The sequence below is a fragment of the Streptomyces eurocidicus genome (assembly GCF_002891295.1).
In the GTDB taxonomy this organism is placed as follows: Bacteria; Actinomycetota; Actinomycetes; order Streptomycetales; family Streptomycetaceae; genus Streptomyces; species Streptomyces eurocidicus.
Genome location: NZ_LGUI01000004.1, coordinates 230,687 through 288,357 on the forward strand (window position 1 = coordinate 230,687; position 57,671 = coordinate 288,357).

At 72.7% G+C, this 57,671-nt stretch carries 50 protein-coding genes and 1 pseudogene (2 of these 51 running past the window's edge); 35 read left to right on the plus strand and 16 right to left on the minus strand.

Features of this window, described 5'->3' with window-relative positions; translation table 11 throughout:
* Positions 1-196, plus strand: partial view of a hypothetical protein gene (locus AF335_RS15115; protein WP_146045530.1) — the 3' portion only. Its footprint begins 167 nt before the window's first position; the window shows 196 of its 363 coding nt (coding positions 168-363); its start codon lies beyond the left edge, outside the window; its stop codon occupies positions 194-196.
* Positions 197-201: 5 nt separating this feature from the next.
* On the opposite strand, the gene AF335_RS15120 is transcribed toward AF335_RS15115, so the two are convergent.
* Entirely contained in the window at positions 202-801 is a 600-nt protein-coding gene (locus AF335_RS15120) for a TetR/AcrR family transcriptional regulator (protein ID WP_102918908.1), read from the minus strand.
* 128 nt (positions 802-929) lie between these two features.
* On the opposite strand from AF335_RS15120, the gene AF335_RS15125 reads away from it, so the two are divergent.
* From AF335_RS15125 to AF335_RS15135, 3 genes are all read left to right on the plus strand, one after another.
* On the plus strand, positions 930-2,432 hold the full coding sequence (locus tag AF335_RS15125; RefSeq protein ID WP_102918909.1) for a carboxylesterase/lipase family protein: 1,503 nt from the start codon (positions 930-932) through the stop codon (positions 2,430-2,432).
* A gap of 211 nt (positions 2,433-2,643) precedes the next feature.
* Positions 2,644-3,336, plus strand: a complete 693-nt coding sequence (locus tag AF335_RS15130; RefSeq protein WP_102918910.1) for an alpha/beta hydrolase — start codon at positions 2,644-2,646, stop codon at positions 3,334-3,336.
* A 280-nt stretch (positions 3,337-3,616) separates the two neighbouring features.
* The gene (locus AF335_RS15135; protein WP_102918911.1) at positions 3,617-4,174 is read left to right on the plus strand and encodes a GNAT family N-acetyltransferase; all 558 of its coding nucleotides are present in this window, start codon (positions 3,617-3,619) and stop codon (positions 4,172-4,174) included.
* A 219-nt stretch (positions 4,175-4,393) separates the two neighbouring features.
* On the opposite strand, the gene AF335_RS35095 is transcribed toward AF335_RS15135, so the two are convergent.
* Positions 4,394-5,134: a GTP-binding protein gene (locus tag AF335_RS35095; protein ID WP_102918912.1), complete on the minus strand. Its 741-nt coding sequence runs from the start codon at positions 5,132-5,134 to the stop codon at positions 4,394-4,396.
* A gap of 129 nt (positions 5,135-5,263) precedes the next feature.
* Positions 5,264-5,611 (minus strand): darcynin family protein, encoded by a 348-nt coding sequence (locus tag AF335_RS15145; RefSeq protein WP_102918913.1) that lies wholly within the window; start codon positions 5,609-5,611, stop codon positions 5,264-5,266.
* Positions 5,612-5,709: 98 nt separating this feature from the next.
* Between AF335_RS15145 and AF335_RS15150 the strand changes: the two genes are divergently transcribed.
* The 6 genes and pseudogenes from AF335_RS15150 to AF335_RS15175 all read left to right on the plus strand — a co-directional run.
* Positions 5,710-6,426: a TetR/AcrR family transcriptional regulator gene (locus AF335_RS15150; protein ID WP_102918914.1), complete on the plus strand. Its 717-nt coding sequence runs from the start codon at positions 5,710-5,712 to the stop codon at positions 6,424-6,426.
* A gap of 202 nt (positions 6,427-6,628) precedes the next feature.
* Positions 6,629-7,186 carry a PadR family transcriptional regulator gene (locus tag AF335_RS15155; protein ID WP_102918915.1) on the plus strand — a complete coding sequence of 186 codons (558 nt, stop codon included), beginning with the start codon at positions 6,629-6,631 and terminating at the stop codon, positions 7,184-7,186.
* 103 nt (positions 7,187-7,289) lie between these two features.
* Complete coding sequence (locus AF335_RS15160; RefSeq protein ID WP_102918916.1) at positions 7,290-9,011, plus strand: acyl-CoA dehydrogenase family protein; 1,722 nt, start codon at positions 7,290-7,292, stop codon at positions 9,009-9,011.
* A 205-nt stretch (positions 9,012-9,216) separates the two neighbouring features.
* A complete protein-coding gene (locus AF335_RS15165; protein ID WP_102918917.1) occupies positions 9,217-10,818 on the plus strand; it encodes a M48 family metalloprotease in 1,602 nt (533 codons plus the stop codon).
* A 118-nt stretch (positions 10,819-10,936) separates the two neighbouring features.
* Positions 10,937-12,001 carry a hypothetical protein gene (locus AF335_RS15170; RefSeq protein ID WP_221505743.1) on the plus strand — a complete coding sequence of 355 codons (1,065 nt, stop codon included), beginning with the start codon at positions 10,937-10,939 and terminating at the stop codon, positions 11,999-12,001.
* A 66-nt stretch (positions 12,002-12,067) separates the two neighbouring features.
* A pseudogene (locus tag AF335_RS15175) lies at positions 12,068-12,262 on the plus strand (phosphotransferase-like protein); the annotation flags it as partial.
* Between the two features lie 157 nt (positions 12,263-12,419).
* Here the strand turns inward: AF335_RS15175 and AF335_RS15180 are convergent.
* Positions 12,420-12,989, minus strand: coding sequence for a GNAT family N-acetyltransferase (locus AF335_RS15180; protein ID WP_102918918.1), 570 nt, complete (start codon positions 12,987-12,989; stop codon positions 12,420-12,422).
* Positions 12,990-13,037: 48 nt separating this feature from the next.
* On the opposite strand from AF335_RS15180, the gene AF335_RS15185 reads away from it, so the two are divergent.
* Complete coding sequence (locus AF335_RS15185) at positions 13,038-13,658, plus strand: TetR/AcrR family transcriptional regulator (RefSeq protein WP_102918919.1); 621 nt, start codon at positions 13,038-13,040, stop codon at positions 13,656-13,658.
* Between the two features lie 70 nt (positions 13,659-13,728).
* Here the strand turns inward: AF335_RS15185 and AF335_RS15190 are convergent, their stop codons facing one another.
* From AF335_RS15190 to AF335_RS15200, 3 genes are all read right to left on the minus strand, one after another.
* A complete protein-coding gene (locus AF335_RS15190) occupies positions 13,729-15,144 on the minus strand; it encodes an NAD-dependent malic enzyme (RefSeq protein ID WP_102918920.1) in 1,416 nt (471 codons plus the stop codon).
* 39 nt (positions 15,145-15,183) lie between these two features.
* Positions 15,184-16,620 carry an aspartate ammonia-lyase gene (gene aspA / locus AF335_RS15195; RefSeq protein WP_102918921.1) on the minus strand — a complete coding sequence of 479 codons (1,437 nt, stop codon included), beginning with the start codon at positions 16,618-16,620 and terminating at the stop codon, positions 15,184-15,186.
* Between the two features lie 68 nt (positions 16,621-16,688).
* A complete protein-coding gene (locus AF335_RS15200) occupies positions 16,689-17,690 on the minus strand; it encodes an asparaginase (RefSeq protein ID WP_102918922.1) in 1,002 nt (333 codons plus the stop codon).
* 139 nt (positions 17,691-17,829) lie between these two features.
* On the opposite strand from AF335_RS15200, the gene AF335_RS15205 reads away from it, so the two are divergent.
* The 4 genes from AF335_RS15205 (at position 17,830) to AF335_RS15220 (ending at position 22,016) form a co-directional block, all read left to right on the plus strand.
* Complete coding sequence (locus AF335_RS15205) at positions 17,830-18,285, plus strand: Lrp/AsnC family transcriptional regulator (RefSeq protein ID WP_102918923.1); 456 nt, start codon at positions 17,830-17,832, stop codon at positions 18,283-18,285.
* Between the two features lie 307 nt (positions 18,286-18,592).
* Complete coding sequence (tdh, locus tag AF335_RS15210) at positions 18,593-19,621, plus strand: L-threonine 3-dehydrogenase (RefSeq protein ID WP_102918924.1); 1,029 nt, start codon at positions 18,593-18,595, stop codon at positions 19,619-19,621.
* Positions 19,622-19,767: 146 nt separating this feature from the next.
* Positions 19,768-20,961 carry a glycine C-acetyltransferase gene (locus AF335_RS15215; protein WP_102918925.1) on the plus strand — a complete coding sequence of 398 codons (1,194 nt, stop codon included), beginning with the start codon at positions 19,768-19,770 and terminating at the stop codon, positions 20,959-20,961.
* A 140-nt stretch (positions 20,962-21,101) separates the two neighbouring features.
* Positions 21,102-22,016, plus strand: coding sequence for a LysR family transcriptional regulator (locus tag AF335_RS15220; RefSeq protein ID WP_102918926.1), 915 nt, complete (start codon positions 21,102-21,104; stop codon positions 22,014-22,016).
* Positions 22,017-22,028: 12 nt separating this feature from the next.
* Here AF335_RS15220 and AF335_RS15225 read toward each other — a convergent pair whose 3' ends face one another.
* Together AF335_RS15225 and AF335_RS15230 are read right to left on the minus strand one after the other, a co-directional pair.
* Positions 22,029-22,889: a maleylpyruvate isomerase N-terminal domain-containing protein gene (locus AF335_RS15225; protein WP_102918927.1), complete on the minus strand. Its 861-nt coding sequence runs from the start codon at positions 22,887-22,889 to the stop codon at positions 22,029-22,031.
* 159 nt (positions 22,890-23,048) lie between these two features.
* Positions 23,049-24,281, minus strand: a complete 1,233-nt coding sequence (locus AF335_RS15230; RefSeq protein ID WP_102918928.1) for a helix-turn-helix domain-containing protein — start codon at positions 24,279-24,281, stop codon at positions 23,049-23,051.
* Positions 24,282-24,638: 357 nt separating this feature from the next.
* Here AF335_RS15230 and AF335_RS15235 point away from each other — a divergent pair, with 357 nt between their 5' ends.
* From AF335_RS15235 to AF335_RS15320, 17 genes are all read left to right on the plus strand, one after another.
* A complete protein-coding gene (locus AF335_RS15235) occupies positions 24,639-24,842 on the plus strand; it encodes a hypothetical protein (RefSeq protein WP_102918929.1) in 204 nt (67 codons plus the stop codon).
* A 456-nt stretch (positions 24,843-25,298) separates the two neighbouring features.
* A complete protein-coding gene (locus AF335_RS15240) occupies positions 25,299-25,970 on the plus strand; it encodes a LuxR C-terminal-related transcriptional regulator (RefSeq protein WP_102918930.1) in 672 nt (223 codons plus the stop codon).
* 33 nt (positions 25,971-26,003) lie between these two features.
* Complete coding sequence (locus AF335_RS15245; RefSeq protein WP_102918931.1) at positions 26,004-26,771, plus strand: hypothetical protein; 768 nt, start codon at positions 26,004-26,006, stop codon at positions 26,769-26,771.
* 110 nt (positions 26,772-26,881) lie between these two features.
* Positions 26,882-27,097: an MbtH family protein gene (locus AF335_RS15250; RefSeq protein ID WP_102918932.1), complete on the plus strand. Its 216-nt coding sequence runs from the start codon at positions 26,882-26,884 to the stop codon at positions 27,095-27,097.
* A gap of 50 nt (positions 27,098-27,147) precedes the next feature.
* Positions 27,148-28,935 (plus strand): non-ribosomal peptide synthetase, encoded by a 1,788-nt coding sequence (locus AF335_RS15255; RefSeq protein WP_102918933.1) that lies wholly within the window; start codon positions 27,148-27,150, stop codon positions 28,933-28,935.
* On the plus strand, positions 28,932-30,221 hold the full coding sequence (locus AF335_RS15260) for a cytochrome P450 (protein WP_102918934.1): 1,290 nt from the start codon (positions 28,932-28,934) through the stop codon (positions 30,219-30,221). Before AF335_RS15255 ends, AF335_RS15260 begins: the two co-directional genes overlap by 4 nt.
* Positions 30,218-31,564 (plus strand): M20/M25/M40 family metallo-hydrolase, encoded by a 1,347-nt coding sequence (locus AF335_RS15265; RefSeq protein ID WP_102918935.1) that lies wholly within the window; start codon positions 30,218-30,220, stop codon positions 31,562-31,564. The genes AF335_RS15260 and AF335_RS15265 overlap by 4 nt, the downstream gene beginning before the upstream one ends.
* On the plus strand, positions 31,557-32,468 hold the full coding sequence (locus AF335_RS35100; protein WP_211304103.1) for a GNAT family N-acetyltransferase: 912 nt from the start codon (positions 31,557-31,559) through the stop codon (positions 32,466-32,468). Before AF335_RS15265 ends, AF335_RS35100 begins: the two co-directional genes overlap by 8 nt.
* A complete protein-coding gene (locus AF335_RS15280; RefSeq protein ID WP_102918937.1) occupies positions 32,468-33,076 on the plus strand; it encodes a hypothetical protein in 609 nt (202 codons plus the stop codon). The genes AF335_RS35100 and AF335_RS15280 overlap by 1 nt, the downstream gene beginning before the upstream one ends.
* Positions 33,073-34,098, plus strand: coding sequence for a BtrH N-terminal domain-containing protein (locus tag AF335_RS15285; protein WP_170127701.1), 1,026 nt, complete (start codon positions 33,073-33,075; stop codon positions 34,096-34,098). The genes AF335_RS15280 and AF335_RS15285 overlap by 4 nt, the downstream gene beginning before the upstream one ends.
* Positions 34,095-35,498, plus strand: a complete 1,404-nt coding sequence (locus tag AF335_RS15290) for a DegT/DnrJ/EryC1/StrS family aminotransferase (protein ID WP_102918939.1) — start codon at positions 34,095-34,097, stop codon at positions 35,496-35,498. Before AF335_RS15285 ends, AF335_RS15290 begins: the two co-directional genes overlap by 4 nt.
* Complete coding sequence (locus AF335_RS15295) at positions 35,495-35,815, plus strand: acyl carrier protein (protein ID WP_102918940.1); 321 nt, start codon at positions 35,495-35,497, stop codon at positions 35,813-35,815. The genes AF335_RS15290 and AF335_RS15295 overlap by 4 nt, the downstream gene beginning before the upstream one ends.
* Positions 35,808-37,055 (plus strand): ATP-grasp domain-containing protein, encoded by a 1,248-nt coding sequence (locus AF335_RS15300; RefSeq protein ID WP_102918941.1) that lies wholly within the window; start codon positions 35,808-35,810, stop codon positions 37,053-37,055. Before AF335_RS15295 ends, AF335_RS15300 begins: the two co-directional genes overlap by 8 nt.
* A 185-nt stretch (positions 37,056-37,240) precedes the next feature.
* Positions 37,241-40,597: a non-ribosomal peptide synthetase gene (locus AF335_RS15305; RefSeq protein WP_102918942.1), complete on the plus strand. Its 3,357-nt coding sequence runs from the start codon at positions 37,241-37,243 to the stop codon at positions 40,595-40,597.
* Entirely contained in the window at positions 40,597-47,871 is a 7,275-nt protein-coding gene (locus AF335_RS15310) for an amino acid adenylation domain-containing protein (RefSeq protein WP_102918943.1), read from the plus strand. Before AF335_RS15305 ends, AF335_RS15310 begins: the two co-directional genes overlap by 1 nt.
* A 13-nt stretch (positions 47,872-47,884) precedes the next feature.
* On the plus strand, positions 47,885-49,216 hold the full coding sequence (locus AF335_RS15315) for an MFS transporter (RefSeq protein WP_170127703.1): 1,332 nt from the start codon (positions 47,885-47,887) through the stop codon (positions 49,214-49,216).
* A gap of 140 nt (positions 49,217-49,356) precedes the next feature.
* Positions 49,357-49,707, plus strand: a complete 351-nt coding sequence (locus AF335_RS15320; protein WP_102918945.1) for a VOC family protein — start codon at positions 49,357-49,359, stop codon at positions 49,705-49,707.
* A gap of 206 nt (positions 49,708-49,913) precedes the next feature.
* On the opposite strand, the gene AF335_RS15325 is transcribed toward AF335_RS15320, so the two are convergent.
* The 7 genes from AF335_RS15325 to AF335_RS15355 all read right to left on the minus strand — a co-directional run bounded on the left by AF335_RS15325 (position 49,914) and on the right by AF335_RS15355 (position 55,915).
* Positions 49,914-50,903, minus strand: a complete 990-nt coding sequence (locus AF335_RS15325; protein ID WP_102918946.1) for a transketolase family protein — start codon at positions 50,901-50,903, stop codon at positions 49,914-49,916.
* Positions 50,900-51,754 (minus strand): transketolase, encoded by an 855-nt coding sequence (locus AF335_RS15330; protein ID WP_102918947.1) that lies wholly within the window; start codon positions 51,752-51,754, stop codon positions 50,900-50,902. The genes AF335_RS15325 and AF335_RS15330 overlap by 4 nt, the downstream gene beginning before the upstream one ends.
* Positions 51,751-52,908 carry a M20/M25/M40 family metallo-hydrolase gene (locus tag AF335_RS15335; protein ID WP_102918948.1) on the minus strand — a complete coding sequence of 386 codons (1,158 nt, stop codon included), beginning with the start codon at positions 52,906-52,908 and terminating at the stop codon, positions 51,751-51,753. The genes AF335_RS15330 and AF335_RS15335 overlap by 4 nt, the downstream gene beginning before the upstream one ends.
* Entirely contained in the window at positions 52,905-53,768 is an 864-nt protein-coding gene (locus AF335_RS15340) for a [LysW]-aminoadipate kinase (RefSeq protein ID WP_102918949.1), read from the minus strand. The genes AF335_RS15335 and AF335_RS15340 overlap by 4 nt, the downstream gene beginning before the upstream one ends.
* 79 nt (positions 53,769-53,847) lie before the next feature.
* Positions 53,848-54,879, minus strand: a complete 1,032-nt coding sequence (argC, locus tag AF335_RS15345) for an N-acetyl-gamma-glutamyl-phosphate reductase (protein WP_102918950.1) — start codon at positions 54,877-54,879, stop codon at positions 53,848-53,850.
* The gene (gene lysX / locus AF335_RS15350) at positions 54,867-55,754 is read right to left on the minus strand and encodes a lysine biosynthesis protein LysX (RefSeq protein ID WP_102918951.1); all 888 of its coding nucleotides are present in this window, start codon (positions 55,752-55,754) and stop codon (positions 54,867-54,869) included. The genes argC and lysX overlap by 13 nt, the downstream gene beginning before the upstream one ends.
* The gene (locus tag AF335_RS15355) at positions 55,751-55,915 is read right to left on the minus strand and encodes a lysine biosynthesis protein LysW (protein WP_087929928.1); all 165 of its coding nucleotides are present in this window, start codon (positions 55,913-55,915) and stop codon (positions 55,751-55,753) included. The genes lysX and AF335_RS15355 overlap by 4 nt, the downstream gene beginning before the upstream one ends.
* A 347-nt stretch (positions 55,916-56,262) precedes the next feature.
* Between AF335_RS15355 and AF335_RS15360 the strand changes: the two genes are divergently transcribed.
* The 3 genes in view from AF335_RS15360 to cysD are tightly spaced (at most 20 nt apart) and all read left to right on the plus strand, a layout consistent with a single transcriptional unit that may run on beyond the window.
* Entirely contained in the window at positions 56,263-56,997 is a 735-nt protein-coding gene (locus tag AF335_RS15360; RefSeq protein WP_244927029.1) for a sulfotransferase-like domain-containing protein, read from the plus strand.
* Positions 56,998-57,017: 20 nt separating this feature from the next.
* Positions 57,018-57,569 carry an adenylyl-sulfate kinase gene (gene cysC / locus AF335_RS15365; protein WP_102918952.1) on the plus strand — a complete coding sequence of 184 codons (552 nt, stop codon included), beginning with the start codon at positions 57,018-57,020 and terminating at the stop codon, positions 57,567-57,569.
* Positions 57,566-57,671: the 5' end (the start) of a sulfate adenylyltransferase subunit CysD gene (cysD, locus tag AF335_RS15370; RefSeq protein ID WP_102918953.1), read on the plus strand. 797 nt of this gene lie beyond the right edge of the window; 106 of the gene's 903 nt are visible here — the first part of the coding sequence; it begins with the start codon at positions 57,566-57,568; its stop codon lies off the right edge, out of view. The genes cysC and cysD overlap by 4 nt, the downstream gene beginning before the upstream one ends.

Consider the following 57,671-nt stretch of genomic DNA (forward strand, 5'->3'; position numbering starts at 1 on the left):
GGTCGGCTACTTCCTGCGCAGCCCCGGCGGCCGGGCCGAGATCGCCGAGTACTACGGATGGGCCGAGGAGGGCGGGGCGGGCGAGCCGGGCGATGAGAGCGAACCCCTGGACGCGTGGGTGTGCTCCGCCTTCCTGCGCGACGTGGCGGAGGGGACCCTCGCCGAGCCGGCGAGCGGCCTGCGGTCCTTCGCCTAGCGAGATCACTCCTTGTCGAACAGCCTGTCCAGGTACTGGTCGACGGCGGCGAGCGCGTCCTGGGGCCGGATCACGTCCAGTTCGATGAGGGGGGTGAAGCCGGTGAGGGCGAGCAGCAGGTCGGTCTCCACCGCCGGGTCGCGCTCGGGATCGACGTACCCGTCGGCGATCGCTTGCCGGACCAGCTGTTCGACGAGGGCGCGCCCTTGGCGCATCCCCTCGCGCGCCCGGGCGTGGACGTTCTTGTCGTGCAGCGCCTCCAGTACGTAGGCGGCGCTCATCCGGCTGGTCGCGCGGGCGTCGGCATGCAGGGGGAGCGTCTCCATGAGCATCAGCCGGAGCACGTCGCGGGGGTGCGGCCGGTCGCCGAGCTCCTGGACGCCGCGGCCGACGCGCAGGGCGGTCTGCTCGGCCGCGAAGTCCATCGCGAAGGTGAGCATCGCCTCGCGGGAGGTGAAGTAGTGCTGCACGGCCCCGTGCGAGAGGCCCGCTTCCTGTGCGACCTCGCGCATGGTCAGATGCACCGCGCCGCGCCGCTCGACCACCCGCCACAGCGCCCGGGCGATCGTCTCGCGGCGTTCCTGGTGATCCACCTGCTTCGGCATCGGCGGCCTCTCCGTCACTCTCTTTCCTTGCCTCCGCAGCCTACCCGGTTTTCCCATACGGTTGACATAATACAGTTGGCTGGTAACGCTGGAGCCCTTCGGACGAGCGATCGGAGAAGGGGAGCGACATGTCTGAACAGCCATGCGTACGTACCGTGGAGGGCCTGGTCGAGGGCCGCCGGCGGCAGGAGCACGCGGTGTTCCGCGGCATCCCGTACGCCCGGCCGCCGGTGGGCGCGCTGCGGTTCGCCGCGCCCGTTCCGCTCCGGCCCTGGGAAGGGAAACGGCAGGCCGCGGAGTTCGGCCCCCCGCCGCCGCAGTCCGTTCCCCACGCCGGGCCGCCCGCCGGGAGTCCGGCGGCGGGCACCGACTGGCTGACGCTCAACGTCTGCACTCCGGACCCGGGCGCGGCGGGGCTGCCGGTGCTGGTGTGGATCCCCGGGGGTGCCTATGTGGCGGCGGACTCCAGCGACGCGATGTACGACCCGGCGGCTCTGGCCGCGGCGGGCCTCGTCGCGGTGAGTGTCAACTACCGGGTGGGCGCCGAGGGTTTCGCCCTCCTCGACGGTGCCCCGCCCAACCGCGGGTTCCTCGACCAGATCGCGGCGCTGGAGTGGGTGCGGCGCAACATCGCCGCGTTCGGTGGGGATCCGGGCCGGGTCACCGTGGCCGGGCAGTCCGCGGGGGCCGGGTCGATCGCCGCTCTGCTGACGATGGAACCGGCGCGCGGGCTGTTCCGGCGGGCCATCACCCACTCGGTGCCGGGGTGGTACTGCACGCGGGCACTGGCGGAACAGGTCGCGGGCGCGCTGGCGGAGCGGCTCGGTGCGGCTCCCACGGCAGCGGCCCTGTCCGGCGTCGACCCGTGGCGCCTGGCCGGAGAACTCACCGCCCTCGGCGCCGAGCTGCCCGGCCGCCACGAGAGCTGGGGGCGGCTGGCCCGGGCCGGGATCGCCGTGTTCCCCGTCGTCGACGGCGAAGTCCTCTCCGAAACGCCCTGGCCCGCGCTGGCCGGCGGCCGCGCGGGCGGGACCGAACTCCTCGTCGGGCATACACGTGACGAGTTCCGGCTGTTCAGCGTCATGACCGGACGGCTGGGCACGTTCACTGACGCGGACGCCCGTACCGCCCTGGAGCTGTTCGCCCCGGCACCGGACGGGGCGGCCGCCTACCGCGCCGCCCACCCTGGTGCCTCCGCGGAGGAGCTGCTGGAGACGGTGTACTCCGACGCCCTCTTCCGGATGCCCTCGCTGCGACTGGCCGAGGCGAACGCCGCGGCCGGCGGCACCTCGTTCCTCTTCGAGCTGAGGCTGAACTCCCCGGCCATGGGCGGGGTGCTGGGCGCCTGCCACAGCCTCGACGTTCCCCTGGCGTTCGGCACCCTGGACAGCCCCACCGGCAGAGGGCTCGTCGGCGACCTGCCCACTCCCGGGACCCTCGCGGTCTCCCGGGAACTCCAGCGGGCGTGGATCCGCTTCGCCACCACCGGCGCCCCGGGATGGGCCGCGCACCGCCCCGGCGAGCGGCTCACCCGCGTCCTGGAGGACGAACCGCGGACCATGCCCTATCCCGAAGAAGCCTCGCGCCGGATCTGGGAAGGGCGCGCCCCGGCGCCCTTCGATCTCGTATAGCCGGGACCGGCCGCAGGTGGTCCTGGTACCGGGCGCGGTGATCGTCGGCATCTCGTGCACCTCGAGAGTGCTTGAGCCCGGCCTGACAAGGTGAAGCACTTCGAATGAGTTCCGGCTGAGCCACCTGCGAGGCGGGCTCGGCTTGCGGTGGCTGTCGGGCTGGGGTCCGCTTGACGGGACAATCCCCGGCTCTGCTGAAAGGGCGCGTCCCATGGCTGACAGGCCCGCAATCGTTTTGGTTCACGGCTTCTGGGGCGGTGCCGCCCACTGGGCCAGAGTCATCACCGAGCTCCACCACCGTGGCTTCGGCTCGCTGCACGCGGTGGAGATGCCCCTGACCTCGTTGGCCGACGACGCCGAGCGCACCCGGAAAATGGTCCGGCAGATCGACGGACCGGTGCTGCTGGTCGGCCATTCCTACGGTGGCGCGGTCATCACGGAGGCCGGGGACCTGCCCAATGTCACCGGGCTGGTCTACATCGCCGCGTTCGCCCCGGACGCCGGGGAGAGCCCTGGCCGGATCAGCCAGGAGTCGCCCCCTGCCGCGTTCGAGAACATCACCCCTGACTCCGACGGCTATCTATGGATCAAGCAGAACAAATTCCACGAGAGCTTCGCTCAGGATCTGCCGACGGAGGAGGCTCTGGTGATGGCCGTGACCCAGAAGGCACCGCTGGGGTCGACGTTCGGTGACGAGATCACCGCACCGGCCTGGCGCGAGAAGCCGGCCTGGTACCAGGTCTCTACCGACGACCGCATGATTCACCCCGACAACGAACGTCGCATGGCCCAGCGTATGAACCCGCGCAAGACCATCGAACTGGATGCCAGCCACGCTTCCCTGGCCTCCCGGCCCGGCCCGGTCGCCGACCTCATCGAGGAAGCCGCAGGCGCAGCCGGCTGACCGCTCGCGCGGCGCCCGGCGGTGACTGCCGCCGGGGAAGGGACGACTCCGTGGAGGGCTCCCGGCGGCTGCCGCCGCGCTCACCTCACGGCCTTCGTCGTGATCCCGTGTACTCCTTGGCCGTGCAGCAGCCCGCAGGACCGGCCATGCTCCGCCGTCTTCCCCGTGCAGCAGCACGGGTGCCGTCAGCTCTTCGCCCAGCTCCCGAAGTGCCAGGTCACAGCTGTACCGAGGTTGCGAAATGCCTGTCATCGCACGCTGCGGCGTGATCGAATAGGGGATGACATCGTTCTGGACTGGCAAACGGGTACGCCTGCGCGGTATTGAGCCCGAGGACTGGCCCGCGTTCATGCGCTTCGCCGAGGACGAGGAGCGGTTGGGGGACCTGCTGCACCCACCCCGTTCCGCCGAGGGCTTCCGAACCTGGGCGAAGGAGCGGGCCGTTGCGAAGCCGGACGGCGACTGCTTCCAACTGGCCGTCGAAGCCGTCGGCACGGGGGAAATAGTCGGTGCTGTCGGATCGCACCATGCTGATCCACGTGCGGGCTGGTTCGAGTACGGCGTCACAATGGGTGCTGATCACCGGCGCAAAGGCTACGCGGCAGAAGCCGTGGTGATGCTGCTGCGCTTCATGTTCGCCGAGCGTCGCTATCACAGGTGCGGAGCGCGGATCTTCGCGCACAACGAGGCATCACTGGCACTTCAACTTCGGCTCGGTTTCGTCGAGGAGGGTCGCCTCCGTGATCATGTGTTCTTCGCCGGCCAGTACCACGATCTCGTCATGATGGGCATGCTCGCTGACGAGTTCGCCCACCTGCACTCGATGAGTGAACGGTGAGTGAGCGCTTTTGAACGTGAAGGTTGGCCTGACACCGGCTCAGGTTGAGCAAGGAGGGGGCAGAGCCTTACCGGCCAGGTTGCCGGACCAGGCCAAGTCCGGCGGGTCGGTCTCGCGGGTCACTGTGCAGCGCCGGCCGACGGCTATGGCTCGCTCGTCGGCCGGCGCTCTCACCGTTCCGTGATGGGGCGGCATCGCGTCAGGGTGAAGCCGGAGGGTTTACCAGTCGCTGTCCTGGATGGGATCCAGACGCCACTTCTGGTTGTCCCAGCCCACCCAGTCCCATTGCTGGACGCGTGCGCCGTTGTCGTTCTTCGCGTCGCCGCCGTCGACGTCCAGGACCTTGCCGCTGTGCTTGGCGATCAGGCGGGCCCTAGCGGGAATACCGGTCCGCGGCCGCCCATCGGGAAGGCTTTCGTCCAGAGCCCAGGCCAGGGTGTTGAACTCGCCGAGCCAGATCCCGTCGCCGTGCGCGGCTTCCTCGGCGGAGCTACGAACAATGCGCATGTCGTCGCCGTCGTAGCCGTGCTCCTTCAGGTGCGCGAGGATCTCCATCTCGACCAGGTCCAGCAGTTCGCGATCGTCGACCAGATCGCATTTGTTCAGGAAGACAATGAGCGGTATATCGGCCGCACGGGCCTGGCGCATATGCTCGCGCGTCTGGGCCGTGACGCTGTCCAGTACGGAGACGACCAGAACCGCACCGTCCAGGGACTGGGTCTTCAGGAGGTCGGAGACATCGCTGGCGGGGCAGTCGAGGTGCCTGTAACGGCGCCGTGGCGTTTCGTACTCGAAACGACGGATGCTGCTGCCGGGAATCGCCTCCCCCGCCCGACCGCCCGAGACCTTCGAGAACGCCCTGACCAACGCACTGGCCATCATGGTCTTGCCATGCCCGGCATGCCCCAAAGACGCGATGGTCGACTCGGGCTTATCGCCCTGGAATCCGTCGGCGGCCACGGCCGCTCTTCTCTGCCGACTGCGTACACATCAGCGGCCGCGACATGATTCCCGGCCCACATGGCACCCGCAAGATCACAGAGCCATTCAAGCCACCCGACCGGCTCTCCGGCAGCTCGTCGTACCCGCTCACCGCGCCCCGCCCCCGGCGGCGAGGGCCTGCTCGTACTCCAGGAACCCGTCCTCGACCCCGAGGAAGACGTCGTTGAAGGTGAGGTAGCCCTCGGCGATGACCGGGGTGTCGCGCAGGGCCTCGATGAGGAAGTAGTAGGCCCCCAGGTCGCCGGTCTCCAGCACGGCGAAGTCGGAGAAACGCCCGCCGAACGCCTCGGCGTCGAAGAACCGCGCCGTGACCCGGTCCGCGTAGGCGGCGAAGACCGGCTCCAGGTGCTGGGCGCGCATCGCGTTGCGCTGCTCGCGCGAGAGCGCCAGCCAGCGCGGCGTGACCGTGTACGTCAAGACGATGCCGTACGTCATGAGGACCCCCCGAAGAGATTTGCTAACACCGTTAACTTTCAGGCGTAAGCTAAAGTTACAGGCGTTAACTTTGTCAAGGGGAGGCGGAGGGCACAGTCGTGCCGAGCACAACGGGAACCGGTGCCACCGGCCGGCGGCACCGCGTACGCGAAGAGGCGCTGACCGAGATCCTGCGGACCGGGCGCCGGCTCCTGGTCGAGGAAGGACCGGCCGCCGTCACGCTGCGGGCCATCGCGCGCGAGATGGGCATGACCGCGCCCGGCCTGTACCGCTACTACGGCAGTCACCGCGACTTGATCCAGGCGCTGACCTCGCACCTGTACGACGAACTGGCCGCAGCCCTGGCCGAGGCGCGCGAGCGCCGTCCCGCCGACGAGCCCGGCCGGCGGCTTCAGGAGGTGTGCCGGGAGCTGCGCCGCTGGGCGCTGGCCCACCCGCGGGAGTTCGGGCTGCTGTTCGCCAAGCCGGTCACGGACGCCGACACCGCGCCCGGCTCGGCCGCACACGACCCGAGCTGGCGCTTCGGCGGCATCCTGCTGGACCTGATGGTCCAGCTGTGGCGCCGCGGCGGCATCCGGCCCGCCGCCGGCCTCGACCCCGCGTGGACCGCCCAGTTGGAGGAGGTGCGCGAGCACCTGGCGGGCGAACCCGTCCCACTGGAGGTCATCTACGTCTTCGTCTCCTGCTGGGCCCGCCTGTACGGGGCGGTGGCCGTGGAAGTCTTCGGCCATCTCGACTTCGCACTCACCGACCCCGAACCGCTCTTCGAGCACACCCTCCGCGACATCCTCGCCGCCCTGGGCGTCTTCTCGTGAGTGACCCTCCGCAAGGGTCCCGCGAGAGCCCCCGGACACGGCCCGTTTCCGCGGGCCGGTGTCCGTGAAAGCCCGCATCGCCGGGTACTCGCCGCCCTGAGTCCCGGCATGGCGCACACCGTCGCCCCGCCCGGGGCAGGTGAGCCGTGTCTCACCCGTGCCCTCTTGTCTATGCAACGAGTTGCATAGGAGGATCCGGGCCATGGCCCTCGAGCACGCGATCCTCGTCTCCCTGCTGGAGAAGCCGGGCTCCGGCTACGAGCTGGCCCGGCGCTTCGAGCGGTCCATCGGCTACTTCTGGACCGCCACCCACCAGCAGATCTACCGCGTTCTCAAGCGGATGGAGGGCGACGGCTGGATCGACGTCCGCGAGGTCCCGCAACAGGGGCGGCCGGACAAGAAGGAGTACTCCGTCGCCGCCCTCGGCCGGACCGTCCTGTCCCGGTGGCTCCACGAACCCATCGAACCCGAGAGCGTCCGGCACGACCTCGCCGTGAAGATCCGCGGCGCGGCCTTCGACGACCCGGTCGCGCTGATCGGCGAGGTCGAACGGCACCAGCGGGCGCACGCCGACCGGCTCACGCACTACCTCGCGGGGCAGCTGCGCGACTTCACCGGCCCCGACGCTCCCACCGCACAGGACGCCGGACAGGAGCTCCAGCACGCCGTCCTGCGCGGCGGCATCGCGTACGAGCGGATGATGCTCGCCTGGCTCGACGACGTACTCGCCACTCTCCACGGCCTCCGGCCCGAGCACTGAACCGGCGCGGGCGCGCCGCACACCCGCACCCCGGGGCGCTCCCGCACCACCTCACCGAACCGGCACCACACAACCGACCTTCCGGCAGGAAAGGCGAACAACCATGGCTGACCCGCTGCTGTTCAACCCGCACTCCTACGACCCGGCACACTTCGACCCCGAGACCCGCAGGCTGCTGCGCGCCACCGTCGACTGGTTCGAGAGCCGCGGCAAGCGCAAGCTGATCGAGGACTACCGTTCCCGCGCCTGGCTCGCGGACTTCCTCGCCTTCTCCGCCAAGGAAGGGCTGTTCGCGACCTTCCTCACCCCGGCCTCCGCCGCCGACGGGCACGAGGACAAGCGCTGGGACACCGCCCGCATAGCCGCTCTCAACGAGATCTTCGGCTTCTACGGGCTCGACTACTGGTACGCCTGGCAGGTCACCGTCCTCGGCCTCGGCCCGGTCTGGCAGAGCGACAACGCCGCCGCCCGCGCCCGCGCGGCCGAACTCCTCGGCCAGGGCGAGGTGTTCGCCTTCGGCCTGTCCGAGAAGTCCCACGGCGCCGACATCTACTCCACCGACATGCTGCTGGAGCCGGACGGCGCCGGCGGCTTCCGGGCGAGCGGCTCCAAGTACTACATCGGCAACGGCAACGCCGCCGGGCTCGTCTCCGTCTTCGGCCGTCGCACCGACGTCGAGGGCCCCGACGGCTACGTCTTCTTCGCCGCCGACAGCCGCCACCCCGCGTACCACCTCGTCAAGAACGTCGTCGACTCCTCGAAGTACGTCAGCGAGTTCCGTCTGGAGAACTACCCGGTCGGCCCCGAGGACGTCCTGCACACCGGCCGCGCCGCCTTCGACGCCGCCCTCAACACCGTCAACGTCGGCAAGTTCAACCTCTGCACCGGCGCGATCGGCATCTGCGAGCACGCGATGTACGAGGCCGTCACCCACGCGCACAACCGCATCCTCTACGGCCGCCCCGTCACCGCCTTCCCGCACGTGCGCCGCGAACTGACCGACGCCTACGTACGCCTGGTCGGCATGAAGCTGTTCAGCGACCGCGCCGTCGACTACTTCCGCTCGGCCGGCCCCGACGACCGCCGCTACCTCCTCTTCAACCCCATGACGAAGATGAAGGTGACCACGGAGGGCGAGAAGGTCATCGACCTGATGTGGGACGTCATCGCGGCCAAGGGCTTCGAGAAGGACACCTACTTCGCCCAGGCCGCCACCGAGATCCGGGGCCTGCCGAAGCTGGAGGGCACCGTCCACGTCAACCTCGCGCTGATCCTCAAGTTCATGGGCAACCACCTGCTGAACCCCGCGGAGTACCCGCCCGTCCCGACCCGCCTCGACGCGGCCGACGACGCGTTCCTCTTCCGGCAGGGTCCGGCCCGCGGCCTCGGCTCCGTACGCTTCCACGACTGGCGCACCGCGTTCGAGCCGTACGCCCAGGTGCCCAACGTCGGGCGCTTCCGGGAGCAGGCGGACGCGCTGTGCGAGTTCGTCACCACCGCCGCGCCCGACGAGGAGCAGAGCCGCGACCTGGACCTCCTGCTCGCCGTCGGCCAGCTGTTCGCGCTGGTCGTGCACGGCCAGCTGATCCTGGAGCAGGCGCACCTGACCGGCCTCGACGAGGAGGTCCTCGACGAGCTGTTCGCCGTCCTCGTCCGCGACTTCTCCGCGCACGCCGTCGAGCTGCACGGCAAGGACTCCGCCACCGCCGCCCAGCAGCGCTGGGCGCTGGGCGCGATCCGCCGGCCGGTCGTCGACGAGGCCCGTTCGTCGCGCGTGTGGGAGCGCGTCGCGGCCCTGTCGGGGACGTACGAGATGGCTCCGTAAGGACAGCGGGACGTGAGGCCGCCCGGTACCCCGGGCGGCCTCACCGGTCCTACGGGCACCCGGGCGCGCCCGGCCCGCCCCGCGGGAACGTCCTGCTCCTGGCGAAAATGATCCGGTCCGTTCGTGATTCGCACATATGATCCTCTCGCTCCTATTTCTTTCTTCTCGCGGGGGATTCTGCTCGGTGGGCACAACTCCGCGCGCGGTGCGCGCACTGATCCTGCTGGCCGGCTTCTATCTGGTCGCCCTCGTCGTACTCGGCGTGCTCGTCGGGGCCGACGCGGCCGCCTGGATCTGGGGGCCGCACCTGCTCGCTCTCAAGGTGACCGTCTTCTCCGCCCTGCTGGGGCTCCCGGTCCTACGCGGCCTCTTCGCCCTGGGAACGGACACCGGGGACGGGCCGGAAGCGCTCCCGGTCGGCGAGCCGGACCAGCCCGAACTGTGGCGTGCCGTACGCTCGCTGGCCGAGCGCTCCGGGACCCGGGCGCCCGACGAGATCCTCCTCACCGGGGACGTGAACGCGGCGGTCTCCGAGGACGCCCGGCTGCTGGGCCTGCTGCCCGGCCGGCGCCGTCTGTACATCGGCGTGCCCCTGCTGACCGGCCTCAGCGAGCCGCAGCTGCACTCGGTGATCGCCCATGAGCTGGGCCACTACGGAAACGCGGACACCCGCCTCGCGGGCATCACCCGGCGAGGCCACGACTGCGTGCTGCGCACCGTGGAGTCCTTCCAGGAGCAGGAGCGGAAGCGGATCGGCAAGGAGCGGTCCCGGCAGGAGAAGGCGGACGCCAAGCGCGTGCGCAAGGGCAGGAAGGCGCGGGGCGTCGACACCGGGCGCACCGGGCTCCGGTACCGGATGATGGCCAAGCCCTTCCAGGCGTACGCCCGGTTCTACCTGCGCGCCACCAACAGCGTGAACCGGCAGCAGGAGCTCGCCGCCGACCGGATGGCGGTCCGGGTCGCCGGCCGGGACGCCACGGCCTCGGCGCTGCGGGAGATCGCGGTGCTCGACGCCGCCCACGACTTCTACCGGAGCCGGTACGCGCTGCTGGGCGTCGAGGCGGGCCTCCTCCCGCCGCGCGGTGAGGTCGTCGGCGGCCTGCGGCACCTGCTCGCCGACCCGGGGCGCCGGTCCGATCTGGCGGAGATGCGCGGTGAACTGCCGGATGACGAAGAGTCCCCGTACGACTCGCACCCGCCGGTGGCCGAGCGGGTGCGGCTGATCGAGGCCCAGCCCGACGACGGCCTCGGGGCGGCCCCGGCGCGGCCCGCCCTGGCACTGCTGCGCGACACCGGGCGGGTGCTGGTGGAACTGGAGGACGTCCTCCTCACACCGGAGGCACGGGCCATGCGGCGGGTGGAGTGGCCGGAGCTGGCCCACCGGGGGATGTACGCCCGGGCGGCGGCCGCCGCCGAGGAGCTGCGGACGGCACTGGCCGCCGCGGGGATCGCTCCGGGCAGCCCCACGGGGGAGCTCACGGCGCTGCTGGACTCCGCCGACGCGGGCCGGCTGTGGCCGGTGGCGGGCCACCTGCCCAAGTCGCCGGAGGCGGCACGGGCGACGGGCAGGGCCGCGCGGGAGTTCCTGCGCCCGGCGCTGGAGGCCGGGACGCACCGGCTGGCGGAGCTGGCCCTGGTGGAGACGCGCGGAGCGTACTGGGAGCTGTCCTGGTCCGAGCGGACCCGGCTGCGGCTGCCCCGGGCCGCGGACCCCGGTGCGACGGAGGAGGCGGTGACGGCCGCGGTACGGGCCCTCCTCGCGGACGTTCCGGACACCGCGCCGCTGCGCACGCTCCTCGCCGGCTGAGCCCGGCACCTCCGGACCGGCGGCCTCACGGGGCCTTACGGGGCCCCACGGCCCCGGCCCCACGGCCTCACAGATCCACGAACACACGAACTCACGACTGATCGGACCTCAGAAACCCATGTCCTTCGGGATCATCCCGCTCACCGTCACCGTGCTCACTCTCTGCTTCTGGCTGCGGTCCAAGAGGCGCGCCAAGCGCGCGGAGAAGCGCGCCGCCGAGATCGGTGCGGACCTGCTGCCGCCGGAGCGCCAGAACAAGGACCGGGCGTTCCCGGACCCCGAGGCGGAAGCCGTGCTGGCGGCCCTCTCCAGGAACGACTGGCAGCCCGCCGCACAGGCGCTCGCCGCGGCGGGCACCGACTGGGAGCGCCGCTCCTATCTCGTCGGGGTCATCGCGGCGCGGGCGGCCGAGGAGGACGCCTGGCTGCACGCCTGGCAGGCCGCGCGCCCCGACGACCCGGACGCGGCCGTGGTCCACGCGGACGCGAAGGTGTCCCTGGCCTGGAAGATCCGTGGCGGGGCCTGGGCCAAGGACACCTCCGCCGAGCAGTTCGCGGGCTTCCTCCGGGTGCTGCGGGAGGCCAGGGAGGACTTCGCCCGGGCCGAGTCCCTGGCCCGGCCCGACGACCCCACCCCGTACCTCCTCCAGATCCCGCTGTACATGGGGCTGAGCGCCCCGCACGAGGCGCTGCTCGGGCTGTGGGCCCAGGTCACCGCCCGCGCCCCGTACCACTACGAGGCCCACTGGTACGCGCTCCAGTACTGGAGCGCGAAGTGGTGCGGCTCCCACGACCTCGCCCGCAACTTCGCCGCGCAGGCCGCGGCGACGGCTCCCCAGGGCAGCCTGCTGACGATGTTCCCGCTGGTCAGCTGGTACGAGCACAACGACGACGAGGCTCCGGAGGAGGCGTACGGCTGGCCGGAGATGAGGGGGATGACCGAGGCCGCCCTGGCGGATGTCGCCATGGCACGGCCGGACCACCCCAGGGTCGCGGAGGTCCGGCACCTGCTGGCCTACTGCCTGGCCAAGCAGGGGCGCCACGAGGTGGCCCTGGAACAGTTCCGGCTGGTGGACGGCTACGTCGGGGCCCTTCCCTGGCGCTACTACAACGACCCGGCCGCGATCTACTGCGTCGTCAGGGGCGTATCGCTCACCGCCGTGGCGGCGGGCACCGCCAAGTGAGCCGGCGGTGTGCGTGAGAGCCGATACTCGCTTTGCGCCGCGTGAGCGGCGCCTTACCGTGGCCCGATGACCACTCGGCTCATCATTCTCAACGGTGCCTCCAGCTCGGGGAAGTCCGGGATCGTACGGTGCCTCCAGACCGTACTGCCGGACCCCTGGCTGGCGTTCGGATGCGACTCGTTCGTCGAGGCCGTGCCCGCGAGGATGCGGTCGTCGGAGGACGGGATACCGTTCGGGCCGAACGGTGAGGTGAGTATCGGGTGGGACGGTCCGCCGCCGGAGAACGCCGTCGCGCGCCCCGGCCGTATGCCGGATCACCTCCGTGCGACCGGCGCGGCGGACCGTCGTCGCCCTGCACCGGGCCGCGTATCCGGATCACTCCCGCGCGACCGGCACGGCGGCGGCCGGAGCGAAGTGATCAGGCGGCCGCGCGGGCGGTTCGCCGGGCGGCCTGCCACTCGGGGGCGAGGACCGCCCAGATCTGCTTGTCGTGCCGGACGCCCTCGTACGGCCAGAATTCGCGCCGCACGCCTTCGAGCGTCATGCCGAGCCGCTCGGCCACGGCGGAGCTCCGGTCGTTGTCGGCCCGGCAGTGCCATTCGGCGCGGTGCAGCCCCCGGGTGGTGAACGCCCAGTCCAGCAGGGCGTGGCACGCCGGGGTGACCAGGCCGCGGCCCTCGGCGGCGGGTTCGAGCCAGCAGCCGATCTCGCAGGAGCCGGCGGCGGCGCTGAAGTCCGTGAACATCACTCCGCCGACCAGGGTGCCGTCGAGCCGGATGCCGTACAGGCGGGCGCCGTCCGCGGCCTGCCGTTCGGCGTACTTGCGCAGGGTTCCCCGCGCGCCGTCGGCATCGTCCGTGACGAAGGCCGGCCCGACCCACGGCCGGATGTGGTCGCGGGCCCGGTCCATATGGGCGGCGAACTCCTCGGCGTGCCATATCTCCAGCGGCTCGAGGAAGACGTTGTCCCGCAGCGGGAGGGAGAACATGATGACCCCATTCACATAACAAGCGTTACGGTTATGTACGGTAGCAGCATGCCACGCACCAAGGGGGACCACGAGTCCCGTCGTCGCGACGTCTCCGAGGCGGTCTGGCGGGTGTTGGCCGCGCACGGCTTCGGCGGGCTGACCCTGCGGGCCGTCGCCGCCGAGCTCGGCGCGACCACCGGTCTGCTCACCCACTACTTCCCCGCCAAGCGGGACCTGGTCGCGTACGCCCTCGACCTGCTCGAACAGCGCAGCGCCGGGCGTCCCCGGCGCGCCGCCGGAGCCGGCCTGGCCGCCGTGCGGGCCGCCATGCTCGACATCCTGCCGCTGACCGACGAGGCCACGGACGCCAACCGGATCTGGGTGTCCTCCTGGGACGTCGCGCTCGCCGACCCCGCGCTGAGCGGCGACCACGCCCGCAGGTACGCGCAGAGCCGCGACAAGCTGTGTGACCTGGTCGCCGAGGCCCAGCGGCTCGGTGAGCTGCCCGCCGGGGACCCGGTGCGCATCGCGGCCGGCGCCCAGGCGTTCACCCTCGGGCTGGTGGTGCAGGCCCTGTTCGCCCCCACGGCGTTCCCGCCCGACCGCCAGGCCGGGCTCCTCGACGACTACCTGGATTCCCTGGCGGCCGCACCCGCGACGCGCGACGCGGACGAGGTCCCGTCCTGAGCGCGCCAGGCGCTCGGGACGGGACCTCGGGAACCGGCCTCGTAGGCCGGGACGACACCGGCCGTGCGGCTTACTCGCCCTTGCGTGCCGCGAGGGCGGCACGCTTCACGGCCGCGGCCACCGCCTCGGTCGCCTGCGCGTTGAAGACGCTGGGGATGATGTAGTTCGCGTTGAGTTCGTCCTCGGCGACGACGTTGGCGAGGGCGCCGGCGGCGGCGAGCATCATGTCGGTGTTGACGGTGCGGGACTGGGCGTCGAGGAGGCCGCGGAAGACGCCGGGGAAGACCAGGACGTTGTTGATCTGGTTGGGGAAGTCGGAGCGGCCGGTGGCGACGACGGCGGCGCTCTGGCGGGCGATGCCGGGGTCGACCTCGGGGTCGGGGTTGGCGAGCGCGAAGACGATCGCGCCGTCGGCCATCGCGGCGACGTCCTCGCCGTTCAGGACGTTGGGGGCCGAGACGCCGATGAAGACGTCGGCGCCGCGGACGGCTTCCTTGAGGGTGCCGGTGATGCCCTCGGGGTTGGTGTTGTCCGCGATCCAGCGCAGGGCGGTGGCGGGGCCGGCGTCGACGAGGTCGGCGCGGCCGGCGTGGACGACGCCGTGGATGTCGGCGACGACGGCGTGCTTGACCCCGGCGGCGATCAGGAGCTTGAGGATGGCGGTGCCGGCGGCGCCCGCGCCGGACATGACGACCCGTACGTCGCCGATGGACTTCTCCACCACGCGCAGGGCGTTGGTCAGGGCGGCGAGGACGACGATGGCGGTGCCGTGCTGGTCGTCGTGGAAGACGGGGATGTCCAGGGCTTCGCGCAGGCGGGCTTCGATCTCGAAGCAGCGGGGGGCGGAGATGTCTTCGAGGTTGATGCCGGCGAAGCCGGGGGCGATGGCCTTGACGATCTCGACGATGGCGTCGGAGTCCTGGGTGTCGAGGCAGATCGGCCAGGCGTCGATGCCGGCGAAGCGTTTGAAGAGGGCGGCTTTGCCTTCCATGACGGGGAGGGCGGCCATGGGGCCGATGTTGCCCAGGCCCAGGACGGCGGAGCCGTCGGTGACGACGGCGACGCTGTTGCGCTTGATGGTCAGGCGGCGGGCGTCTTCGGGGTTCTCGGCGATGGCCATGCAGACGCGGGCGACGCCGGGGGTGTAGATCATGGAGAGGTCGTCGCGGTTGCGGATGGGGTGCTTGGACGCCATCTCGATCTTGCCGCCGAGGTGCATCAGGAAGGTGCGGTCCGAGACCTTGCCGAGGTGTACGCCTTCGATGCCGCGGAGTTTTTCCACGATCTCGTCGGCGTGGGCGGTGGAGGTCGCGGCGACGGTGACGTCGATCCGCAGCTTCTCGTGGCCGGAGGCGGTCACGTCCAGACCGGTCACCGATCCGCCGGAGGACTCCACGGCCGTGGTGAGCTGGCTGACCGCGGTCCCGCTCGCGGGAACCTCCAGCCGGACCGTCATCGAGTACGAGACGCTTGGCGCCGTTGCCATGGGGTTGCTTCTTCTTTCCGGGATCGTGCGGGGACTGTCTCAGACGCGGACGGCCGTGGCCGTGCGCGTGTGCGGGCGGGCGAGGTTGTCCGGGTGGAGGATCTCCTGGAGCCGCTCCGGGGTGAGCAGGCCCTTGGCCAGGACGAGGTCGTGCACCGAGGCGCCCGTGGTGAGCGCCTCCTGGGCGACGGCGGTGGCCTGCTCGTAGCCGATGTGCGGGTTGAGCGCGGTGGCCAGGCCGATGGACCGGGCGACGAGGCCGGCCAGGTGCTCACGGTTGGCGGTGATGCCGGTGACGCAGCGCTCGGCCAGGGTCAGACAGCCGGCCCGGAGGTGGGTGAGGCTCTTGAGGAGGCTGTGGGCGATGACCGGCTCGAAGGCGTTGAGCTGGAGCTGCCCGCCCTCGGCGGCGAACGTGACCGTCACATCGTTGCCGATGACCTCGAAGGCGATCTGGTTGACGACCTCCGGGATCACCGGGTTGACCTTGCCGGGCATGATGCTCGAACCGGCCTGGACCGGCGGCAGGTTGATCTCGGCGAGACCGGCGCGCGGGCCGCAGGACAGCAGGCGCAGGTCGTTGCAGGTCTTGGAGAGCTTCACGGCGATCCGCTTCAGCACGCCGGAGAGCTGCACGAACGCACCCATGTCCTGGGTGGCCTCCACCAGGTCACCGGCGACGGTGACCGGGATGCCGGTGATCGAGCCGAGGTGGCGGCAGGCGAGCGCCGGGTACGCGGGGTGGGCGTTGAGGCCGGTGCCGATGGCGGTGCCGCCGAGGTTGATCTCGCGGAGCAGCGCGCACGCCTCGGCCAGGCGCGCCCGGTCCTCGTCGAGCATGACGGCGTAGGCGGCGAACTCCTGACCCAGCGTCATGGGCACGGCGTCCTGCAGCTGGGTGCGGCCCATCTTGAGGACGTCCGCGAACTCCTCGGCCTTGGCGGCGAACGCCTCGCGCAGCACCTCCATGGCCTCCAGCAGGCGGACGGCGGCGAGCTGCAGCGAGAGGCGGACGGCGGTCGGGTAGACGTCGTTGGTGCTCTGCCCGGCGTTGACGTCCTCCAGCGGGTGCAGGTGCCGGTACTCGCCCTTGGCGTGGCCGAGGAGCTCCAGCGCGCGGTTGGCGACGACCTCGTTGGCGTTCATGTTGGTGGAGGTGCCGGCGCCGCCCTGGATGACGTCCACGACGAACTGGTCGTGCCACTGCCCGGCCCGGATCTCCTCGCAGGCCCGCACGATCGCGTCCACCTTGCGCTCGTCGAGCAGCCCCAGGTCGCGGTTGGCGAGGGCGGCGGCCTGCTTGACGGCCGCGAGGGCGGTCACCAGGTCGGGGTAGGCGGAGATGGGCGTCCCGGTGATGGGGAAGTTCTCCACGGCGCGCAGGGTGTGGACGCCGTAGTACGCGGCGGCGGGGACGTCGCGGTCGCCGAGGAGGTCGTGCTCGGAGCGGGTGGGGCCGGGGCGGGAGACCGACATGGGGGGATCCGATCGGGTGCGGTGGGGGAGGGCGGGGAGGGCACTCAGGAGGCGGCCGGGAGGGGCGCTCAGGCGGTGGCCGGGGCGCCGACGAGCCGGCGCAGCGCGTGGGTCCGCGCTTCCGTGCCGGCGGTGGTGAGCGCGGCGCTGAGGACGGCGATACGGGCCTGGCCGGCGCGGAGGGTGCCGGTGAGCACGGCCCCGGCGGCGGCGAGGTCCACGGCGCCGCCGTGGGTGTAGATCTCGGCGACGGGCCCCGAGGGGACGCGGGTGGTGAGGGCGACGAGGACGCCGCGCGAGACCGCCGCCCCGACGGCGGTGACGATCTCGGGGGTGGCGTTGCCCGCGCCCGTCGCGACCAGGACGATGCCCTGGGCGCCGGCCCGGACGGCGGCGTCGAACAGCAACGGGTCCGCGTCGCAGTGGTGCATGACGATGTCGACCCGGGGGAGGGCCGTGTCGTCGGCCGGCGCGGGCAGGGGCAGCGGCGCCGGGCGCTCGGGCCGCCCGTGGACGAGGATCCGGCCGTCCTTGACGTCGGCCACCGGGCTGCCGGAGGGGTCGGCGAACGCGTCGGCGGCCAGCGTCCGGACCTTGACCGTGCCCCGGGCGGCGTGCACCTGTCCGTCGAAGGCGATCAGGACGCCGTGGTCGCGCAGCGCGGCGGAGCCCGCCGCGAGCAGGGCGTCGTGGAGGTTGCGCGGGCCGTCGCCGTCCGCCGCCTCGAGCGGCAGCTGGGCGCCGGTGAAGACGATCGGGCGGGGGTCGTCGTGGTGGAGGTCGAGCAGGAAGGCCGACTCCTCCAGGGTGTCCGTGCCGTGCGTGACGACGATGCCGTCGACGTCCGGGTCGGTCAGCACCTCGTGCGCGGTCCGCAGCAGGGCGAGCTGGTCGCGGGTGGTGAGCCGGGCGCTGTTCACGCTCATCAGGTCGACGACCCGCACCCGGATGCCCTCGGGCACCGCGGCCGTGGCCAGGACGTCCCCGCCGCGTGCGTCGGCGGCGAAGCCGGACCCCTGCCAGCGGCTGGCGATCGTTCCGCCGGTGCTGATGACGACGACCTGTCCCACGTCGGCCCGCCCTTCCCAAGATCATTACGGTCGGCCACGGGGGAGTGGCGACCAGGCAGGGGAACGATAGGACGAATCGCGCGCAATCGGGTTGCTGAATAGAGCGTGATCGCGCCTATATGTGGTGGATAATTGCGCGGTGGACAGCATCGACAGAAATATCTTGCGCGAGCTCCAGGAGGACGGTCGTCTGACCATCCAGGAACTCGCCCACCGCGTCGGCCTGACCCCGTCCCCGTGCATGCGCCGCGTCCGCCAGCTCGAACAGGACGGCGTGATCCAGGGCTACCGCGCGATCATCAACCCCGAGGCCGTCGGCCGGAGCTTCGAGGTGCTCGTCTCGGTCGAGGTCAAGCGCGACCGCGCCGCTGTGGAGGCGTTCGAGGCGGCCCTCCAGGACATCCCCGACGTCATCGAGGCGTACCGCCTCTTCGGCAGCCCCGGCTGCATGCTCCGCATCGCCGTCGCCGACCTCACGGCCTACGAGCGGCTGTGGATCGAGCGGCTCACCGCGCTGTCCGGGATCACCGAGGTGAACTCGCAGATCGTCATGAAGCGCGTCAAGGAGCCGAAGGGGCTCCCGGTCGGGGCGTGACCCGTTCGGCGGTCACCCGTCCGGTCGGAGTCGGTCCCGTACGCGCCGCACCGCCCGGCGGGAATCCGCGGTCGCCGCGGCCCGTCCCGGGGCCGTCACGGCGGGGTCCGGAGGCCGGACGGCACGCCCGTCCCACCCGTGTGAAGCTCCGCTGTTGCCGCGCTTAAGAAAACCTCGATGGACTTGACGGCCGGGAATGGGCACATTGGTGCGCGCAAAGGATCACCACGGCGACCGTCCGCCCTGGCGGCAGCCCATCGGCCCGTCAGCGCCCGGTCAGCGCCCCCACGCCTGGAGCGGCATTTCAATGAAGGCACTCGTCAAGCACAAGGCCGAGCCCGGGCTGTGGCTCATGGACGTTCCCGAGCCCGAGACCGGCCCCGACGACGTCCTGATCAAGGTGCTGCGCACCGGTATCTGCGGCACCGACCTGCACATCCGTTCCTGGGACGGCTGGGCCCAGGGTGCCGTCACCACCCCGCGGATCCTCGGTCACGAGTTCGTCGGCGAGGTCGCGGCCGTCGGTGCGGACGTCCGTGACATCGCGGTCGGCGACCTGGTCAGCGGCGAGGGCCACCTGGTGTGCGGGAAGTGCCGCAACTGTCTGGCCGGCCGCCGCCACCTGTGCCGCAGCACGGTCGGTCTCGGCGTGGGCCGCGACGGCGCGTTCGCCGAGTACGTCGCCCTGCCCGCCTCCAACGTCTGGGTGCACCGCACGCGCGTCGACCTCGACGTCGCCGCGATCTTCGACCCGTTCGGCAACGCCGTCCACACGGCCCTGTCCTTCCCCCTGGTGGGCGAGGACGTCCTGATCACGGGCGCGGGCCCGATCGGCATCATGGCGGTGGCCGTGGCCCGGCACGCCGGTGCCCGCAACATCGTCATCACCGATGTCAGCGAGCCCCGCCTGGAGCTGGCCCGTAAGGCCGGTGCGACCCTCACCCTCAACGTCGCCGAGTCCAGGATCGCCGACGCCCAGCGTCAGCTGGGCCTGCGCGAGGGCTTCGACGTCGGCCTGGAGATGTCGGGCCGCCCCGAGGCCATGCGCGAAATGATCGACAACATGACGCACGGCGGCAAGATCGCCATGCTGGGCCTGCCCGCCCAGGAGTTCCCCGTCGACTGGGCGAAGATCGTCACCTCGATGATCACGGTCAAGGGCATCTACGGCCGCGAGATGTACGAGACGTGGTACGCGATGACCGTCCTCCTCGAAAGCGGCCTGGACCTCAGCCCCGTGATCACCGGGAAGTACTCCTACAAGGACTTCGGCGAAGCCTTCGACGAGGCTTCCACCGCGCGCAGCGGCAAGATCATCCTTGACTGGACCGCCTGACCGCCCCACTGCCCGGACAGTGGCACCGGCGGCTCCACGAGCCGCCCCGGTCCACCCGGCTCAGACCACCGGTCGGCAGCCCGTCACCCGGCCGACCGGTGGTGAACGCCGCCCACTCCTTCCTTTCCTCCCCAAGGAGCCCTTGCATGTACACGTCCGTCCGTGACGACCTCCGCGCCGCCCTCGACGAGATCCGCGAGGCCGGCCTCTTCAAGCCCGAGCGCGTCATCGGCACCCCGCAGAGCGCCTCCGTCCACGTCACGGCCGGCGGCGCCCCCGGCGACGTCCTGAACTTCTGCGCCAACAACTACCTCGGCCTCGCCGACCACCCCGAGATCATCGGCGCCGCCAAGGAGGCCCTGGACCGCTGGGGCTACGGCATGGCCTCCGTCCGCTTCATCTGCGGCACCCAGGACGTCCACAAGGAGCTCGAGGCGCGCCTGTCGGCCTTCCTCGGCCAGGAGGACACGATCCTCTACTCCTCCTGCTTCGACGCCAACGGCGGTGTCTTCGAGACCCTCCTCGGCCCCGAGGACGCCGTCATCTCCGACGCCCTCAACCACGCCAGCATCATCGACGGCATCCGCCTGTCCAAGGCCCGCCGCCACCGCTACGCCAACCGCGACCTCGCCGACCTCGAGCAGCAGCTCAAGGACACCCAGGACGCCCGCCGCCGCCTCATCGTCACCGACGGCGTCTTCTCCATGGACGGCTACGTCGCCCCCCTGCGCGAGATCTGCGATCTGGCGGACCGGTACGACGCCATGGTCATGATCGACGACTCGCACGCCGTCGGCTTCGTCGGCCCCACGGGCCGCGGCACGCACGAGCTCCACGGCGTCATGGACCGCGTCGACATCATCACCGGCACCCTCGGCAAGGCCCTCGGCGGCGCCTCCGGCGGCTATGTCGCCGCCCGCGCGGAGATCGTCGCCCTGCTGCGCCAGCGCTCGCGCCCGTACCTCTTCTCCAACTCCCTCGCCCCCGTCATCGCGGCCGCCTCCCTGAAGGTCCTCGACCTCCTGGAGTCGGCCGGCGACCTGCGCGAGCGCCTGAACGCCAACACCGCGCTCTTCCGCACCAAGATGACCGAGGCCGGCTTCGAGATCCTGCCGGGCGACCACGCCATCGCCCCCGTCATGATCAGCGACGCCGCCGAGGCCGCCCGCATGGCCGAACTCCTCCTGGAGCGCGGCGTGTACGTCATCGCCTTCTCCTACCCCGTCGTCCCCATGGGCGCCGCCCGCATCCGCGTCCAGCTCTCCGCGGGCCACTCCACGGCCGACGTCGAGCGTGCCGTGGCCGCGTTCGTCGACGCCCGAGAGGCCCTCAAGGGCTGAGCCGGCGAACCCGGGCGCGGTCCGCGACAGGCACCGCGCCCGGGTCCGTACGCGCCCGGGGTCGTACGCGCGTACGCCCCGGCCCCGGGCACGGCCGCCGCCCTGAACCGGGGCCGTGCGATCCCTGGCAAAATAGCCGGGTGATCGACCCCCGGCGGCTGCGCATCCTGCGCGCCGTGGCGGACCACCGCACGGTGACCGCCGCGGCCGCGGCCCTGTACCTGACCCCCTCGGCCGTCTCCCAGCAGCTCGCGGCGCTGGAACAGGAGACCGGCCACGCCCTGCTCACCCGCAGTGGCCGCGGGGTACGCCTGACCGCGCCCGGCGAGATCCTGCTGACCCACGCCCACGAGGTCCTCGCCCAGCTGGAGCGCGCCGAAGCGGAACTCGCCGCGTACGCCGGCGGCACCGCCGGCGAGCTCACCGTCGCCGCCTTCGCCACCGGCATCGCCGAGGTCCTCGCCCCCGTCGTCACCCTCCTCGCCGACCGCCACCCCGGCATCCGGCTGCGCGTGCGCGACGCGGAGGGCGACGAGAGCCTGCTCCTGGTCCTCGACGGCGGTGCGGACGTCGCCCTCGCGGTCGAGTACCGGGGCGCGCCCCGCCAGGACGACCGGCGCCTGATCCGGGTCCCCCTCTACGCCGAGCCCTTCGACGCCGTCCTGCGCGCCTCGCACCCCCTCGCGGGGGAACCCAGGATCCGCCTCGACGCGCTCGCCGACAGCGACTGGGTCGGCCCCTACCCCGGCAACCCCTGCCATGACGTTACGGTCCTGGCCTGCGAACTCGCCGGGTTCCAGCCCCGCCTGGTGCACTCCTCCGACGACTTCCGCGCCGTGGTCGCCCTGGCCGGCGCGGGCGCCGGGGTGGCCCTCGTGCCCCGCTCGGCCCTGCGCGGCATCGAGCTCAAGGACACCGTCGTCCGCCCCGTCGAAGGCCGGACCGCCACCCGCCGTGTCTTCGCCGCGGTCCGCCGGGGCGCCGAGGACCACCCCCTCATCCGGCCCGTCCTCGACGCCCTCAAGGAAGCGGCCGGATCGCTGTCCACGGACTGAACCGACGGGCCGTCAAGGACTGGCGACGAGCCGGCCGAGGCGTGGGGCGAGCCACGGCTTCCGGCCGGTCGCGCTGATCCGGCCGCACGCGACCACTCTCCAGAGCGGCGTGCGCCGGAACGCCACGAGGAGGAACGCGGCCGGCGCCGCCGATATCCGGCAGTCGTAGGCGCGTGCCGACGCGTCACGGGTCACCGTGGCCGTGCCGTCGGCGATGACGACCGCCAGTCGCGGACCGCCCCGGATGGCGAGGTCGAACGCGATGCCGACGTCGCGGGCCCGCTCCGTGTCGAGGGCGAGCGGCATCATGGTGGGCATCGCCTGGCCGATCACCAGCCGTGCCTCCTCGGCGCCGATCGCCCACGGCAGCCGGGCGCCGCGCGCGATGTCGAGGCCGTGCACCAGGGTCTCGCCGAGCACCAGCCCGGTGGCCGCCGCCAGCGTCAGCGTCACCTGTTCCCCGTACCAGGGGGCGGCCACGGGGGTGTCCGGAGCGAGCCCCTCGGTGGCCCGCAGGAACGTCTCGCCCCGCTCGGTCACGAAGTCGCCGAGGCGTTCGCGCCCGTCCGCGTCGAACAGGCCGATCGACTTGGCGTTCACCTTCGTGATCCGCTCGATGAACGAGCCGTCGCCGGGCGGCAGGACGGCGCCCCAGTCCTCGAACTCATGGGTGAAGGCCGAGCCGTACGCGAGGAACACGGCACCCACATGCGCGCCGACGTCACCCACGGTCCACACCGGCACCCCGGAGGGCGCGCCGGGGTCGGGCACGTCACGCAGCAGACGCGCCAGGCGGGGAACGGCGGCCCGCAGGGCGGCGCGGGTCCTCTCGTGCTCGACGACGGGGTCCGGGCTGCTGCCGGCAACGCTCACGTCACACCCTCCTGGCCGCGGACGGGCGGACAGATTACCGCCGGGTACCGAAGAGCGGTACGGATCGGACGGGTTCTCCCGCAGGGGCGCGGTGCCCGCCGACGCCCCTGCCGACCCGCTCAAGGGCTCCGGCGGGGGTCACGCCCCGTCGGTGTCCCCTCAGGTGGCGCTCCTCGGTGCCGGCAGCCGGTCCGCGGAGAGGATCTCCGCCAGCACCCGCCAGATCTCCGCGGCCAGGTCGACGTTCGATCCCTTGTGGGTCCGGTCGCCCAGGGCACGGAGGTTCTCCGCGGCCTCGTCGACGCGGCCCTCGTGGGCGAGCAGCCGGTTGTACAGGACGTCCAGCCGGACGCGGTCGCGGAACGTCAGGCGCAGCTTCGCCCGGTGGAGAGCGTCGTGCAGGCCGCGCGCGTCGTCGAAGCGGCCTTCGTGGAAGGCGAGGTGGGCCTGGAGGGTGGTCAGCTCCTGGCAGTGCAGGGCGGTGCCGATCAGGCCGAGCACGGGCTCGACCTCCTCCAGGCGTTCCCGGGCAGCCTCGGTGGCGGGCGGGGTGAGCTGGAGGTAGAGGGAGCTCGCGGCCAGCCGCAGGCGCATCCACAGCAGAAGGCCGTCATGGCTGCTCATGCGCTCCAGGGCCCGTTCGAGCAGCACCCGGGCCATGGCGTGGTCGCCCTGCCGGAAGCGCACGGTCGAGGCCGTCCACATGGCCTCGATGGGCAGCGTTCCGCTCAAGTCGTGCGTCAGGTCGCACAGTTCGTCCGCGTGTGCCCGGGCCTCCGCCAGGCGTCCGGCCTCGGCCTCCACGGACACCAGTGCCAGCAGGGCGCCCGCCGTGTCGCGTACGGACGACTCACTGTCGCGTGCGATGCGGTACGCGGCCTCCGCGGCCTCGGCGGCGCGGGCTATCTCACCCATCGAGCGTAGGCACTGGGCGAGCTTGGTGCAGGCACGGGTGCGCAGTTCGGGGAGGCCGAGCTCGTCGCCGAGCTCGACGAGCTCCTCCAGATGGCCGAGCTCCGCCGCGCGCTCGCCCTGCTTGTGCTTGGTCCTGGACAGCAGCCACAGGGCCTGCCAGCGCAGTGCCCGGTCGCCCTCGCCTGCCAGGCGCAGGGTGCAGGCGAGCTCCAGGATGGCGTCGTCCGTCTCGGCGGACGTCGCGACGGTGAGGGCCTGGGCCAGGGAGTCGGCCTTGGGCTCGGTGAAGTCGGCGGGCTGTACGCCCAGCCGTTCGGCCAGGAAGGCGACGGCCCGTTCGGTCGGCTGCCGGGCGCCGGACTCCAGTCGGGACAGATAGCCGGTGGACATTCCGTCACCGACGAGCGCGGCCTGGGACAGGCCACGCTCGGTCCTCAGTTGCCTGAGCCGTCGTCCGAAGGACGGCTGTTCGAGCATGTGATCAATCCCCAGCGGTGGTCCGGACCGTCCGCGGCCCCGGCCCGCGGCGATCGTTGAGATCGCAGGCTAGCCCACGGCCGACAGTTGACAAAATGTTGCCTGGTGTCGGGTCGGCGACGTCCACCCGGTCGATGGCAGGTCAAGACGTCGACGTCCCTGGGTGTGCGGGGGGTTGGGAAATGCTCTCGCAAGGGTTCCGCCATCAACGGGGAAGGTTATTCAACTCTGCTTGCCAAACGATTGGCAAGATCTTGCCTACTGTTCGAGGGATCCACTAGTTTACTGGGCGGTTGGAGGCGACAGCCTGGCAATCCCGGGGCGTCTCGTCATGCTCCACAAACTCAGGGGGAAGCAGTGCAGAAGATCCTGCGGTATGCCCGCGTGCCCGTCGCCGTGTCCATGGCCGTCGGCGCGGCCGCTCTCACCGTCGCTCTCACCGGGCCCGCAGGCCCCGGCATCGACTGGCCCGGCCCCGGCCGCTCCACCGTCGCCATCGACTGGCCGGTGGGCGACTCCGGACAGCCCGGGCGGTTCGTCCACCCGCCGGTCGCCGTCTGAGCAGCGAACCGGTTGTTCCGGTTCCCTCCCGCTCCTCTCCCCTGACGACCCGGCCGGGGGCGGCGCAGGGCTACCGGCCGCCAGGACGGCTCCGTGGGCCCCACCGGCCCGCGGCCTGCGGGTCCCCGCGCCATGACGTCCGCCGGACGGACGCACCGCGACGCGCGGGCCGCCGCGACGAACCAGGTGTCGTGACCGATACCGACACCACCGCACGCCGGGACACCACCCCCCGGCCCGCACCGACACCCGCCGCCGGTGACCGCGCGGCGCCGGCACCACTTCGCGCGGACCCGCGTACGGACCTCCACGGAACGCCCGTACCGCCCGTACCGCCCCCTTCGCCGGCGAACGCGCCGTCCTCGGCCGCGACCCGTCGAGCCCCCTCTTCCGACTTCGACCGACCTTCTTCGCCGGTCCGCGCCGGTCCGGCATTCGCGAGGAGCATCGAACCCCGTGCCCATCAAAGTCCTCATCTGTGACCAGCTCCCCCTTATGCGCGACGGATTGCGCACCCTCCTCGGCTCCCTGCCCGACATCGACGTGGTGGCGACCACCGACAGCGCCATGGAAACCGTGGTGCTCACCCGTACCCAGCGCCCGGACGTCGTGCTGATCGGCTTCGCCGAGCTCGACCCCGCCCTGGACCTGATCCGCCGGCTCGGCGTGGAGGACCACCCCCGCGACAACCCCCCGCACGCCGTCGTCTTCCACTCCGACTACACCGACGCCATCGTCGCCGACCTGCTGTGCGCCGGCGCGAAGGGGCTGGTCAACAGAGACGCCACCAGCGACGAGGTGATCGCCGCGACCCGGACGGCCGCCCGTGGCCGCACCGTGCTCGGCCCCGAGATCGTCGACCGCCTCGTCGACTGGTTCCGCGAGCGCGGCGCCGCACCACGCGCCGACGAGCGGCCCGAGGTCGACGGGCTGACCCGGCGCGAGCGCGAGGTGCTCCAGCTCATCGGCCGCGGCATGTCCATCGACGACGTGGCGAGGGAGCTGTACATCGGCATCAGCACCGTACGCACCCACCTGCACCGCATCCGCCACAAGCTCGACCTCAAGGACCGCGCCCAGCTCGTCGCCTTCGCCTACCAGACGGGCCTCATGAGAGAAGCGGCCTGAGCCCCGCCCGCACCCGCACAGGAGACCCCGCCCATGCCCGCAGCGCCCGCCGACGACGCCGTCACCTTCACCGTCCCCTCCCGCTTCAACGGCCCGCCGGACTCCGCCAACGGCGGCTACGCCTGCGGGCTCTTCGCCCGCCTCGGCGCCGCCCGGCACGGCAGGGACGTCGCCGTCACCCTGCTCGCCCCGCCACCGCTCGACATCGAACTGGAGTTCCATCCCGCCGGGCGCCGCTCCCGGATCCACCACGGCGACCGGCTGATCGCCACCGTCACCGCCGACACCGGCGAACTCCCCGTGATCGGGCCGGTGTCCGGTGCGGCGGCGGCCGCGGCGTCCCGGGCGTTCACCGGCGGGCGGGGCCACCCGTTCCCCACCTGCTTCGTCTGCGGCGTCGACCGCGAGGAGGGGGACGGGCTGCTGCTCGCCCCCGGCCCCGTGCCGGACCTCCCCGATACCGTGGCCTGCCGGTGGACGCCCGGCCCCTCCGTCACCGACGGCGAAGGACACGCCGAACTCCCCGTCCTCTGGGGCGCTCTGGACTGCCCCGGCGGATGGACGGACGACCCCGCCAGGGAACCCATGGTGCTCAGCCGGATGACCGCCCGGATCACCGAGCGGCCCCGGCTGGGCCGGCCCCACGTCGTCGTGGGGCGGCGGATGCGGCGCGCGGGCCGCACCGCCGTCAACGCCACCGCCCTGTACACCGAGGACGGACACCTGATCGCCCACGCCTCGGCCGTGTGGGCCGCCGTCAACGACACGTCCACCTCAGGTGCGTTGCGCGTCCACAGCTGAACCCTCCCGGAATCCATCACCGCGTGGACGCGGTACCGCCGCCCCGGCGCATAGCTTTTCCGCGAAACGTGCCGCGGAAGGCGGATACCGGCAGCAGAGAGGGAATCGCGATGACCACAGCCGAGGAAGCTGATTCCACCGTCTGCTCCGTCGTCGTCAACGACGAGGAGCAGTACTCCATCTGGCCCGCCGGGAATCCGGTGCCCGCCGGCTGGCGCCCGACCGGATTCCAGGGCGGAAAGGCCGAGTGCCTGGCCCACGTGGCCGGGATCTGGCTCGACATGCGTCCGCTGAGCCTGCGCCGGACGTCCGCCGACGCCGCCTGACCGGGCACTCGGCACCCGGTATCCGAATTCCCGCGGAGAAGGATTCCCCGATGACCACCACCGCAGACGCGGGCGCACCCGCCCGCAGCGGCAACGCCCAGTCCGTCCACGAGCTCTTCGAACGCCGGGTGGCGCTGACCCCGGACGCCACCGCGCTCAGCCGCGGCGCCGAGCGCGTCGGCTACGCCGAACTCAACGCCAGGGCCAACCGGCTCGCCCACCTGCTGCGCGAGCGCGGCGTCGCCCCCGGCAGCAACGTCGCCGTCTGCGCCGAGCGCTCGCCCGAGGTGATCGTCGCCCTGCTCGCCGTGCTCAAGGCGGGCGGCGCCTATGTCGCTCTCGACCCCAAGCAGCCCTACGAGCGGCACCGCACCATCCTCACCGACGCCGGCGCCACCGTCCTGCTCACCCAGGAACGCCTCCTCGCCGGGCTGGCCGAGAACCCCGTACTGCTCGACCGCCCCGACGCCACGCTCGCCGAGCGGCCCGCCACCGACCTCGGCCTGCCCGGTGACCCCGAGCGCCCCGCGTACATCGCCTACACCTCCGGGTCGACCGGCACGCCCAAGGGCGTCGTCGTCCCGCACCGCGCGGTGCTCCGCCTCGTCACCGAGCCGAACTTCCTCACCGTCGGCCCCGAGGACGCGGTCCTGCAGTTCGCGCCCGTCGCCTTCGACGCCTCCACCCTCGAGATATGGGCCCCGCTCCTCAACGGCGCCCGCCTCGCGGTCTTCCCCGCGCACGACCCCGGCCTCGACCAGCTCGCCGAGACGGTCGAGAACGAGGGCGTCACCGTCATGTGGCTGACCGCCGGGCTCTTCCACCAGATGGTCGACGGCCCCCTGCACCGGCTCTCCGGCGTCCGCCAGCTGCTGGCCGGCGGCGACGTGCTCTCCGTCGCCCATGTGAACAAGGCCCTGGCCATGCTCCCCGGCATCCGCGTCATCAACGGCTACGGGCCCACCGAGAACACCACCTTCACCTGCTGCCATGTGATGACCGAGCCGCTCGACACCGACACGGTGCCGATCGGCGTACCCGTCACCGGCACCCGGATCCACATCCTCGACGAGCAGGGCCGTCCGGTCACCGGCGAGGAGCCCGGCGAGCTCCACGCCGGCGGCGACGGCGTCGCCCTCGGCTACCTCGGCCGCCCGGAGCAGACCGCCGAGCGCTTCCGGCCCGACCCCGACGCCCCGGGCCGGCTGCTCTACCGCACCGGCGACCTCGTACGTCGCCGCGCCGACGGCGTCGTGGAGTTCCTGGGCCGCGCCGACAACCAGGTCAAGATCCGCGGCTTCCGCATCGAACCGGGCGAGATCGAGGCCGCCCTGCTCGCCCGGCCGGAGATCACCGACGCCGCCGTCGTCGCCCAGGAACACGAGCGCATGGGCCGCCGGCTCGTCGCCTTCTACGTCGCCGACCACGGCCTGTCCGTACCCGAGCTGCGCCGCGGCCTGGCCGGGACCCTGCCGCCTTACATGGTCCCCGCGGCCTTCGTCCGGCTCATGGCCCTGCCGCTGACCCTCAACGGCAAGGTCGACCGCGCCGAACTGCGCAAGGACGTCAACCGCGACCGCCCCGACCTGGGCAGCGACTACCGCGCCCCCGAGGGCGAGGTGGAGCGGGCCCTCGCGCTGATGTGGGGCGACCTCATGGAGATCGACGGGATAGGCGCCGACGACGATTTCTTCGAGCTGGGCGGCCACTCCCTGATGGCCACCCAGATCACGGCGGACATCGCCACCCTCTGGGACGCGGAGGTACCGCCCCGGGCCTTCTACGAGAACCCCACCGTGGCCGAGCTGGCCCAGGTCGTCGAGGAGCTGAAGCGGTGAGGATCAGCGTTCCCGTCGAGGGCCAGGAAATCGACCTGGACACCGTCGACCTCTTCGACCCCCGGCTGTACGCCACCGGCGACCCGCACCCCGTCTGGCACGCCCTGCGGCAGCGGGCCCCCATCCACCGGCAGACCCTGCCCGACGGCCGGTCGTTCTGGTCGGTGACCAAGTACCACGACGTCAACGACGTACTGCGGGACCACACCCGGTTCACGTCCACCAAGGGCACCCTGCTGAGCATCCTCGGCGCCCAGGACCCGGCCGGCGGCAAGATGATGGCCGCCAGCGACCCGCCCACGCACACCGCGATGCGCGAGCCGCTGATGAAGGTCATGTCCCACCGGGCCCTGAAGGACCGGCAGCCGCAGATCCGCCGCATCGTGCACCGCCGCATGCTCTCGCACCTGCTGGACGGCGGCGTCTGGGACATCGCGACCACGGCCGCCGACTTCCCCATGGCGTTCACCGGCTCCCTCATGGGCCTGCCCGAGCGGGACTGGCCGCGGCTGACCAAGCTCACCACCATGGCCGTCGCCCCCACCGACTCCGAGTTCCAGGAGGGCAGCGGCCACGGCACCCTGGTCGCCGCCCACCACGAACTCTTCGACTACTTCTCCCGGTTCGTCCGCCGGCACCCCGGCGGGGACGACGACCTCGTGGGCTTCCTCACCGGCATGGAAGCCGGCGGCCGCCGGCTGCGCCACGACGAGATCGTCTACAACTGCTACAGCCTGCTCCTGGGCGCCAACGTCACCACCCCGCACGCCATCGCCTCCACCGTCCTCGCCCTCATCGAGCACCCCGACGAGTACCGGCGGCTGCTCGCCGACCCCTCGCTGGTGCCCGGGGCCGTCGACGAGGGCCTGCGCTGGTCCTCACCCGCCAACCACTTCATGCGCTACGCCGTCCACGACCTCGAACTGCGCGGCGTGTCCATCAAGCAGGGCGACGCCCTCGTCACCTGGCTCGGCTCCGCCAACCGCGACGAGGACGTCTTCCCCGACCCGTACCGCTTCGACATCACCCGCCGCCCCAACCGCCACGTCGCGTTCGGCTTCGGCCCGCACTACTGCATCGGCGCGCCCCTGGCGAAGATCGCCCTGAACCTCCTCTTCGAGGAGATCACACGCGTGGTGGAGCGGTTCGAGGTCGCGGGCCCGATCGAGCACCTGGAGTCGAACTTCGTGGCCGGCATCAAGCACCTGCCGCTGACCGCCCGCCTGCGCGACGGGGCCGAGGAACTGCTGAGGGACGCGGCCCGCGACGGACTGGTCGAGGCATGAGCGCCGCCCCGAAGGACCCGGCCGCCTTCCCCTCGGACCCGGTCGGCATCGCCCAGCGGCTCATCCGCTTCGAGACCGTCAACCCGCCCGGCGCCGAGGCCGCCTGCGTGCACTGGGTACGGGACCTCCTCGACGCCGCCGGACTCGACACCCGGCTGCTGGCCAAGGACCCCGCCCGGCCCAACCTGATCGCCCGGCTGCCCGGCCGGGGCCTCGTGCCGCCGCTGCTGCTCCACGCCCACGTGGACGTCGTCCCGGTGGCCGGACAGGACTGGACCAGGGACCCCTTCGGCGGCGAACTCGTCGACGGGGAGCTGTGGGGGCGCGGCGCGGTCGACATGAAGGGCCACCTGGCCATGATGCTGGCCGCCCTCCTGCGGCTCGCCGCCGCCGGGACCCCGCCGGCCGGTGACGTCATCCTCGCGGTCGTCGCCGACGAGGAGGCGGGCAGCGCGACCGGGGCCCGCTTCCTCGTCGAGGAACACCCCGAGCTCTTCGCGGGCGTCCGCCACGCCGTCGGCGAGGACGGCGGCGCCGAGCTGGGCCTGGGCCGCCAGGTGCGGCTGCACCCCGTCGTGGTCGCCGAGAAGCGCGCCGTATGGGTCCGGGCGACCCTGCACGGCACACCCGGCCACGCCTCCCGCGCCGCCGGCCCCACCGGCGCCGCGCACAAGCTCCAACGGCTGCTCACCGCCATCGACGGCGGCGGCCTGGGCACCCTCATGACCCCCGCCGTCGACCGCATGCTCCAGGAGCTGGCGGCGGCCCTGCCACAGCCCTTCGGCGGGCGCGTCGCCGCCTTCCGGGCCGACCCCGACGACCCCGCGGCCCTCGCCGGCATGGACGAGACCGACGCCCGCTACCTGCGCTCCCTCGTCCAGCACACCGTCAACGCCACCGTCGTCCACGGCGGCACGGCCACCAACGTGCTGCCCGCGCGGATCGACGTCGAGCTCGACGGGCGGCTGCTGCCCGGCGACTTCGGCCGCGAGGACTTCCTCCGGCAGCTGCGCGAACGCGTCGGCTGCGACATGGACCTGGAGGTCCTCGTCGAGGGCGACAAGATGCCCGCGCCACGGCTCGACGGCTTCTACGAACGGCTCGCCGGCATCCTCAAGGCGAAGGACCCCGAAGGCGTCCCCTTCCCCATGGTGACGACCGCGTCCACCGACGCCCGGCTCTTCCCCCGGCTCGGCATCCAGTGCTACGGGTGGCTGCCCCTGCTGCACGACCTCGACCGGTCCTACCGGGGCCGGCTGCACTGCCCGGACGAGCGGATCGCCGCCGGAGCGCTTGCGTTCGGGGCGGACTGCTTCCACGAATTGCTGATCGGCCATGACTGAACGGACCCCGCGGCCGGACCCGGCGACCGGCCTGAGCGTGGTCGCCCTGACCGCCGGTCAGGCCCTCGCCGCCGGCCGCCCGGACCGCATCGCCGCCCTCACCAGAGCCGCCTACCACGGCTCCGACCCGCTGCCCGGGCTGCCCGTCCCCGACGGCGCCGCCGAGACCGGGGACCGGGTCCGCGCCGACGTGGCCCGCGGCGCGACCGTCTGGCTCGCCCACGACCGCGCAGGCGAGCCCGCCGGGACCCTGCGCGTCCACGCCCGGCCCGACGGCGCCTGGGAGATCGGCCGGGTCTCGGTGGGCCCGGCCGCCCGCGGCGGGGGAGTGGCGCGGGCCCTGCTGCGCGCCGTCGAGAACACCGCGGCCGCGCTCGGCGTGCCCGTGCTCCGGCTGGACGCGGTCGTCGAACGCTGCCTGCCCCCGCTCTACGCCCGCCTGGGCTTCACCCCCGTACGCCACTGGCCGAGCGACGACAAGCCGCTCACCGAGGTCACCATGGAACGCCGCCCCGGCGGCCCCGTGGACCCGGGGAGCCGCCCCTGGGCGGCGCCGGACCCGGCCGCCCTGCGCGTCCGGTGGCTGACCACCCCGGCCGCCCTCGTCGCCGTCGTCGGCGACGAAGCGGCCGCCGTCCCCGGCGCCCGCCTCGCCGGCCTCGACGTGTGGCACGGCGCGACCCCCACGGAGCGGGCGGGCCTGACGGAGCGGCTCGCCGCCCTCGGCCGCCGCGTCGGCGACGCCACGATCGCCTTCCCGTCCGCACGCGCCGCGACGTACGCCCACCTCATGCCCCGCACCGTGGAGCCGCGCCTGCACGCCTGGTGCCGCTTCCGGCCCGGCGCCGAGCCGCCCCTGCGGGCCCTTTCCGCCGTCCCTACTGCCGCAGTCAGGTGCACTTGATGGATCGACTTCCTGCCCGGGCCGACCGCCGACAGACGGAGGCCGTCCCGGTGAACCTCGCGGGACTCGCCGACAACACCGGCATCACCCGCGCCGACGCCCTCTCCGAGGGCGCCTTCAACATCTGGGGCAACACCTTCCCCGCCGACGAACTGCCCACCGGCGGCCCCGTCGTCGTCGACGGCGTGCCCTTCCTCTTCCCGGAGGCGGCGCCCGGGCGGCCCGACAACGTACGCTGCGCCGGCCAGCTGATCGAGGTGCCCACCGGGCGCTACGACTGGATCCAGCTGCTCGCCGCCGCCGAGCGCCGCACCGAGGACCAGGTGCTGCTGCACTACGCCGACGGCTCGGTCGACCCCGAGTGGCTGCGCGTGCCCGACTTCTGGCCGGAGACCGGCTCCCGCGTCGGCGGCAGCCCCGCCTTCACCTGCACGCGCATGCACTACCCGCGCCACGTCGAGCGCAAGATGGGCCCCGTCATCTGGCGCCACCGGGTGCCCGTGCCCCGCGAGAGCGACCTCGGGGCCGTGCGGCTGCCCGACAACCCCGCCGTCCACCTGTTCGCCATGACCCTGCTGCCCGCTCTCCCGCTGGAGGTGGCGGCGTGAAGACCCTGCTGGAGAACGTCCGCCCCTGGCGCCACGACCTGGGCGGCTGCCTGCACGGCTGCCTCGCCACGCTCCTGGAGCACCGCGGCGTCCCCGCCCTGCCCGTCCTCGGCGCGGCCTGGACCTTCCGCCACTTCCCCGGCGGCGTCCGCCGCGAGGAGTACTACTACCCGTGCGTGAACGGCGAGTCGCTGCTGGGCGCCCTCGCCCCCCACCACCCCGTACGCTCCCTCTGGCACGAGCCCGCCGACGCGGCGACCGGCTGGGAGCAGGTCAGGGACGCGGTGGCCGCGGGCACCCCCGTCGCCGTCGCCGTCGACAATTACCACCTGCCGTTCCGGCCCGCCTACCGGGACGTGCACTCCAACCACCTGGTCGTCGTCCACGGCTTCGACGAGGAACGCGGCACCGTCCGCGTCCTGGACGCGGTGCCACCGGCCTTCCACGGCGACATCACCCTCGACGAACTCACCGCCTCGCGCGACTCCGGCAACGAGCTGGTCCACGAGCGCGACATGTTCTTCACCGGCGTCCACATCGACAACCGCTGGCTCTCCCTCGTACTGGACGCCGCTCCCGAGGACTTCCCCGCGTTCGACCGCGCCGAGGTCGCCCGGGTCCTCGACCTCAACCTCGCCCACTTCGCCGCCCCGCCCGTCGGCGACGACTGCACCGGCCTGGCCGGCGAGCGGGCGTTCCTGGAGGACGCCGTCAAGCGGCTGACCGCCGGCGAGGACGTCCGCGACGAACTGTTCGTCGCCGCGGGCGCCGCCCTCGCCTGCACCGCGGTCCACGCCGACTGGCTGGCCCTCGCCGGGCGCACCCTGGACCTCCCCGGCCTCGTGGAACAGGCCCGGTCGGTGGAGCGCGTCGCCCACCACTGGTCGGCCGTCCGCATCATGGCGGCGCTCACCCGGGACGGCGGGCTCACCCCCCGGCGCCTGGCGGCCCGCGTCCACGCACTTCTGAAGGACCACGAGAGCGCCCTCACCGCGCTCGACGACGAGAGGGCAGAACTGTGACAGCACAGCGGCCGACCGATTCCGCGAGCCGACTCGCGATGCTCGGCGGAGCCCGGGCCGTGCCCAAGGACCTGCGCATCGCCGCCTGGCCCCGGGTCACGGAGCAGGACGAGGAGGCCGTACGCCTGGCCCTCGCGTCCGGCCGGTACACCACCGCCTCCTCCGGCGAGCGGGAGATCCCCGGCCTGGAGGAGGAGTGGGCGCGCTACACCGGCACCCGCCACGCCATAGCCGTCAGCAACGGCACCGCCGCGATCACGGTCGCCCTCGGCGCCCTCGGCATCGAACCGGGCGACGAGGTGATCGTGCCCGCCCTGAGCTTCATCGCCACCGCGGCCGCGCCCCTCCACCTGCTCGCCGTACCGGTGTTCGTCGACATCGACCCGCGCACCTACAACATGACGCCCGAGGCCATCGAGGCCGCGATCACCCCGCGCACCCGGGCCGTCGTCGTCGTCCACCTGCACGGCCTGCCCGCCGAGATGGACGAGATCACCGCGCTCGCCGCCCGCCACGGCATCGCCGTCGTCGAGGACGCCGCCCAGGCCCACGGCGCCGAGTACCGGGGCCGCCGCGCCGGGTCCATCGGCGCGATCAACACCTTCAGCCTCAACGTCAGCAAGAACCTCGCCACCTGCGGCGAGGGCGGCCTGATCACCACCGACGACGACCGGCTGGCCACCCGCGCCACCATGCTGCGCCAGTTCGGCGAGCTGATCCCCGAGCGCGGCGAACGCTCCTACGTCGCCCACCTCCTCGGCTGGAACAACAAGCCCAGCGCCCTCCAGGCCGCCTTCACCCGCAGCCAGCTCACCCGCCTGCCCGAGGAGTCCAAGCGGCGGGACGAGAACGTACGACAGCTCCTGGAGCGCGTCGCCGGCCTGCCCGGCTTCCTGCCCCCGGTCGTCCCCGGCGACCGCACCCACGCCTGGCACATCCTGCGCTTCCGCGTCGACCCGGCCGCCTTCGGCCTGGACGACCACCTCGCCGGACCGCTGCGCGCCACCGTCCAGCGCGCCCTGCGCGCCGAGGGCGTGCCCGCCGCCCCCTACCAGCTGATGCCCCTGCCCGCCCAGCGCGTCTTCCGCGACCGCCTCGGCCTCGGCGCCTACCCCTGGGCCCTGCCCGGCGTCCCCGAACGCCCCTACCGGGAGGCGGACTTCCCCGTCACGCACCGCGTCATCGACGACTCCTTCGCCCTCCAGAAGGCCCATCTGCACCCGGACGCCGGCCCGCTGCTCCAGCGGTACGCCGACGCCTTCGAGAAGGTCTGGGAGCACCGCGACAAGCTCGTCGGCATCGCCGCGTCCATGCCCTACACCCACCCGTGGGAGCAGGCCGAGAAGATCGCGGAAGCCGAGTGGGACGCCGCGTTCGGCACGGAGGAGGCGCGGTCATGAGCACCGGGACACAGCTCGTGCAGGAGCTCACCGCCATGTGGCAGGAGATCTTCGCCGTCCCCGACGAGGAGTTCGACAGCGAGGAGAGCCTCTTCGAGGCCGGCGGCACCTCCCTCCAGGCCGTCCAGCTCATGACGCGCATCGAGGAGGCGTACGGCGTCCAGATCCCGCTGCCCGTCGTCTTCGCCGAGGGCAGCGTCGACCGGCTCGTCGAACTGATCGAGGAGGGGCTGCTCGCCTCCCTCGGCGAGCTGTCCGAGGAGGAGGCGCTGCGCATGCTCCAGGAGGAGACCGAGCGGGCCGCGCGCGATGCCTGAGCGGCTCGCGGTCGTCTACGACAACGGTGCGGTCAGCCCCGTGGAGATCGCCCACGCGGCGACCGGGCTGTGCGACATCGTGCTGGTCGTGGACCCGGACTCGCCGGCCGTGGCCGCCTCGCTGCCCGTACTGGAGCGCGCCGGCACCCTGGTGCGGCACCCCGCCGGCACCCCCCTGGACACCACGGCGGGGCGGCTGAAGGAACTCGGCACCGCCGGCATCACCACCTTCACCGACGCCCGCCTCGACCTCACCGCCCACCTCGCACAGGCCCTGGGCCTGCGGTTCCACACCCCCGAGGTGGCCGTGGCCCTGGGCGACAAGCTGCGCCAGCGCACCCGGCTCGCCGCGGCCGGGGCGCCGGTGGTGCGGTTCGCCGAACTGTCCGGCACCGAGGACACCGGGGCGGCACTGGCGGCCGTCGGCCTGCCCGCCGTCCTCAAGCCCCGGCGGGGCGCGGGCAGCCGGGGGACCTTCCCCGTCGGTACCGCCGGGGAGTTCCACCGCGTGGCCGCCGGCCTCCTGGCGGCCGGTGAGGGCCCGCTCATCGCCGAGGAACGCCTCCTCGGCGACCCGGCCGTCGCCGGGTCCCGCTGGGGCGACTACGTCTCCGTCGAGTCGGTCGTCGACGGGACGGACGTCACCCACGTCGGCATCACCGGCAAGCTTCCGCTCGTCGAACCGTTCCGCGAGAGCGGGGTGTTCTTCCCCAGCACCCTCGACGAGCAGGTCGCCGCCCGCGTCCTGGCACGGACCGACGAGGCGCTGAGCGCGCTCGGCGTGACCTCCGGCATCACCCACACCGAGTTCAAGCTCACCCCGGACGGGCCACGGCTCATCGAGGTCAACGGCCGCCTCGGCGGCTTCGTCAACGACCTCGTCGGCCGGGCCACCGGAGTGAGCATGCTCCGCCTCGCCCTGGAGAACGCCCTGGCCACGGACGCCCCCGTACCGCGGCGGCTCGACACGGCGGCGACCGGGCGCGTCACCTTCCAGCGGTTCGCCCCACCCCCCGTCACGGCGACCGCCGTCACCGCCGTCACCGGCCGCAAAGAGGCCCGCCGCATCCCCGGCGTCGCCCGCGTCGAGATCGTCCGGCGGCCCGGCGACCCCGTGGACTGGCGGCAGGGCACCCAGGCGTTCACCGCCATCGTCTACGGGGAGGCACCCGGCCACCGGGCCCTCGACGAGACCCTCGCGGCGCTCGACGACACCCTCCGCATCGACTACGACGCCTGACCGCACCGCGGGCGTCGGCCGGCGGTCAGCACGGTGTCCACAAAGCGGGGACGGCGGCTCCACACCCGTGTGGACGCGCCGTCCCCGGCCAGTCACTAGCGTCTGGATCCAGGGTCGTCCTGCCACGACCGGATCGCAGGACCGGTTCGCGGGACCGGCGGAACAAGGTTCGAAGGGATCGAGGAATGAGCATGACGGGACCGGGCGAGACCTCCACCGGGACGGCCAGTCTTTCCGACATCAAACGCGCCCTCCTGGACGCCAAGCTCGCCAGGCAGCGGGCCGAGGCCGCGGAGCGCAACCGCATCGCCCCCGTGCCCCGCACCGACCGGCTCCAGGTCTCCGACCAGCAGCGCCACCTGTGGACGCTGCACCAGCTGGCGCCCGAACAGCCCGTCTACAACGTGCCCTTCGTCCTGCGCCTGCGCGGCGCCCTGGACACCGGCGCCCTGGCCGGGGCGCTGCGCGGCCTCGTCGCCCGCCACGAGGCGCTCCGCACCCGCTTCGGCTCCGAGCACGGCGTGCCCTACCAGAGCGTCGACGCCGCGCCCGCCGCCTGGCCGCTGCCGGTGACCGACCTCTCCGGGCCGGCCGGAGCCGACCGCGACGACCGCGTCCGGACCCTCGTGGAATCCCACGCCCGCGCCCCGTTCGACCTCGAGAACGGCCCGGTCTTCCGCACCCACCTGCTCCGCCTGGCGGCCGACGAGCACATCCTCGTGCTCTGCCTGCACCACATCGTCACCGACGGCTGGTCGGTGGGCATCGTCACCCAGGAACTGGCGGCCCTTTACGGGGCGGAGGACGGCGACCTGCCCGACCTCGCCGTGCAGCCCGCCGACCACGCCGCCTGGCAGCGCCGCCGGCTCTCCGGCGACGGCCTGCGCACCCAGATCGACTACTGGCGCACCACCCTCGCCGGCGTCCCCGCCATCGACTTCCCCACGGACCGCCCCCGGCCCTCCCAGCCCACCTGGAAGGGCGCCGAACTCGAACTGGACCTGCCCGCCGGACTCGGCGCGGCCCTGCGCGCGTGGACGCGCGACGAACGCGTCTCGCTGCTCGCCGTCCTCCAGGCCGGCTTCCTGACCGTGCTCTCCCGCTACACCGGCGAGCACGACCTGGCGCTGGGCTCGGTCTTCTCCGGCCGCACCCGCTCCGAGGTGGAGCCCCTCGTCGGCTTCTTCGCCAACACCCTGGTGCTGCGGACGAGCACGGCCGGCGACCCGACCTTCCGCGAACTGGTCACCCGCTGCCAGCGGACCGTCCTGGGCGCGATGGAACACCAGGACGTCCCCTTCGGCACCCTCGTCGAGGAACTCCGCCCCGAGCGCACCCCCGGCCGCAACCCGCTCTTCCAGATCAGCTTCACCCTCCTCACCGGCGCCATGGTCGGCGAATTCGGCCTCGGCGAGCTGGCCGTCGAGCCCGTACCCGTGGAGAACGGCACCGCACGCTTCGACCTCGCCTTCCAGGTCGACGAGGCCACCGACGGACGACTGCGCGTATGGCTCGAATACTCGACTGAGCTGTTCGAGCGGGGCCGGATGGAGCGGTTGGTCGGGCATTTCCGTTCGGTGCTGGAGCAGGCCGTGACGGACCCGGACGCGCGGATCGGCTCCCTGGAGCTGCTGACCGCGGACGAGCGGGAGCAGCTGGTGTCGGGCTGGAACCCGCCCCCCGTGGCGCGCGCGGAGGACGGGCTGCTGCTCCACGAGGTGGTGGAGCGGTGGGCGGCGGCGGACGGTTCGGCGCCGGCGGCGCGCTTCGAGGGCACGGAGCTGTCCTACGGGGAGCTGGACGCGACCGCGACCCGGCTGGCCCATGTGCTGCGCGCGGACTTCGGCGTGGGCCCGGACGCGGTGGTGGGTGTGCTGCTGGACCGGGGCCTTGACCTGCCGGTGGCACAGCTGGGTGTGCTCAAGGCGGGCGGCGCCTGGCTGCCGCTGGATCCCCAGCACCCCACCGAACGCCTGGCGTCCTACCTCTCCGACGCCCGGGCCGCCGCCGTGGTGACCACCCGCGCGCTGGCGGCGGCACTGCCCGCTGATGTACCACGGCTGGTCCTGGACGACCCCGCGCCGCGCGAGCGGCTCGCCCGCACCCCCGAGACGCCGCTCACCGGTAACACCGACCCCGACCACCTCGCGTACATCATCTATACGTCGGGGTCGACGGGTGCGCCGAAGGGGGTGATGGTGTCGCACGGGGCGGCGGTGAACTTTGTGCTGAACGCGCGGGAGCTGTTCGGTATCCGGCCCGGTGACCGGTTGTTGCAGTTCGCGAATCCGGCGTTCGATGTGTCGGTCTTCGATTTCTACGGTGCGTTGGGTTCGGGTGCGGCGGTCGTCGGTGCGTCGCGTGAGACGTTGTTGGATCCGGATGCGTTGCAGGAGTTGCTGGTCCGGGAGCGGGTGTCGGTGGCGGATGTGCCGCCGGCGGTGTTGAGGTTGCTGGATCCGGGGTCGTTGCCGGATCTGCGGGCGTTGTTCGTGGGGTTGGAGGCGTTCCCCGCGGAGTTGGTGAATCGTTGGTCGAGTGAGAAGCGTGAGTTCCACAATGGTTACGGTCCGACCGAGGCGACCGTGGCGTGTGTGGATTATCTGTGTCCGCCCGGTGGGTTGTCGGCGTCGCCGCCGATCGGTCGTGCGATGGCCAATCACCGTGCGTACGTCCTGAACGCGGAGACTTTTGAGCCGGTGCCTGTGGGTGTTCCGGGTGAGTTGTTCGTGGCGGGTGCGGGGCTGGCGCGGGGTTATCTGAATCGTCCGGATCTGACGGCGGAGCGTTTTGTTCCGGATCCGTTCTCGGGTTCGGGTGAGCGGATGTATCGCACGGGTGATGTCGTGCGGTGGCGTGAGGACGGCAATCTCGAGTTCCTGGGTCGTGCGGACCGGCAGATCAAGATCCGTGGGCTGCGCATCGAACCCGGCGAGATCGAACACGCGCTGACCACCAGCCCCGGCGTCGCCCAGGCCGTCGTCACCGTCGACCGCCCCGGCACCCCCGAGGCGCGCCTCATCGCCTACGCCGTCGCCGAGGCCGGCCGGTCGCTGGACGCCGACGCCCTGCGCACCGGGCTCATGGACCGGCTGCCCCAGCACATGGTCCCCGCCCGGCTGATGACCCTCGACGCCCTGCCGCTCACCCCCAACGGCAAGGTTGACCACGCCAGGCTCCCCGCACCCCAGGAGGGATCGGCCCGCGTCCACGTGGCACCGCGCGACGCGACCGAGCGGGACCTCGCCGGGATCTGGCACGGGCTGCTCGACGTGCCCCTGGAATCCATCGGTGCCCACGACGGCTTCTTCGACCTGGGCGGCAACTCCCTCCAGGCCACCCGCCTCATCTCCCGCATCCGCGACACCTTCCACATCACCCTCGAACCGCGCCTCCTCTTCGCCCACCCCGTCCTGAAGGACCTCGCCGCCCGCATCGGCGAGGAGCTCACGGCGGCCGCCGCGGAGGAGACGGACCTCGAAGCGGAGATCGCCGGGCTGTCCGAGGAGGAGCTGGACCGACTGCTGAGTGAGGAAGCCTGATGACCGACGCGACGCCCCGGCAGACGACGATCGAGGAGAAGCGGCGCGCGCTGCTGGCCCTGCGGCTGCGGCAGAAGCGCGCGGCGGAGGCCGGCGCCGGCCGGATCCGTCCCGTCCCCCGCGACGGGCGGCCGCTCGTGCCCTCGTACCAGCAGGAGGGCCTGTGGTTCCTGGACCGGCTGGAGCCCGGCTCGCCCGTCTACAACGTCCCGTTCGCCCTCCGGCTGAGCGGCCCCCTGGACGCAGGTGCCCTGCGTGAGGCGTTCCGGCTGCTGGTCGGACGGCACGAGGCACTCCGCACCCGCTTCCCCGGCGACGACGGGGAGCCGCGCCTGGTCGTCGACGAAGCGCCGGCCTCCTGGCCGCTGCCGGTCACTGACCTGTCCGGCCTGCCGGAACCGGCGCGCCGGGAGCGCGTACGTCACCTGGCACAGGAGGAAGCGGTACGGGCCTTCGACCTGGCCGCGGGGCCTCTGCTGCGTACGGGCCTGCTGCGGCTGGCCGACACCGACCACGTCCTGCTGATGAGCCTGCACCACATCATCACCGACGGCTGGTCGACGGGGACGATCGTCCAGGATCTGGCCGCGCTCTACGGCGGGGGAGAGCTGCCCGCCCTCGAACTCCAGACGACCGACTTCGTGGCCTGGCAGCGTGACCGGCTCACCGGGGACGCCCTGGAGGGCCAGCTGTCGTACTGGCGGCGTACGCTGGCGGACCTGCCGGTCGTCGACTTCCCCGCCGACCGGCCCCGCCCCCTGGACCCGACCTCCGCGGGCGCCACCCTGGAAGCGAGCCTGCCCGGCGAACTGGGGGAGGGGCTTCGGGCTCTGGCACGTACCGAGCGGGTGTCGTTGCTGGCGGTGCTTCAGGCGGGTCTGCTGACGGTGTTGTCGCGGTATACGGGTCAGGACGATCTGGCGATCGGTTCGGTGTTCTCGGGGCGTACGCGTTCCGAGGTGGAGCCTCTGGTGGGGTTGTTCGCTAACACGTTGGTGCTGCGGACGAGTACGGGCGGGGATCCGACGTTCCGTGAGCTGGTGGGTCGTTGCGGGGAGACGGTCCTCGGTGCCCTGGACCATCAGGACGTGCCGTTCACGATGGTCGTCGACGCGCTCAAGCCCGAGCGCGTCCCCGGCCGTAACCCCCTCTTCCAGATCAGCCTCACCCTCCAGGCGGCCGGTACCAGCGGCCGCGGCTTCGGCCTGCCCGGCGTGGAGGCCGAACCCCTCGACTCCCATGAGATCAGCTCCCGTTTCGACCTCGGCGTCACCGTGATCGAGGCCCCCGACGCCCACCTGGACGTCGTCGCCGAGTACTCGACTGAGCTGTTCGAGCGGGGTCGGATGGAGCGGTTGGTCGGGCATTTCCGTTCGGTGCTGGGGCAGGCCGTGGCGGATCCCGACGCCCGGGTGGGTTCGCTGGGCTTGTTGAGCGCGGGTGAGCGTGAGCAGTTGACCGAGGGCTGGAATCCGTCTCCTGTGGCGCGTGCGGAGGACGGGCTGCTGCTTCATGAGGTGGTGGAGCGGTGGGCGGCGGCGGACGGTTCGGCGCCGGCGGCGCGCTTCGAGGGCACGGAGCTGTCCTACGGGGAGCTGGACGCGACCGCGACCCGGCTGGCCCATGTGCTGCGCGCGGACTTCGGCGTGGGCCCGGACGCGGTGGTGGGTGTGCTGCTGGACCGGGGCCTTGACCTGCCGGTGGCACAGCTGGGTGTGCTCAAGGCGGGCGGCGCCTGGCTGCCGCTGGATCCCCAGCACCCCACCGAACGCCTGGCGTCCTACCTCTCCGACGCCCGGGCCGCCGCCGTGGTGACCACCCGCGCGCTGGCGGCGGCACTGCCCGCTGATGTACCACGGCTGGTCCTGGACGACCCCGCGCCGCGCGAGCGGCTCGCCCGCACCCCCGAGACGCCGCTCACCGGTAACACCGACCCCGACCACCTCGCGTACATCATCTATACGTCGGGGTCGACGGGTGCGCCGAAGGGGGTGATGGTGTCGCACGGGGCGGCGGTGAACTTTGTGCTGAACGCGCGGGAGCTGTTCGGTATCCGGCCCGGTGACCGGTTGTTGCAGTTCGCGAATCCGGCGTTCGATGTGTCGGTCTTCGATTTCTACGGTGCGTTGGGTTCGGGTGCGGCGGTGGTGGGTGCGTCGCGTGAGGTGTTGTTGGATCCGGATGCGTTGCAGGAGTTGCTGGTTCGGGAGCGGGTGTCGGTGGCGGATGTGCCGCCGGCGGTGTTGAGGTTGCTGGATCCGGGGTCGTTGCCGGATCTGCGGGCGTTGTTCGTGGGGTTGGAGGCGTTCCCCGCGGAGTTGGTGAATCGTTGGTCGAGTGAGAAGCGTGAGTTCCACAATGGTTACGGTCCGACCGAGGCGACCGTGGCGTGTGTGGATTATCTGTGTCCGCCCGGTGGGTTGTCGGCGTCGCCGCCGATCGGTCGTGCGATGGCCAATCACCGTGCGTACGTCCTGAACGCGGAGACTTTTGAGCCGGTGCCTGTGGGTGTTCCGGGTGAGTTGTTCGTGGCGGGTGCGGGGCTGGCGCGGGGTTATCTGAATCGTCCGGATCTGACGGCGGAGCGTTTTGTTCCGGATCCGTTCTCGGGTTCGGGTGAGCGGATGTATCGCACGGGTGATGTCGTGCGGTGGCGTGAGGACGGCAATCTCGAGTTCCTGGGTCGTGCGGACCGGCAGATCAAGATCCGTGGGCTGCGTATCGAACCCGGCGAGATCGAACACGCCCTCGCCGGCTGCGAAGGAGTCCGGCAGGGCACGGTCGTCGTCCACGACTCCGGAACCCCCGCCGCGCGCCTCATCGGCTACGTCGTCCCCACCGCCGCCGGCGCCCCCGACCCCGACGGCATCCGCGCGGCGCTGACGGACCGGCTGCCGCTGCACATGATCCCGTCCCAGGTGATCGTGATCGACGCCCTGCCCCTGACCCCCAGCGGCAAGCTCGACCAGGCCCGGCTCCCCGCCCCGCGCACCGCCGCGGAGGCACGGAACGAGCCGCCGCGCACCGCCACCGAACGCGCCCTCGCCGGCATCTGGCACACCCTGCTCGACGTGCCCCTGGAATCCATCGGCGCGCTCGACGGCTTCTTCGACCTGGGCGGCAACTCCCTCCACGCCACCCGCCTCACCTCCCGGATCCGTGACACCTTCCATGTGTCCCTCGCTCCCCGCGTCCTGTTCACGCACTCCGTCCTGCGGGACCTCGCCGCCCGTGTCGACCAGGCGCACACCGCCGCACCGGCCGGCCAGGACGGCACGGCCGGCGCGACCGACCACATCCGCCCCGTCCCCCGCGACGGGCGGCCTCTGGTCCCCTCGCACCAGCAGGAGGGCCTGTGGTTCCTGCACCAGCTCGACCCCGAATCCCCGGTCTACAACATGCCGTTCGCCCTCCGGCTGCGTGGCCCCCTGGACGCCGACGCCCTGAGTGAGGCGTTCCGGCGGCTCGTCGGGCGGCACGAGGCGCTGCGCACCCGCTTCTCCGGCGAGGGCGAGGAGCCGCTCCTGGTCGTCGACGAGGCCCCCGCCGCCTGGCCGCTGCTGGTGACCGACCTGTCCGGTCTGCCGGAGCCGGCCCGGGAGGAGCGCGTACGACAGCTCGTGGACGCGGAGGCGGAACGGCCCTTCGACCTCGCCGCGGGGCCTCTGCTGCGTACGGGCCTGCTGCGGCTGGCCGACACCGACCACGTCCTGCTGATGAGCCTGCACCACGTCGTCACCGACGGCTGGTCGACCGGGATCATCGGCCAGGAACTCTCCGCGCTCCACGCCGGTGCCGACCTGCCCCCGCTCGCCGTGCAGGTCGCCGACTTCGCGGCCTGGCAGCGCGAGCGGCTGACCGGGGACGTCCTGGAGGGCCAGCTGTCCTACTGGCGGCGCACCCTGGCGGACCTGCCGGTCGTCGACTTCCCCGCCGACCGCCCCCGCCCCGCCTCACCCCGGCAGACCGGAGCCGTCGTCGACCACCGGCTCCCCGCCTCCCTGGGGGAGGGGCTGCGCGCTCTCGCCCGTACCGAGCGGGTGTCGTTGCTGGCGGTGCTCCAGGCGGGTCTGCTGACGGTGTTGTCGCGGTACACGGGTCAGGATGACCTGGCGATCGGTTCGGTGTTCTCGGGGCGCACGCGCTCCGAGGTCGAGCCTCTGGTCGGGCTGTTCGCGAACACACTGGTGCTGCGGACGAGTACGGCCGGGGATCCGACGTTCCGTGAGCTGGTGGGTCGTTGCGGGGAGACGGTCCTCGGCGCGCTGGATCACCAGGACGTGCCGTTCACGATGGTCGTCGACGCGCTCAAGCCCGAACGTGTCCCCGGGCGCAACCCCCTCTTCCAGATCAGCCTCACCCTCCAGGCCGCCGACGCCTCCGACGTGCCCTTCCGGCTCGGCTCCACGGTCGGCGAGTACGTCGGGACCACCGGCACCCGGGCCCGCTTCGACCTGGCCGTCAGCGCGAGCGAGTCGGCGGACGGCGGCATCGCCCTGCAACTGGAGTACGCCACCGAGCTGTACGACCACGACCGCGTGGAGCGGCTCGTCGACCACTTCCGCACGGTGCTGGAGCAGGCCGTACGGACCCCCGACGCGCCCATCGGCGGCCTCACCCTCCTCACCGCGGACGAGCGGCGGCGGATGACGGCCTGGAGCACCGCCCAGGGCACCTACCCCGCCGACGTCTCCCTGTACGCGCTCTTCGCCGAGCAGGTACGGCTGCGGCCCGACGCCGTCGCCATCGTCGACGGCACGACCCGGCTCACCTACCGCGAACTCGACGACCGCGCCGGACGGCTGGCCGCCCGGCTGCGCGAGCGCGGGGTGCGCCGCGGCGACCTCGTGGGCCTGTGCGGCACGCGCTCGGCCGCCCTCGTCGCCGGCATCCTGGCGATCCTCCGGGCCGGCGGCGCGTATGTACCGCTCGACCCCGGGTACCCGGCTGAGCGACTGGGCTACATGATCAAGGACTCCGGCATCGGCGTGCTGCTCGCGGAGAGCGCGGCGGAGCTGCCGGACGGCCCGTACGAGCGCGTCCCCCTCGACGGCGGGCACCCCGCCGACGGCGACCCCGCGCCCGAGCCGGTCACCGTCGGCGGCGACGACCTCGCCTACCTCATCTACACCTCCGGTTCCACGGGCCGCCCCAAGGCCGTGATGGTCCCGCACGGGAACGTCACCCGGCTGCTGGCCTCGACCCACGAGTGGTTCGGCTTCGACGAGCGGGACGTGTGGTCGCTCTTCCACTCCTTCGCCTTCGACTTCTCCGTGTGGGAGCTGTGGGGCGCCCTCGCCCACGGCGGCCGGCTCGTCGTCGTGCCGTACTGGGAGAGCCGTTCGCCCGAGGCGTTCTACGAGCTGCTGGAGCGCGAGCGGGTGACCGTCCTGAACCAGACGCCCGCCGCCTTCCGGCAGCTGGTCGCCGTGGACGAGGAGCGCGGCGCGGACCTGGCGCTGCGCACGGTGGTCTTCGGCGGGGACGCGCTGGACGCGGACGCGGTGCTGCGCTGGTTCGACCGGCACGGCGAGGACACGCCCCGGCTGGTCAACATGTACGGCATCACCGAGACGACCGTGCACGTCACCTACCGCCCCCTGAGCCGGGAGCTCCTCGCCCGCTCGCCCGGCCCGATCGGGGTGCCGATCCCCGATATGTCGGTGTGGGTCGTCGACCGGGCCGGGCAGCTCGCGCCGGCCGGTGTGCCGGGCGAGATGTGGGTGGGCGGACCGGGCGTGGCCTGGGGCTACCTGGGCCGCCCCGACCTGACCGCGGAGCGCTTCGTCCCCGACCCGTTCGGGGACGGCGCCGGCCGGCTCTACCGCTCCGGCGACCTGGCGCGGCGGCTGTCCGACGGCACCCTGGAGTACCTGGGCCGCCTCGACCAGCAGGTGAAGATCCGCGGCTTCCGTGTCGAGCCCGGCGAGATCGACGCGGTGCTGGCCGCGCACCCCGAGGTCGCCGACGCGTTCACCACCGTGCACGGCACCGACGACGGACGCCGGCTGATCGGCTACGTCGTGCCCGCCCCGGGCGCCGGGCCCGGCCTGCCCGCCCGGCTCCGTGCCCACGTGGGCATGGAGTTGCCGGACCATATGGTGCCGGCGGTGGTGGTGCCGCTGGAGCGCATCCCTCTGACGGCCAACGGCAAGGTCGACCGCAGGGCGCTGCCCGCCCCCGAACTCACCACGACCGCGCTCTTCGTGGCACCGCGCACCCCCACCGAGCGGGCCCTCGCCCCGCTGTGGGCGCGGATCCTGGGCGCCGGCCGGGTCGGCGCGCTCGACGGCTTCTTCGACCTGGGCGGCAGCTCCCTGGACCTGATCCGCCTGCGGTTCGCGGTGCGCGAGTCCTTCGGCGCCCTGCTCGACGTGCGCGCGCTCTACGCGGCGCCCACGGTCGAGGCGATGGCCCGGGCGATCGACGCGCACACCCCCGCCGCACCGGCCACGCGGACCGGAGCCGGGGCGACGCCGCTGGTGACCCTGCGGGCCGGGGGCGGGCGGCCGCCGCTCTTCCTCGTGCACGCCGTGGGCGGCGCGGCCGTGCCCTACGTGCCGCTCGCCCGCCTCCTCGACGCGGACACCCCCGTCCACGCCCTGGAACACCCGGGGTTGCACGACGACGCCCACCGCACCGCACCGGACCTGGGCGCGCTGGCCGACACCTATCTGGCCGCCGTGCGTCGCGCGTGCCCGTCCGGCCCGTACCACCTGGGCGGCTGGTCGCTGGGCGGTGCCGTCGCCCTGGAGATGGCCGTGCGGCTGCGCGCCGCCGGAGCGGAGGTGGCCTCGGTGACCCTGCTCGACACCGGGTTCCCGCCGCAGGCCGCCGAGGCGCCCGGCGAGGCCGAGCTGCTGGCCGCCTTCGTCCACGACCTCGCCGGCCTCCGGGGCACCGAAGCACCCGCGGCGGATCTGGAACGGCTGGGCGCCGCGCCGGCCGACGAGCGGACGGACGAGCTCCTGGCGCTCCTGGAGCGCACCGGTCTGATCCCCACCGGGGTGCGCGAGGAGGTCCGTACCCGCGTCGCGGTGTTCCTGGCCAACTCCCGGGCGTTCCACACCCACCGGCCCACCCCCTACGACGGTCCCGTCACCTTGCTGAGCGCCGGGGCGGAGCTGGATGATCAGGCCGACCGGTGGCGGGAGTTCGCGACCGGCGGCCTGGACCACCATGTGGTCCCGGGGACCCACCACACCATGCTCCAGCACCCGCACCTGCCGGCGCTCGCGCGCACGCTGCGGCGGGTCCTGGGCGACGAGAAGTGAGGATACGGACGACATGGGCGAAGCACCGGCCGACGGACGGCCGAGGGGACTGTGGCGGGACGCGGACTTCCTGAAGTTCTGGTCCGCGGAGAGCCTGTCGATGTTCGGCGCGCAGATCTCCGTGCTGGCGATCCCGCTGCTGGCCGCCACCACCCTGGACGCGACACCGTTCCAGATGGGCGTCGTCAACGCCGCCCAGTTCGCCCCCTACATGCTGTTCACCCTGCTCGCCGGGGTGTGGATCGACCAGAACAGACGGCGCCCCATCATGATCGGCGCCAACTTCGGCAGGGCGGTGATCCTCGGACTCATCCCGCTGCTGACCGCCCTGGACGTGATGGACGTGGGGCTGCTGAGCGTCATCGTCTTCCTCGCCGCCACGCTCACCGTCCTGTTCGACCTCGCCTACCAGGCGTACATACCCTCCCTGGTCGGGCGTGACCATCTGATAGAGGGCAACGGCAAGCTGGAGGGCAGCCGTTCGCTCGCCCAGGCCAGCGGGCCCGGCCTGGGCGGTGTGCTGGTCGGACTGGTCACCGCCCCCGCCGCGGTCCTCATCAACGCCTGCACCTACCTCGTCTCCGCGGTATCGCTGCTGTTCATCCGCCGCAGCGAACCGGCACCCGCGTCGACGGCCACCGAGGGCTCGGTGATCTCCCGCATCGGCACCGGCCTGCGCCTGGTCGGCACCAACCCCTACCTGCGGGCCATCGCCGGTGAGGCCGCCACGTACAACCTGTTCAACCAGGGCCTGTGGGCCGTGCTCATCCTGTACTTGACGCGCGAACTGCACTTCACCCCCGTCATCTTGGGCGTGGTGATGGCGATGACCGGCATCGGCGCCTTCCTGGGCAGCCTGGTCGCCGGGCGGCTGGGCCGCCGGTGGGGCATCGGCCCCACCATCATGGGGACGATGGTGATCGCCTGCGCCGCGCCGCTGCTCATCCCGGCGGCCGGCGGCGGGCGGGTCCTCAGCGCCGTCGTCGTCGGCCTGGCCCTGCTGATCAACGGCATGGGCGTGGTCATCAGCAACATCCAGGTGATCAGCCTGCGCCAGACCGCCGTGTCGTCGGAGATCCTGGGCCGGGCGAACGCCGGCTACCGCTTCCTCGTCACCGGCACCGCCGCCCTGGGCGCCCTGCTCGGCGGCTGGCTCGGCGGGCTCATCGGCCTGCGGGCCACCCTGGTGGTCGTTGGCCTGGGCACGCTCGGCGCGCTGGTCTTCATCGCCCGTTCCCCGCTGCCGCGGCTGCGCGACCTGTCCGAGGTGGTCCCGGACGACGGGCGGCGCGGGGAGCGCGGAACGGGCACCGCCCCCGTCGTGGAGGCGGGCGACCCCCACTGATCCCGCCGATCCCACCGAGAACGACGTACCGCCCGGTGCTGGCATGCCGCCACCGGGCGGTACGTGCGTAATATCTGGCCCGGCCCCGGGGTTCACCCCCAGGGGCCGTGGCCGCAGGCAATCCGAGAGAACGGAAGACCATGGGTATCCAGCTCCAGAACGTCGTGATCGACGCGGCCGACGCCGGTGAGCTCGCCGGTTTCTGGGCGGCCGCCACCGGATGGGAGGCGGCCGACTGGTCCAGCGCGGAAGAGGCCGTCGTACGCAACCCCGCCGGCGGCCCCCACCTCTACTTCATGCGCGTCCCGGAGGGACGGGCGGGCAAGAACCGCGTCCACCTCGACGTCGGCCCGGCCGAGGGCGGCTCGGCGCGCCGGGAGATCGAGCGGCTGACCGGCCTGGGCGCCCGCGTGCTCTCCGAGCACGAGAGCCACACCGTGCTCGCCGACCCCGAGGGCAACGAGTTCTGTGTGACGGGCGAACGCGACTGACGACGCGTACGCGAAGGGGCCCGGCCGTTCGGCCGGGCCCCTTCTGTCCGTTCGCCGCAGGCGAGGGCCGGTGCGGTTCCCGGCGTCCCCGAAGGGCCGCCGGGAACCGCGTGACCGGCCACGACGCACCCGCGGATGGCTCGCCGGAGTCCCGGCGGACCGCTCGGCACCCCTGGGGTGGCGCCGAGGCCCGCCCGGTGGGCGGGTCAGCGGCGGGTCAGCGCCCGCCGCGCCCGGTCGGCCACCGCGGCGGCGGTGATGCCGTTGCGCTCCAGCAGATGCCGCTGCCCGCCCGTACCGGCGGCGAACGAGTCGCCCACCGCCACCCGCAGCACCGGACAGCCCGCGCCCAGCTCGGCGATCACCTCGGCGACGGCCGAGCCCAGACCGCCGGCGGCCCAGTGCTCCTCGACCGTGACCACGGCCCGCGTCGTCCGCGCCGCCGCCGTCAGCGCCGCGGTGTCCAGCGGCTTGACGGTGTGCATGTTGAGCACCGCCGCCTCGACGCCCTCCGCGGCCAGCTCCTCGGCGGCCGCCAGGGCGGCGAGCACCGGGTACGGGCCGGTGGCCACCAGCGTGACGTCATCGCCCTCGCGCAGCCGCTGGGCGCGCCCCACGCGCAGCGGCTCCGCACCCGCCGGCAGGTCGTCGGTGGCCCCGCGGCCCAGCCGCAGGTACACCGGGCCCGGAATGTCCGCGCAGGCCCGCACCAGCTCCGCGGTGGCCGCGGCGTCGGCGGGCACCAGCACCGTCATGTTGGGCAGCATCCGCATCACCGCCAGGTCCTCCAGCGAGTGGTGCGTCGACCCCAGGTGCCCGGCCGACAGCCCGCTGTGGGTGGCCGCGATCCGCACCGGCAGGTCGTTCAGCGCGATGTCCAGCTTCACCGCCTCCACCGCCCGGGTGGCGGCGAAGGTGGACATCGTGTTGACGAAGGGCACGCGCCCCGACTTCGCCAGCCCGGCGGCCACGCCCATCAGGTTCTGCTCGGCGATGCCGAGGTTGACATAGCGGTCGGCCGCGGTGCCCCAGTCCACGCCCGAGAACAGGCCCGTGTCACTGTCCAGGCACACCAGCCGCTCGTCCGCCGGCATCAGCTCGGCCAGGACGTCGCGGTAGACGTCCCGGTTCGGCCGGGGCGGCGCCGCCCCGGGCCGTACGTCCGGGCTCTCCGGCTCGGCAACCGTCACGCTCATGCCGTCGTCTCCGTTCTCCTGCTCCGAGCCCGCAACACCGCGAGCGCACGCTTGTGCTGCCGGCCGGCCAGCCGGGCGTAATGACTGCGGGCCTGGCCCTCCACGTACGGCAGGCCCTTGCCCTTGACCGTGCTCGCGAGGACGACCGTCGGCCGCCCCGGAACCTGCGGGGCACCCCCGAGGGCCGCCCGCAGCGCCTCCGTGTCATGGCCGTCGACCTCCAGCACCGTCCACCCGAAGGCGCGCCAGCGGTCGGCCAGCGGCTCCAGGCCCACGGCGTCCTCGGTGGACCCGGTGATCTGCAGACCGTTGCGGTCCACGACGGCCACCAGCCGGTCCAGCCGGTGCGCGGCGGCCGCCATCGCCGCCTCCCACACCGAGCCCTCCTGGAGCTCGCCGTCGCCCAGCACCACGAAGCACCGGCGGTCGCTGCCCGAGAGCCGGAAGTCCAGCGCGAAACCCACGCCCAACGGCAGCCCGTGACCCAGCGACCCCGTGGGCATCTCCACCCCCGGCACCGCCGGGTTGGGGTGCGCGGTCAGCACCCCGTCCGGAGTGCCGTACGCCGCCAGCCGCTCCTCGGGGAAGAAACCCCGCTCCGCCAGCGCCGCGTACAGCCCGATCGCGCCGTGCCCCTTGCTGAGCACCAGCAGGTCCCGGTCGGGCGCCTCCGGTTCGCGCGGGTCCAGGCGCAGTACCGAGTGGTAGAGCGTCACCAGGATCTCCGCCATCGACATCGAGCCGCCCAGATGGCCGCCCTCCGGGTTGGCGCACATGTCCACGATCAGTTCCCGGACCCGCTGGGCGTGCTCCGTGAGCGCCCGCCCGTCCGCAGCCACCGTCACCGTCATCGGGAACCACCGTCCGTCGTCGTCACCGGCCGGGCCGGAAGGGTCGGCACCAGCGACAGCTGGTGCCGGGGGCCCAGGCGCTCGCCCAGCTCCTGGAGCGCGTGGGTGAGCACGTCGATGCCGCGCAGGAAGTCGCTGAGCGCGATGTGCTCGTCGTCGGCGTGGTCGAGCCGGCTGTCCCCGGGGCCGTACGTGGCCATCGGGACGTCCCACTCCTCCGCCAGCGTGTTCATGTCGGACGTGCCGGTCTTCACCTTCATCACCGGCCGCGCCTGCTGCGCCCGGATGCCGGCCGACAGCGCCCGCACCACCGGGTCGGTACGGCCCACCCGGCACGCCGCCACCGAGTTGACCACCTCCAGCCGCCCCGGGAGCCGCTCGGCGAGCCGCTCCACCAGCCCCTGCGCGTCGTAACCCGGCGGCGTCCGGATGTCGAACTCCGCCTCGGCCTCCGTCAGGTCGCCGCGGATCGACACCAGCGTCGCCCCCGGCACGTCGAACCCGCCGAGACCCGCCTCCGGGCCCAGCAGCTCCAGCAGCACCGGCCAGGCCGCACAGGCCAGCTCGGACGCCTTGGGGACCGGGTTGCTGGGGTGCGTCGGCGCGCACTCCACCCGGTAGCGCAGGTCGAGCTTGCCCTTGTAGCCGAGCACGGCGGTCTGCCAGCCGCTGGGCTCACCGATGATCAGCGCGTCCGGAGCCGGGTGTGTACGGCGGATGTGCACCGCGCCCCGCGACATCGGAGTCTCCTCCTCCACCGCGCCGACCACCACGATCCGGCCGCGGAAGTCCACCGCGTCGGCGGCCGCGCAGACCATCGCCGCCAGCGGCCCCTTGGCGTCCACCGCGCCCCGGCCGTAGAGCCGGCCGCAGTCGATGCGCACCGGGATGTCACCGGGCACCGTGTCCATGTGGCCCAGCAGCATCACCGTGGGCCCGGCACCGCGCGAGATCTCCCCGACCGCGTTGCCCGCCTCGTCCACATAGGCCGAGAAGCCCATCTCCCGCATCACCCCGACCAGGTGGGCGGCGAGCCTGCCCTCCCCGTAGGACGGCGAGGAGATCTGGAGCATGCTGCGCAGCAGGCCGATCGCGTAGGGCTCCGAGCGGGCGCACGCCCGGCCGGCGTCCTCGTACGAGCTGTCCGTCGTCATCGCCCCGCTCCGATCGCGGCGTCCGGCGCGGCGACGGCCGGCCCGCCCTCCAGGACCACCTCGGTGGCGCTCCCCGCGAGCGCGGCGCGCACCGGGTCGCGGCGCCGCCCGTCGGCGATCAGCACCCGGCCGACCCCGCCCTGGAGCGCCTCCCGGGCGGCGACGAGCTTCAGGCCCATCCCGCCGCCCGTGAACGGCGGCGTCCCCGAGGGCGCCACCGCGCACACCGGCAGCACCGAGTCCTCGTCCGCCGGGTCCGCGAGCACCCCGGGCGCCCCGGTGAGCAGGACCAGCGTGCCCGCTCCCAGACCCGCCGCGACCGCGGCCGCGGCCCGGTCCGCGTCGGTGTTCACCGGGCGGCCGTCCTCGGCCACGGCGGGCGGCGAGACCACCGGTACGTGACCGGCGGCCAGCAGGGTCCGCAGCAACGCGTCGTTCACCTCGGTGATGCGGCCGCTGTGGTCGTCACGGATCACGATCCGCCGGCCGTCGACGACCGCCCGGTGCGCGGTCTTGCGCCGCGCCCGCAGCAGCCCGCCGTCCAGGCCCGTCAGGCCCACGGCCGACACCCCGGCCGAGGCCAGCGCGGTCAGTAGCCGGGGCTTGGCCAGCCCGGCCAGCGCCAGGTGCACGACCTGGAGGGTCTCCGCGTCGGTGTAGCGGGCCGACACCCCGTCGGGAGCGGTGAGGCGGCGCGAGGCCACCCCCATCCGGGCGGCCAGGCCCTCGATGTCCGCCGAACCGCCGTGGACCAGCACGACGGGACGCCGCTCGCGCGTCAGCCCGGCGATGTCCTCGCACACCGCCAGCGGGTCGACGGCGGCATTGCCACCGCACTTGACCACGATGGTCTCTTGCATTCTCGTCCCCTGCCTCGCTCGGCCTCGACTTGGTCAGTGAGGTACCGGTGACGGCCGCCGCGTGCGGCCGGCCTCGTGATCAGTTCGGGTGCAGACCGGTGAATTCCAGACCGGTCTCCTCCGGCCAGCCGAAGCGCACGTTCAGGCACTGCACCGCGTTGCCCGACCCGCCCTTGACCAGGTTGTCGAGCGCCCCGACCAGCGACGCGCGCGCCCCGTCCACCGCGAACCCCACGTCGCAGAAGTTCGAACCGGCGAGGATCTTCGGCTCGGGCAGCCGGTAGGCCCCGCGCTTGTGCGCCACGACGCGGACGAACGGCTCGTCCGCGTACGCCTTGCGGTAGGCCGACCGCACGTCCGCCTCCCGGGTCCCCTCCGCCAGACCCACCCGGCACAGCACCTGCACCCCGCGCACCGCCTCCACGCCGGTCGCCGTCATCCGCACCGGCAGCCCCGTCGCCTGGGCGACCTCCGCCTCGTGCCGGTGCCGGGTCGGCGCGAACAGCCGCATCGCACCGCTGCGTTCGGCGTGCAGGTTCGACGAGCCGGCCGAGACGCCGGACCCGCTGGAGCCGGTGCGCGCGTCGACGTCCACCGGGCCGTCGATCAGCCCGGCCTCGGCCAGCGGACGCACCGTCAGGATCCCCGCGGCCGCCATGCAGCCGGGCACGGAGATCCGGTCGGCGGTGCGCAGCTCGTCGCGGTGCCACTCGGGCAGCCCGGTGGTGAAGGAACCGAGGAGACCGGGGGCGGTGTGCGCGGTCTCGTAGTAGTCGGCGAAGACCCCGGCGTCGCGCAGCCGGAAGTCGCCGGAGAGGTCGATGACCGTACCGGCCAGCTCCAGGTACCGGGCCATCCGCCCCATGGTCTGCTTGTGCGGCATGGCCAGGAACAGCACGTCGTAGGAGCCCGCGCGCTCCTCCAGCGCGTCGTGGCCCGCGAACGACAGCTTCGTCCGGCCCCGCAGGTTCGGATGCGGGCCGTCCACCCGGCGCCCGGCGAAGGTGTTCGACGTGGCCAGGACGACCTCGACCCGGGGGTGGCCGGTCAACAGCCGCAGCAGTTCACCGCCGATGTATCCCGAAGCACCCGCGACCGCTACTCGAAGCATGACTGCGACCTCGCAATAAGGTGATCGACAATGCGGTCGGCCACCGGGACCTCCGGCCCGACCGCGCGCTGGAATCCCGAGAACTCCACACCGTGGTTGACCTCCAGGACCAGGAGGTTGCCCTCGGAGTCCTCCACGAGGTCCACCCCGGCGATCTCGGCGTGCACACACTGCGCGGCCGTGACCGCGATCTTCGCCAGCTCGGGGGTGAGCGGGCAGCGCCGCGTCTCCGCCCCCCGGGCCACATTGGTCCGCCAGTCGGCGCTGCTGCGGTACGTGGCGCCCAGTGCCTCGTCCCCCACCACGACGACCCGGATGTCCCGGTCCGGCTTGGGCACGAGTTCCTGGACGTAGACGATGTGCGACACGGGCGAGGGCAGCGCGGCGATGTACTCCATCACCGTCTCCGCCACCTCCCGGTCGGGCAGCTTGGACACCAGCCGGCCCCACGAGCCGGTCAGCGGCTTCACCACCGCCGGGTAGCCGATGGCCTCCAGGGCGTCCAGGGCGGCCTCGGGGGTGAGCGCGAGCGCGGTGCGCGGCGTGGGCAGCCCGGCGTCGCGCAACGCCACCGACGTGCGGTACTTGTCACCGCACACGTCGATGGCCCGCGAGGAGTTGACGACGGTCGCACCCGCCGCCTCCAGCGCCCGCGCCGCGTACAGGGCGCGCGCCTGGCCGATCTCGCGGTTCAGCACGAACGGCCAGGGCGTACCCGACTGCTGGAGCACCCGCCACAACGCCCGGCTGTCGACGAACTCGTACGGCAGCCCACGGCGTTCGAGGGCCTCGAGGACGCGCTTCTCATCGGCGCGCAGCCGCGAGGCGACGACGGCGAACGGCGCCGCGGCCGCCGGGCGCGTGGCGGCGGTCACTCGCCCCAGTCCTCTTCGACGTCGGGGGCGAGGGCGACCTGCAGAGGATCGACGGTGAGGACCTCCAGCTCGCTGGAGCAGTCCCCGCACTCGATGATCTCGTTGACCTTGGGGGGTTCGGCGAGAGCCACGGAGCTCTCGCACTCGGGACAGATGACCATTCGGCTGTTCCTTTCCGAGACCACCCGGGACACTCGCCCGGGCTCCGGCCTCCACCGGATCGCTGGACAGTAGATCCGGCCGACCGCGGGGACTGCGTCCATCGGGGTGATGAACCCGTTCCCGAACTCCGTTGACGGCCCACGGCGCCGGACCCAACGTGTGTCGACACGCGTCCCCGCCGGATCGACGCCACGTCGACACCCCGTCGCTCTTTGCGGCGCCGGGCCGCTCCGGCCTTTACACCGCTCGCCGGGGCGTGCGTTGCTTGCCCTCGCAGCGGCCCGCCGGCCGCGAGCCGGCCCGTGGAGACCTGCGGAGCACGTGGAGTCTGTGGAGGGAAATTCCTGTGAGCGACCCCGTCACCCGACCGAAGATCCTGGCGCTGTGGAGCGCGCCGCGCAGCCGGTCCACCGCGTTCTTCCGCATGATGTGCGAGCGCGGCGACTTCCAGGTGCTGCACGAACCGTTCTCCTACCTCGCCGAATTCGGGCAGGTGGAGGTCGACGGCGAGCAGCGCCGTACGGAGGCGGAGGTCCTCGCCGCCATGCGCGCGATGGGCGAACAGTCACCGCTGTTCTTCAAGGACACCACCGACGAGCGCTACCCCGGCGTCCTCGGCGACCGGGGCTTCCTCACCGAGGACGCCGCGCACACCTTCATCATCCGGCACCCGGTCGAGACCATCGCCTCGTACCACGCCGTCAACCCGGACGTGCGGCGCCACCAGATCGGCTTCGAGGCCCAGTACGAGCTCTTCCAGGCGGCCTGGGAGGCGACGGGCCGGACCCCGGTGGTCATCGACGGGAACGACCTCGTCGAGAAGCCGGAGGCCGTCGTCGAGGCGTACGCGCGCGCCGTCGGCATCCCGTACCTGGAGAAGGCCCTCAACTGGCAGCCGGAATCCCGCAAGGAATGGCAGCCCAGCGAGCGCTGGCACTCCGACGTGAGCACCAGCAGCGGCTTCACCGCCGAGCGGCGCAAGCACGAGGTCGACGTCGAGACGCACCCCGTCCTCGGCGGCTACCTGGAGCACCACCTGCCGTTCTACGAGAAGCTCCGCGCCCACCGGCTGGCCGTGTGAACACGGGAACGGGAACGACGATGAGCGCGCCGGGCGGCGCGACCGGGGCGACCGTGTGGCTGACGGGACTGCCGAGCGCGGGGAAGACGACGATCGCGCGGGCGCTGGCCGAGCGGTTGCGGGGTGAGGGGCACCGGACGGAGGTGCTGGACGGTGACGAGATCCGGGAGTTCCTCTCGGCCGGTCTGGGTTTCTCCCGCGCGGACCGTGACACCAACGTGCGGCGGATCGGGTTCGTCGCCCAACTGCTCGCCTCGCACGGTGTCACGGTGCTGGTGCCGGTGATCGCCCCGTACGCGGATGCCCGGGAGGCGGTGCGCGAGCACCACCGCGAGCGCGGCACCGCGTTTGTGGAGGTGCACGTGGCGACGCCCGTGGAGGTCTGTTCGGTGCGGGATGTGAAGGGCCTGTACGCGAAGCAGGCCGCAGGCGAGATCTCCGGGCTGACGGGGGTGGATGACCCGTACGAGGTCCCGGTGGATCCCGATCTGCGGATCGAGACGCATGGGACGAGTGTGGAGGAGTCGGCGTCGGTGGTGCACAAGGCGCTGGTGGGGAGGGGGTTGTTGTGAGCTCGTACGCGTTGTCGCATCTGGACGCGCTGGAGTCGGAGGCGGTGCACGTCTTCCGTGAGGTGGCCGGGGAGTTCGAGCGGCCGGTGATCCTCTTCTCCG

Coding starts and splice junctions, on each gene's coding strand:
- AF335_RS15120 (WP_102918908.1), bottom strand. CDS start 801: ATGCCGAAGCAGGTGGATCACCAGGAACGCCGCGAGACGATCGCCCGG.
- AF335_RS15125 (WP_102918909.1), top strand. CDS start 930: ATGTCTGAACAGCCATGCGTACGTACCGTGGAGGGCCTGGTCGAGGGC.
- AF335_RS15130 (WP_102918910.1), top strand. CDS start 2,644: ATGGCTGACAGGCCCGCAATCGTTTTGGTTCACGGCTTCTGGGGCGGT.
- AF335_RS15135 (WP_102918911.1), top strand. CDS start 3,617: ATGACATCGTTCTGGACTGGCAAACGGGTACGCCTGCGCGGTATTGAG.
- AF335_RS15145 (WP_102918913.1), bottom strand. CDS start 5,611: ATGACGTACGGCATCGTCTTGACGTACACGGTCACGCCGCGCTGGCTG.
- AF335_RS15155 (WP_102918915.1), top strand. CDS start 6,629: ATGGCCCTCGAGCACGCGATCCTCGTCTCCCTGCTGGAGAAGCCGGGC.
- AF335_RS15160 (WP_102918916.1), top strand. CDS start 7,290: ATGGCTGACCCGCTGCTGTTCAACCCGCACTCCTACGACCCGGCACAC.
- AF335_RS15170 (WP_221505743.1), top strand. CDS start 10,937: ATGTCCTTCGGGATCATCCCGCTCACCGTCACCGTGCTCACTCTCTGC.
- AF335_RS15180 (WP_102918918.1), bottom strand. CDS start 12,989: ATGTTCTCCCTCCCGCTGCGGGACAACGTCTTCCTCGAGCCGCTGGAG.
- AF335_RS15185 (WP_102918919.1), top strand. CDS start 13,038: ATGCCACGCACCAAGGGGGACCACGAGTCCCGTCGTCGCGACGTCTCC.
- AF335_RS15190 (WP_102918920.1), bottom strand. CDS start 15,144: ATGGCAACGGCGCCAAGCGTCTCGTACTCGATGACGGTCCGGCTGGAG.
- aspA (WP_102918921.1), bottom strand. CDS start 16,620: ATGTCGGTCTCCCGCCCCGGCCCCACCCGCTCCGAGCACGACCTCCTC.
- tdh (WP_102918924.1), top strand. CDS start 18,593: ATGAAGGCACTCGTCAAGCACAAGGCCGAGCCCGGGCTGTGGCTCATG.
- AF335_RS15215 (WP_102918925.1), top strand. CDS start 19,768: ATGTACACGTCCGTCCGTGACGACCTCCGCGCCGCCCTCGACGAGATC.
- AF335_RS15230 (WP_102918928.1), bottom strand. CDS start 24,281: ATGCTCGAACAGCCGTCCTTCGGACGACGGCTCAGGCAACTGAGGACC.
- AF335_RS15245 (WP_102918931.1), top strand. CDS start 26,004: ATGCCCGCAGCGCCCGCCGACGACGCCGTCACCTTCACCGTCCCCTCC.
- AF335_RS15250 (WP_102918932.1), top strand. CDS start 26,882: ATGACCACAGCCGAGGAAGCTGATTCCACCGTCTGCTCCGTCGTCGTC.
- AF335_RS15255 (WP_102918933.1), top strand. CDS start 27,148: ATGACCACCACCGCAGACGCGGGCGCACCCGCCCGCAGCGGCAACGCC.
- AF335_RS15265 (WP_102918935.1), top strand. CDS start 30,218: ATGAGCGCCGCCCCGAAGGACCCGGCCGCCTTCCCCTCGGACCCGGTC.
- AF335_RS35100 (WP_211304103.1), top strand. CDS start 31,557: ATGACTGAACGGACCCCGCGGCCGGACCCGGCGACCGGCCTGAGCGTG.
- AF335_RS15280 (WP_102918937.1), top strand. CDS start 32,468: ATGGATCGACTTCCTGCCCGGGCCGACCGCCGACAGACGGAGGCCGTC.
- AF335_RS15295 (WP_102918940.1), top strand. CDS start 35,495: ATGAGCACCGGGACACAGCTCGTGCAGGAGCTCACCGCCATGTGGCAG.
- AF335_RS15300 (WP_102918941.1), top strand. CDS start 35,808: ATGCCTGAGCGGCTCGCGGTCGTCTACGACAACGGTGCGGTCAGCCCC.
- AF335_RS15305 (WP_102918942.1), top strand. CDS start 37,241: ATGAGCATGACGGGACCGGGCGAGACCTCCACCGGGACGGCCAGTCTT.
- AF335_RS15310 (WP_102918943.1), top strand. CDS start 40,597: ATGACCGACGCGACGCCCCGGCAGACGACGATCGAGGAGAAGCGGCGC.
- AF335_RS15315 (WP_170127703.1), top strand. CDS start 47,885: ATGGGCGAAGCACCGGCCGACGGACGGCCGAGGGGACTGTGGCGGGAC.
- AF335_RS15320 (WP_102918945.1), top strand. CDS start 49,357: ATGGGTATCCAGCTCCAGAACGTCGTGATCGACGCGGCCGACGCCGGT.
- AF335_RS15325 (WP_102918946.1), bottom strand. CDS start 50,903: ATGAGCGTGACGGTTGCCGAGCCGGAGAGCCCGGACGTACGGCCCGGG.
- AF335_RS15330 (WP_102918947.1), bottom strand. CDS start 51,754: ATGACGGTGACGGTGGCTGCGGACGGGCGGGCGCTCACGGAGCACGCC.
- AF335_RS15335 (WP_102918948.1), bottom strand. CDS start 52,908: ATGACGACGGACAGCTCGTACGAGGACGCCGGCCGGGCGTGCGCCCGC.
- AF335_RS15340 (WP_102918949.1), bottom strand. CDS start 53,768: ATGCAAGAGACCATCGTGGTCAAGTGCGGTGGCAATGCCGCCGTCGAC.
- argC (WP_102918950.1), bottom strand. CDS start 54,879: ATGCTTCGAGTAGCGGTCGCGGGTGCTTCGGGATACATCGGCGGTGAA.
- AF335_RS15355 (WP_087929928.1), bottom strand. CDS start 55,915: ATGGTCATCTGTCCCGAGTGCGAGAGCTCCGTGGCTCTCGCCGAACCC.
- cysC (WP_102918952.1), top strand. CDS start 57,018: ATGAGCGCGCCGGGCGGCGCGACCGGGGCGACCGTGTGGCTGACGGGA.